Genomic DNA, 57,671 nt, shown 5'->3' with positions numbered 1-57,671 from the left:
CGGTAAACGCCAAATAAAGTGGACATATCGTGGAGTATCGCCTGTCTTTGACCTAAATTCGCTAAGGTTACACGTGCATTCCGATTTTTGGGTTTAACATGAAAACCGAGGCCATGCTCAACAATTTTGTTTCGGCTATCCTTTAACCCGACATTCATGATGTAAATATTGCCGACAAATAAATCAGGTCCATCCATCCTGACCGCGACCGATTCAATATCAGCAATATTGCCCAACTTATTGCCTGACTTGAAATAATTAGCGATCCAAATTGAAATAAGACCTGCTGCTATTCCCCAATACCATGGAAACAAGATACTGAACAACGATGCCAAAAACGAGGTGAAAATGACGAGGTAATTCCGCCCCTCGAACACCATCGCTATGCCTTCAATATATGCCGCACCTCTAGGGACTAGTTCAAGTTCATCAATTTTGGTCAAGCTTTGCCTCTCCATATTGCGGACATCCCTGAACTGCTGGGCGGCTAAAGAAAGGAAGGTAACTGCCGTATAATTTTTGTCAAGCAAAGCTGGGACGGCCACTGCTCCTAATCCTGCCGCGATGACCCCCAAGGAAATATGAATAATTTTGCCATGAGGATAGGTAGGGTATTGCCGGTAATCCGTTCTGAGCATATTCAGCCGTGCGAGAATACCAAATATAACCCCTATCATAATACCAATCGTGTAGCGATGCGAGTAGAACCAGTCCATTTACTTACGCCATCCTCCTTTACGCTCCATCCAATTTCTTATCGCACTGCGGCATCCTTGATAAGCGGCTTGTACGACGATCGTCACTGTGCGCGCTGCAAAGACCGACAGCCACCATTGATCTTGAAACATTGCGTTCCCCAATTGATGATAGCCATTCACTGGGTGAATTCCCGCTTGGTACATATCACCAAGCAAATAACCAATGGATAAGGCAGCAATCTGATCACTGGCTTTGCGCTGCAAAATAACAACAACCATAGATAGCAGCAAAGCAATATCCCATTGCGAATTACGCACAATGAGGATAGGATCCATTTCGAGCAGCTGCTGCAATAAGAAATGTAAAGAACCAAGAAGCAAACCGATGGACAGCAAATGAAGCTTATGTATGAAACCTCGCGTTGCATAAAGAATTCCCAGACTGATCAGAAAAACTTCTACATAAACCAACTGCACATGGACATGGCGGACGGTTATTGCCAATCTGGATAAAACAAGCCATGAGACAAAAAAAAGAAGCATGCCTTTGTGCGATATACTTCTGACATACAGGTCTTTCCAACCGCTGGCAAACAAGATCATCGTGATACTTAGGAGAATAAGCGACAAATAACCGGAGTTCATAATCTAACCACCCTACAAGGCATAGGCTGCTCTGATGACATCTTGCTGTCACTGAACTGCCTGCGGATCGTCCAAGCTCCTGCTCCGTCTGGCGGAGAGAAGCTTGGTCTGATCCTTAGTATGGCAATATTCCGATTATTTACTCCGATTGGCTTTATCTTGCATATGAAGTTAAGTCGATCCCTCTGGCCCGGCACCACTCTGCCGTTTGGCCCGTAATGACTACCGGGCTGTTACCTAATGCTTGAATTGTACTTGTGCCAAGGGCTGTCATGATAAGTATAAGTCCATGATGAAGCTCGTCCGCAAATTGGTGCAGCGCATCCACGCCTTCGCTGCGCAGCACCTTCAGGAACGCGCCTGCCATTCCAACGGCTGATGCCCCTAAAGCTAACGCTTTGGCTGCCTCCAAAGCGTTCGTAATGCCGCCTGAGGCGATAACTGAGCCTCGCGCATACACAGACAACGCCTCCAGAAGCGAGATGCTGGTCGGTGTCCCCCAGTCGTTCAGCCAGTCCATCGCGGCCGGACGTCTGGCATTCTCAATCGCGGCGAAATTCGTACCGCCTGAGCCTCCGACATCGAGCACACGGACGCCGATATTGTGCAATTGTCTGGCATTGTCCTTCGAGATGCCGAAGCCTACTTCCTTCACAATGACCGGCACAGGCACCTGCCGGACAATGGCTTCAATACGCCCCAGCATCCCGACAAAGCTGCGATCTCCCTCCGGCATGATGAGCTCCTGCATCACATTCAAATGAATTTGAAGCGCATTCGCTTCAATCATATCGACGGCTCGAACAGCTTGTTCCACGGAAGCCTCGCTGCCCAAATTCGCAAACACGATGCCACTCGGATTCTCGCGACGTACGACTTGGTAGCTGGATGCTACCTCGCTGTTCTTTATCGCTGACATTTGGGAGCCGACAGCCATCGCCATCCCTTTCTCTCTTGCCATAATCGCTAGCTCGCGATTAATGTTCTCTGTTTCCTGAGCGCCGCCTGTCATGGCATTAATCAAAATCGGCGAACTCATAATGAGATCGCCGATTTGGGTAGTTAATGCAATATGATCCGTCGAAGTCTCAGGTAGACAGTTATGCACAAGCTTGATATCTGACAGCCCCTGCTGCCCAGATTGACCAAGCTCCAGCGCGTAATGGACATGTTCCATTTTGCGTGAGATGCGCATCCTTATGGTCCCCCTAAGAAGTATGGAATCACTCTATTATTTTTTGAATTTAGCTAATTTATCGCCAAAGCGCTCGCCAAGTGTCATGGAAAGTCCTTGATTGCTCAGGGATACATTCTCATTGCCAGCGATTTCTTTTTGGTGACTTGCGCTGTTACCGCGGTCACGATCGCCTCTTGGTTGTCTTTCTCTGTCTGGTTTGCCAGCAGCCGGAGCTGCTGCGCCAGCTGGAGCTTCCGGAGCATCTTCTGTTTCTTTGATGCTTAGGCTAACACGTTTCTCAGCTGTGTTGATTTCCAAGACTTTCACTTGAACTTCTTGGCCTTCTTTCAACACTTCATGCGGAGTGCCGATGTGACGGTGTGCAATTTGGGAAATGTGCACTAAACCTTCAACACCAGGAGCCACTTCAACGAATGCGCCGAAAGCTGCAAGACGTTTAACTGTACCTGTAACGATGTCGCCAGCTTTGAAATCACGCTCTACATTGGACCATGGGCCTTCTTGAGTCGCTTTGATGCTCAAGCTGATTTTATCATTGGAAGGATCAAGCTTAAGGATTTGCACCTTTACTTTGTCGCCTTCTTTGACTACGTCAGAAGCTTGTTCTACGTGGTGCCAAGCCAGTTCAGAAATATGAACCAAACCATCAATACCACCGATATCAATGAACGCGCCAAATTGCGTCAAACGTTGAACTGTACCGTCCAGTACTTGACCAACTTGAAGACCTTCGATGATTTTCTTTTTGTTCGCTTCGAACTCTTCATCCAATACATCTTTTTGGGAAAGGATGACTTTGTTTTTCTCGCGATCGATTTCTTTCACACGCAGACGCAAAGTGCGGCCTTTGTAAGAAGAGAAATCTTCAACGAATTGACGCTCAACCATGGAAGCTGGTACGAAACCGCGTACGCCGATATCCACAACAAGTCCGCCTTTAACAACTTCAGACACCGTTGCTTCAATAACTTCTTTGCTGTCTAATTGACCTTGCAATGTTTCCCATGCTTTTTCGTTATCGACTACACGTTTGGACAATACAAGAGTTTCTTTCGCGTCGTTGATTGAAACGACTTTAAGTTCAACCTCTTGACCCAATTGGACAGCTTGACCCGCATCATCCAAGCTTACGGAAGAAAGCTCTTTAACCGGGATAACACCATCGTATTTGTAACCGATATCCACGAAGGCTTGATCTGCGTCTACTTTAACGATTTTGCCTTTTACAGTAGCGCCTTTCTTAAGAACCGGCACATTGTTAAGTGCGTGTTCTGCTTCTGCTTGCGATACGGCTGTTTCTTGTGCTTCTTGAACTTCTTGGGTTTGATCTTCAACTTTTACTTCATCTGACATGGGATTACCCTCCTCTAATTACAACCAACAATAAATAATTTATAAGTCACAAAGCAGGATATTAGCTTCTACTCTGTTTCAAACAAAACAATAACTTCCATTCGCTTTAATGATAGTATAATTCCAAGCTTTCGATTCCATACATTGTTGCTAACCTTTGCTATAAGCGGTATGTAACCGGCGAATTTCCTTCATAATGGCTTCGGTTGCCAGCTCCAAGTCTTCCGAGCTTGCTCCCGCATATGCGCTGAGATCGAGCGGCTTTCCATACACGATCGTCATGCGTCGGAATAACGTATAAGTGCCAATAATCGCTACAGGAACAACAGCTGCTCCGGATTTAAGTGCAAGACTGGCTGCGCCCTTCTTGCCCATGCCGCCGGCGTTGTTGCGCGATCCCTCCGGGAATACGCCCAGCATGTTGCCGTCTCGAAGCAATTGCACGGCAAGTCGGATGGATTCTCTGCTAACGCCACCGCGTTTCACAGGAAAAGCGCCAACTTTTGCAATAACGGAACCAAGGACTGGGATATCAAAAAGCTCGGCTTTGGCCATAAAATGTACCATACGCTTGAGCGGAGTACCTAGTAATGGCGGATCCAGCAAGCTCGTGTGATTCCCGCAAAGCACAACGGCCCCATCTGCAGGCACATTCTCCGTGCCTATGGCACGCATACGGAAAAATACAGTGAACATGAAACGAAACAAGGCCCTGCCGATGCGATACAGCATCTTATTTGCCACCTCCGACTTTGTCTTTACAAAGCCCAAGTATTTCGTCTACAACTTCCTCAATGGTCATCGAGGTGCTGTCCATTAGCACAGCATCATGAGCACGCCTAAGCGGTGATATCTCTCGATCTTGATCCAATTGATCGCGTCTAGCGATGTCTTGCTCCAGTTCGGAAAGAGTCATGCTGCCTATGCCGCTGTTCTGCATTTCTTTGAAACGACGCTCGGCTCGTTCCTCCACGCTAGCTGTCAGAAAGACCTTGATCTCTGCATCCGGCATCACGTGTGTGCCAATATCCCGGCCATCCATAACAACACCCTTGGATATAGCCATTTGCTTCTGCAGTGTTACAAGAAGCTGACGTACAGCTCCATAGCTTGCAATTAAGGAAACATAGTCCGTAATGGCCGTTGTGCGAATTGCCTTGGTCACATCGACACCATCCACGATCACTTGCTGTCCTTCCTCGCGAGGAATAAGCTCAATCTGCATGCGATTCGCCATAGCAGCTACTTCATTTTCTTGTTCAGGTTGCAGCCCTTCATGCTGTACTTTCCATGTTACTGCTCGATACATGGCTCCTGTATCCACATAAACGAAACCAAGTGCTCCGGCGACTAACCGTGCAATGGTACTTTTACCGGCTCCAGCAGGACCATCTATGGCAATATTGAACTTTTCCAAGCTGCTGTTCCTCCCAACAATACTTTACAGTACCTTACGAACAAAAAAGCAGGCACTGCCTGCTAATTAATTCAAATTATATCACACTACTACGGCATATGCAAAACTTGGACCTCTGCAAGAGAGCGCTAGAGTGTCTTTAAGAGCGCTCTTCGTCGCCTGAATGAGGCATTATATAAGGCTTTCCCTCCAATGGCTCGACACGTGTAAAATGTTTGCGAATATACGGAATTTGCAGCAAAGCCTGCGCACAAATCAATAAAATGAAAAATACGAGCGTTGTCCGAATAATCACTTTCTCTACTTTGGCAGAGAAAAGGATAAACAGCTGCTCGTAGGATTTCTGTTCTTGTTCCGAAGACATGGGACGTCTCACCTGCTCGCATAGACATATTTTCTGCTAGTATGTCCATGCCTTGAGCTTCTCATGCCGATTATCTTTTGCGGAAATCCATCTGTCTCTCGAAGCAAAAACGAATTAATTTTTGACGCTCGCGATCGGCTATATCAACGAACTTAACCATCGCCAGCTGTTTGCCTGATTCGAGCTGCTTGACACGAACGATTTCACCACTGAATGGGATATGTTCAATATTGCCATTTTTGAATGGTGCAAGAATCCAGCAGGAAATCGCCGCATTCATCCCGATGGGAACTTGTCCATCACAGATAAATGAGATGCCTCCTCCGCTTACATCATCGGTAACACCGATAAACTGAATTTGGTCCGACAATTTCACCGCAATTTCAAGTTCAGCAAGCACCCGCAGAAAATTTCTGCGCTGAATTTGCGTAATGGATTCAAGCGTTGGTTTACGCAATTCGACTAGACGAATCACGTCTTCTCTGTACCCGACGACAGAAGTTGTGAAGTAATACTTCACGCCTCCATCCCCTAAGAAAAACGTGCTTAGCTCATCACCTTGATAGAGCTTCTTAAGTTTGCCTGTCTTCTCATTCAACGGAATTTCTATAACTAATTCATCTTCCGTAACATCAGCAATTCTGGATTTGTATTCAATTCTGGACTCTTCATCATCAATACTATTAATATTCATATGCAAAATCTGGTTGACCTTGGGAAGCAATTTCTGCACCTCCGTGAGATAATATGACATAATTATACCACGCCACTTTAATTATGATAGCAAAAAAAAAAGAAGCTGGGGAATAAACCAGCTTCTTTCTCGCTATTTCTTAGCCGCACCAGAGGCAGCCTCTGCTTGTTCAGGGCGGATCGTTTCAATTTTCTCCTGTACACCCAGATCAGCATTCATATAAACACGATAAATGTTATTGTTCATAGTACCGATGAACTCGTGGCACAGCACTTCTTCATCTAAGTCATTATTGATAATCGCCAAAGTCTCGCTGGTCACCTTCATATTGGGACTCAGCTGTTTGCGGGCTTCAGTCGCAGTAATCTTAGGCTGGCCCAAGCTTCGCTGCTTTTGTCCATAAATATAATCCGTAGCCTGCACACCCGTTACTTCCAGCGTATCCAAAGCAACCTTAACGCTTATTTGCTGCGGATAGATGGTCACATCCTTTTCGCGCTTGGCAAATATAATATTTGCAGTGTTCTGATATTGATCATAACTTACCGCACTCATATCTTTATATTCATGTTGATCTAGAAATTCGTTGGCAATATCGCGCGCTTGTCTAAGATCAAACTTCGAGGCTTGCACATTGCGCGGCTTCATAAAATAAATGAGATGCCCGCCTTTTTTGGTAAAATCCAGTTGGGTATCATTTTCACTGCCTTGAGAAGCCGGCAGGATGACACTAAAGCTTTGAAGTTCTGGCGCGCTGCCGCCATTCTCCACGACTTTCATAGCCGCTGTATCGCTTACTCCAAGGAATGTTGCTGCCTTCTGTTTAATTTCATCTGCTGTCATGTCATTGCCCGATAGCATTTTGACATTATTTTTGGACAGAATCGTTAAATTCCCTGGACCCCAATTTAATTCTTCATAAGCTCCAACTTTTTTATCAACGCTAGAGAAGCCGTCAATGATCGCATTATCACGCGTTTCCTTCTCGGAGGCCAAAGCCATTTCCACATCCATCCAACGCAGATTGTTTGCGATGACTTTATCCTGGACGCCGCGTATTTCCTTCGTAATTTCCGAAGAATGATCGTACAGTGCTGACAGCGTTTTGATTTCCTGTTCATTAAGCGGCTGCTTCGTCATATCCCGAACCGACATGCGATAGGAGAAATTGGCCATATTCGCCAAGAAATCCTCGGTCTTGTTAAACGGCAGCAAGGTTAATGGAAGCTGTGTAATATCGCTTTGAGCTTGGCTTGTCAACCGCCAAACATTGACCAATCCTTTACGATAAGATGGCTCCGACGTCGCATTAACGGCTAGCGTATTGCCGAGCTCCGTGTGGAGCTTGTCTACGTGGAAGGACAGATCATGAAATGCTCTCTGATATTGATTTTCTGCTTTAATCAAAATCGTATTCTTCTCCTGGTGCTCTAAGTACCCCCATACAGATGCGCCAATTACGGCTAGCAAAAGGAATGGAAACATAACAATACTTAATCTTTTATACACGCGACTGCTCCTTTCATTCCCAAACTTGCGCTTAGTTTTTACGTGGAAAGTCAGGTTTATGCAGAAATGACAACAAAAAGAGGCCTATTCGGAAAGAATGGCCCCTCGCTAATCTTCTGTTTCTATTTCAAAATCATGCTCATTGCTGCAAATACATTGCCGGAATCCCGTTTCGATCTTCCCTTTATCCCTTTTGCCTTTCAGCACAAACTTCTCGCCGCATTGTCGACAGCGGATCTTCACTTTCACTCGTGTTGTGGACATGTATACCCTCCCGGTCGTCCCTGGCTTCGTCCAGGAATGCCATCTATACCGTCCATTATGACCCAATTTAACTGACTTTAATCTTCTCCTCTGTCGTCACGACGCGAAGCGGAGAATGGGCATTCGCCCGGTCCACCCGCCAGATGGTCCGCATCCAGAGATAACCCATGACCGGAATCATAATCCAAATCCAGTTCGATTTGAAAACAAGCAAAATATAATCAAACAATCCATGCCAGAATATCGGCAATAGCAGAGAGATCCACAAATAGCGCGACGCCTTATGGGGAATGAATTTGGCTTTGCCTAAATAGTAGCCCATCATTACCCCAAACAGAGCATGCCCGGATACTGGAAGCAAGGCGCGAATCATAAGCGCAGAGAACGATGTAGCGTTCAGGAAAGCATAAATAATGTTCTCCAAAGTGGCAAAGCCCAAACTTACCGCAACCGCATAGACGATCCCGTCGTAAGGCTCGTCGAAATCTTTGTGCTTGAAAATAATGTGATAGATGACAAACCATTTTAGAAATTCTTCAATCCCGCCGGAAAGAAAAAAGGCAGTGATAAATGTACCTTCGCCGATTTCCTTGATAAAAGCGTTTTGAAGCGCCATCGTAGGATATACAAGCAAAAAGCCGAACACGAACATTCGAATGACCAAATGAATCGGTTCCGTCTCATAACGGTCCTTCAGATAAAAGTAAGCAAGCAGCGAGAGACCTGGCGCTACGGCTGCCAGAATAATCGGCAGAATTTGCAACTTACAGTCCCCCTTTTCAATGAATTATTCTGTAAATAGAGCACGATCATTATGAAAAATAAGTGGGATATTCCCTATCGTTCCGTTGCGATTCTTCGTCAGAACAAGCGAAATGGCCTGCTGCTGCTCGTCATCTGACTTCACAGGCTGCATAATCATCACCACGTCAGCAGATGCCTGCACGCTATCGGGAACATTATCTTGCCCGAGTTCAATAGCTGTCGCAGCGATGATGGGGCAATTCCATTCCCTTGACCATTGTTTAAGTGTGTAGGCAATAGCAGCCTGCTGCTGCTGCCAGGTTAACGGCGACTTCCCATTCGTTACCGGAATACGCTGCAAGTGATCAATGAAAATAACCGGCTCTTTGCCAACGTTAACGGCAATTCGTTCAATAGATGCTGCCACTTGATCAAGCGTAGTATCCATCGTACATTCCACCATCCAAAGCATCTTGCTTATTTTCGCGTACTGTTTATTCGCTTCAGCCACCTGCTCAGGTTCAACTTTCCCTCCAAGCACTTTCTGCGGCTCTATTCCTATAATACGTGCAATACTGCGGGACCACAACTCAAAATTCGTCATATCCCAGGATACAAAAACAACCGGCGTCCCGTCTGCAGCCAACTGATCCGCGATTTGTTTCAACAGCATGCTCTTGCCAACAGCGCCAACACCGGCAAGCAAATAAAGTCCATTCCCAAAGCCACCGAAGAGCTGCGTGTCCAACTTGGCAAAGCCTGTACGCAAATTAGCTACTTGGCCGCGGAATCGCTTCATATATTCTTCCAAATATACGGTACTATTCTTAATATCCGGCGCAACGGGGGCTAAGGTAGCTTCCTCAACAGACTGGCTGACCAGCGATAGAAAAGTCTCCGCCGGGTTCTGGGCTCTTACAAATAAATCGTTAATATCTCGAATCGTTTCGGGCAGACTAATAATGTAGGTTTCATTCCCATGTTCTCTCAAAAGGGCTTCTATTCGCGTGGATTCCCTGCGGCCGGATTCATCATTCCCCATGCAGATATAAACACGTTTGTCAGCAAAAAGGGCAAGGTGCTGTTCTTTGAATACCCCGAAGTCTGGCACACAAATAGCCGGCACTTTGACCTGATTCAATGTTAAGACATCAAATATGCCATTGCATAATACGACTTCATCCGATTCTTCCAAGGCCGAGTAATTAAACAGATATTGATCCACACCGTATAAAGCTTTATATTTAGGCTCCCTATTGTCAATAGAACGGCCAATGAGATCAACAATTTCTCCTTCATAATTACGAATCGGAACTATCACCCGATGCTCAAAGTAATCTCCGAGTTGATTCTGATCTACATAGAAGCCAATCTTACCGATTTCAAAGCCCATGCGATATTGCTGTGCGGTTTCCTCGGTGATGCCCCTTTTATGCAAATAAAAAAAAGCCTCTTCTCTCATCTGCTTCTGGTAATAGCCTAATAAACCATCCAAATCCACAGCAGCCAAAGTGGGCACCAATTGTTTGCGTTCTATGTTTGTCATGTAAGTTCCCCCATTGCTCTCTCTAAGTAGCTGCTCCAACTAAAAAAAGCACCAACAAAAACAGTTGTTTTTGAAGATGCTTGTTTCATTCTACAATAAAAAGCAAGAATGAAGGATTATTTGAAGTGTCGGCAAAGGACCTTCACAGCATCATCTGCGATAATGGTCTTCCCATACTCCTCCAGTACTGCTTGCGTAACCGAAGCTGCTTCTCCGAATTCAGACAAGAATGCGATTAACGCTTGGTACTTCGTATCTTCGAGATCTACAGGCTCAAGCTGCAAAATATATTTCCCTTTGTAAGAATACAGGGTACCGCCTTCCATCAGAAGGGGATTAATTACTTTGGATACACGCAACAGATCTTCAAAATCTCGGAATGAGTAGGAGATCAGATCGCTTTGTTCAAGCGTTACTTCCATTTCATACACTTCTTCAGCTTCTTGATCATCATACGCGTCTGAATTCGCATATAAATCAAGTTTTCCTCTGGTTACAATTACAACCATGCCTTGCGCCGGAAGTGCAAATACTTCGACAGCAAGTGGGCCGGACGGGTCAAATCCGAGCTCGGAATAGGCTTGATCCATCATTTCACTGAATAATTCGTGTACTTTGGGGATTTCTCTCCACATATCGTCCTTTTGAATTCCGCGTTCAGTTAAGTCATCGAATGTTAGGAAAATCCGTATCTTATCCTGACTTAAGCGTTCTATTTTCATGATAGGATCCTCCTTTGAGCTTTCCGACAGGAAAGCTTGCATCGAAAGCATGGTCATCTTATTACAACAGAATATGATAACAAAGAAAAAAAGGTGAGTCCATGAGCACGAATTGGACATGTATCCTTTAATCGTTTTCACCTACCATGTTAACATTAAATGATTCCAAATGCACGCGTTAAGTTATGTATAAAAGAAAAAGCACAGCCGGCCCCGTGGGTATGCCTGACTGCGCCTTAAGCTTGCTTTATTGGATGCTTGATGTATTTTCCTTATTTTCGCTTAAGATCTCGTTTACCGTAGCCTTCAAGCTAGGATCTTCTTTGACGATTTTCTCCACTTGCGTCAAGTTGCTGGCTCCCGAATTCGTGAAGCTTTTAGGTGCTGTGGAGGTGCTGTTGAAGGTTTTACTTGTGAAGGTATCCTTCGCTTTATCTACTACTTTGCCCATGGATTCACTGGACGAGCTGAATGCTGAGAACAACATGGACTTGCTTTTACGATTCAGATAGACGACCGCTGCAGCACCGGCAATACCACCTAACAAAAATGTCCCTATTTTCATTGGGTCTCCCTCCATGCAAATTAGTATGAATCCTCTATAGGTTGCGCGAGTTCGTACGTCGACATACGCCAAATCAGGAGGAAAACAAAGGAGATATGAGATCATCGAAATGTGGTACTATAAGATAAGATCAACAAGTTATCAACCTGAGGAGAACCTAAATATGAAAACAAATAAAGCCAGTGTATTGTTAATTAGTGTCATGATACTGCTTGCAGCATGCAGCAATAATCAACCCAGCAAAGGCCCGGCAGCGGCTGCAAGTTCATCTTCCGCGCCAGCAGCAACAACCGCGTCAACCCCCAGTCCAGCAGCTACGCCCACTGCGACTCCGACACCAACGCCTGAGCCTACGAAACCTGCTCAACAAGAGGTCAAGAAGGAATATCATATGAACAAAAATTATGATATTGTCCCTAACGATCCGAACGGGAACAAAAAAGTGGTCCTCTTGACCTTTGATGACGGTCCCAAAGAACAAGAGATGAACCAAGCTCTCATTGACACGCTAAACAAACATAAGGCGAAAGCCATCTTCTTCATGAACGGATACCGAATCAAGCAGAAGCCTGAGCTTGTCAAGCTGGTTCACGATAGCGGAAACATCGTTGGGAATCATGCGTGGGATCACGATAATTTAAAAGATATGAACAAGGAAAAAACAGATCAGCAAGTGGACGATGTACAGAAAATTGTTAAAGAACTGATCGGAGAAGCCCCGCAATTTTTCCGACCTCCGTTCGGATCCGGCAGTGATTACCTGAAAAACAAAATCAAGAGCAATGGGATGCTCTATATGACATGGTCAAACGGTTCTCTGGACTGGGAAATGACCAATAAAAAAAATGACTCTGGCAAAGTCATTGAGAATGTCATGAAGCAGCTGCATAACGGAAGCAATATTTTGATGCATGAGCTGCCTTGGACAGTGAAAGCATTGGATACCTTGCTGACGCAGCTTGAAGAAAAGGGATACTCTTTCGTAGATCCCAATGCCATAGAACTTGAAATGAGATGAGAAAAGCCTTGCAAATCCACCAACGTGGGAATGCAAGGCTTTTACTTTTAATACTTGATTGTTACTGTTCTTGTACTTTCGTCATATGCCACATTCGCGCCAAGTGCCTCTGAAAGCAATCGGACCGGAATCATCGTTGTTTCATTAATAAGGAGTGCCGGGGTTTGGGTTATCGTCTCCACCCCATTTACGCTGAAAGCACTGCGATTGGTGTAAAAGAGAAGATTTTTATCCCCTTTTTTGTAAACGGCGGCCTTCAATTGATCATTCCATTCCACCGTTGCACCAAGCGCCGCGGCTAGATCACGAATATATAAATAAGAGCTGCCATCTTGAATGTAAGGCTTCTGCTTCATCGGAAAAGGAACTTGATCAAGGGTATAGGTATCTCCATTCAACCCAAAAGTCACGACATGTGCTCCGAGCTGAAGAGGCTGGGCCATCTGCGCCGTATAAGCAGCCGCGTCCGCATGAAGCTTAGCCACGCCTAAACCTGAGCTTGGTTCCGTATGGAACGTCCATTCTTTTGAGAAAAGCTTTGACGTGCCGTCTTCCATTACGGCGGATAGCTTAATTTTCGCTTTATACGTACGATCAAATGCGAGCGGCTTATCCGGCATGACAATAACTTCATTGGTCAAATGATTGTCGTTGCTTGAATCATTCTTGAGCAAGGTCAACGCGGTCCCGCTTTCATCGCGTATTTCGGCATCTACCAAGGTAACCTTCTTGACGCCTTGACCATTCACAGCAGCCATAACCGGGTATCCCACTGGATAGTTCAAGCTTGAATGAATGCGCAGCGGATCAGGCGTTTCATGTCCGTCAAAAGTAGTTGGCACATAACCATCATTACTGCTAGGAGAAACTACAATCTCTGGTGTACCACCGTCTGCGAAGCCGAATTCAATGACATGATAATCACCAGCTCGGAATACGCCTATTTCATTAAGATTTGGCGCCAAAAAAGGAGAACGATGATAAGGAGCATCAAACAGGCTGTCAATTGCTTCGATAAGAGACACCGGATTATAGGCGACATCTTCACTGCTGGCTCCTGTGTATCCGATATATTGCGCTCGTTCCTTTAACGATTTGCCAATAAATCCTGGCAATGCCGAATTCTCATCGTGCAGAGAGACCGACGTTTTTATCGGATCTATTTTATTTTGCGATAAATATTGGGCATGCTTCTGAGCCACGGTATTCAGCCCATCGCTGAATTTTACTTTGGAAAGTCCAAGCTTCATTCGATAATCATTAATGGCTTGAAGTCCGTCTTCCTGCTCTTTGCTTAAGGTTGAAGCCAAAGAAACCGCGGTATTGCTTACAGAGAATGACCATTCGACTTTGATCGGTGAATAGCCTTTGAATTGAAACTCCATTCTTGCTTGATAATTCCCGGGTGGCAAATCGGATTTGGGCACATAATCGTATTTCGCCGAGGCCGGATCATAATTGACGGCTACTTCTTCACCATTGACATAAAAGTGATAGCTTTCAGGTGTCATTCCATCACTGAATGTCACGTTAAGACCAATAACGGGACGTACAATGCCCACTTTTCCTTGCGGGTAATTCAAGTACTCGTATGTCAGCGCATAGGCGGGCTTGGCCGTCCAAATGAAGCTGGGTACAAGAAGAAACAAGATTGCTACAAGCTTAACATAGGAAATCCATCTCGGTGTTTTCAAGTTCCTCATCTCCCTGAATCTCCTCCTATAAGAAAGTATGCACAGCAAAAAAAGCTATGAATCTATCATAGCTTCTCATGTGCCATTATTCAATATAGTTCGACATAGTTCGACAGTCCTATTTTTATAGGTCTAGGTGTAATACTTAATCCCCCAAACGGTAAGACCGATGACAAGAATAATGAAAATCCAGAGTAGGGAGAGGTAGAAAATGCTAGTCCACTTTCCTTGCTCAGAAGGATGCACCACTTTGCGCGGCGGTAAATAAGTTTCATCAACTGGCATCTCCTCCGACCTACGATTAGACCGTAGAGGCGTGTTTCCTTCTACATTCATACGCTCTGCTCTTCCTCCTCCTTGCTGTAGCGAAGTATGCAGCCCATCACAAAATCAATTATAAAATGGGCAATAATAGGCGTCCATAGACTTCCTGTTTGAAGATAAATCCAACCAAGTCCATAACTAATACTAAAGACCATTCCTGTCATTAACCAGTGCTGTAAGTACCGAATGTGAATAGCCGCGAATAAAATACTCGTCCAGTAGGGTCCCCAAGCGTGTTGAATGGCTCCACGAAACAGCAGTTCTTCGCAGATAGCCACAATGAGTGAAATAAGCGCAATATGCCATAGCGCCCTTTTGCCAAACAACATTTCATTAATGCCGCCATCATCAGACACTTCTTTGGGTACCCATCTTGAGATCAAGATGTCGACACCAAGAACGACCAATGCAAATATACTTCCCCACAGAGGGATCTTCCAACCGCCCTGAAACGTGAACATGGAAAGAATATTTGAATTGCTCTGAAAAAATAGGATGATAATTCCGATAATAAGCGTAAGCACTTGGGTTATGTAGAGATTAAGCAATAAAGTTCGGTCATTTAATTCATTCATATCAACTTTGCCAAAACGAATGTTCTTGAAATCGAATTTTTTCATGGATGCTGCCTCTTTTCGTGACATATTCCCTTTTATAGCTATTTCCCCTATACTAAGTTAAAAGAAAAAGAGAGAATAAGGAGCTTGATTATGGATAAGCGTCTTACCCGCACAGATTATTTATTCGCCCTCATGTTTATCTTTATGCTTGTTTGTACCCTTGGCGCCTTTTTCTACGGTTTAAGAGTCGGCCAGGAAAAATCAGATCAAAAATATGACAAGATTTTGAACGCCGATAAAGCTGTCGTTCAAGAATTCGGAGCCTACGATCAACAAGTACTCGTATCATATTACCATACCATCTTTTTGCCCTTTAGGGAATTTCAGAATAAATGGTTTGAACGGATGAGTCAAATCGAACTTGGCAACTCTACCGTTGATGCTTCGGCAGTTCTGAAGGAGCTGTACAAGCTTGCAGATGAGAAATACACCGTCTTGCAAGGCAAGAATATGCCAGCCTCCTCTCCCTTGCTGGTTCAGTCCCATCAAGGCTATCTCAAAAGCTTAAAGCTTTTTGCAGATACCCTCAAAGGGTACCAAGGGAAGGCCAATGGATTAAGCGGCGGTCAGCTGCTGGATGCTATACAGAAAGATCCTTACTTCATTGAAGCGAAAGATCAGGCCTTGACCGCTCAGAAAAATTACTTTGATTCGATTGTCGCTTGGAACGGCACCATCGATCCGGATATCGAGAACTTCGATCCGAACAATAATGCCAATTTGGATCAATGGCGTGCCATGAACATTAATGTTAAGAATCTTTATATCACATCCAAATTGCTCAAAAACAAAACGTTTATCCCTTTTTATCCACAAGACCTCACAATTCGTATTGATGAATTCATTGCCTCCGGACAAGCCAAGAAATTAAACGTCAACGACGTAAATCAAACGATAGATCTACTGCTCAGTACGAATGCAGTTCGATCGGGTGACTTCGTCAAAGGTAAAGCCAAATGGTATCCGAAAGCGGATCTGCCTCAGCTGCCTTTCTTCTCGGATGTGAATTAAATGAAAAGCCGTGCGCTGCTGCGCTCGGCTTTTTGCTTTAATCGTATTGGAAGCCGCGAAGCATCGCAATTGCCGCCATGCCCCCATCCACATTAATGACACGTTCAATGCCATTCTCCTGTAAATACTCCGCTACGCGGTAGCTCCGCACGCCATGAGCGCAAACCAGATATATATCTTGATCCTCCGGAAGCTCTCCGATTCGTGGAGGAATCTGCTGCATTGGAATCAGCTTCGCTTCATCCAAATGATAATATTCCCACTCATGCAGTTCTCTGACATCAATAATGACACTATCTTTAAGTTCTTGCTCGTTCAGCAGGTCAAGAAATTTTTGCGGGTGAATGCTGGATATTTCCATCTTCTTACTTCCTCTCATCCTCTAATCACAACAATAGATAATATCCTGTAGAATAGCTAAAATCGGGCCAAAATACAAGCAAAATGACATTGCTTTCTCCTCACGATTGCATTAAAATAAACAAAAAGCTTTGAATCCGTTTGCACTAAAATCATTTGTAACTTTCCTGTAAAAATGATTCGACATGTATTGACACGATTTCAAACGCATGGTAATCTAATGAAAATTCTATCACAGTAAAGCGTTGACGGAGCCAAGCAAGTAAAGTAGCTTTCAGAGAGCCGATGGCAGGTGAGAATCGGCAGCGAATATTTGCGGAGCACTCCAGAGTTATTGCATTGAATTCAAGTAGATGCAATCGGTGCGGAACACGTTACAGTTCCAGGTCGCAAGACCAATTGAGGCTACCCGTGCGAATGGGCAGCGAACTAGGGTGGTACCACGAAAGCAATCTCTCGTCCCTTGGCTACAGACATGACATGTCTGTACCTGAGGGCTGGGAGTTTTTTTATGTTCATATTCTAAGGAGGAACCGAATTATGTACAAAGTTCTAGTATCCGATCCAATTAGTGACATGGGAATTCAAATGCTTTATGATGCAACCGATGTAGAAGTTGTTAAACAACCAGGTCTTTCTGAAGATGAACTTATTGCAATCATTGGTGATTATGACGCCCTTCTCGTTCGCAGTCAAACAAAAGTAACAGAGAAAATTATGAATGCCGGCACGAAGCTGAAGGTCATTGGCCGCGCTGGTGTCGGTGTCGACAATATTGATTTGGAAGCAGCTACCAAACGCGGGATTATTGTCATCAATGCTCCAGACGGGAACACAATTGCTACTTGCGAGTTGACGTTCGCTATGATGATGTCCACAGCGCGTATGATTCCACAAGCTTACAAAAAAACCGTTGGCGGCGAATGGGATCGCAAATTTATCGGGGTTGAGCTTCGCAACAAAACGCTGGGTATTCTCGGCATGGGACGTATCGGCAGTGAAGTTGCCAAACGCGCAAAAGTATTCGGGATGGAAGTTATCGGTTACGACCCTTTCCTAACGGAAGAACGCGCTGAGAAAATCGGTGTTAAGCTTGGTACTGTGAATGAAATTGTTGCCAAAGCTGATTTCATTACGGTGCATACACCACTTACACCAGAGACGCGCCATCTTATCTCCAAACCACAATTCGATATTATGAAAAAAGGCATGCGCCTTATCAACTGTGCGCGCGGCGGGATTATCGATGAAATGGCAATGGTCGAAGCTATTGATCAAGGCATTGTAGCTGGAGCTGCATTCGACGTGTTCGAAGTTGAGCCTCCGCAGCACGATCACCCTTTCTTGAACAATCCGAAAATTATCGTAACTCCACATCTGGGTGCTTCCACGATTGAAGCGCAAGAGAATGTTGCGATTGACGTATCCGAGGAAGTTCTTCACATTCTGCGCAACGAGCCTTTCAAAAATGCCGTTAACCTGCCGCCGGTTCCGGCGAATGTGTTGAATAAGCTGCAGCCTTATTTCGGACTTGGCGAAAAAATCGGTTCGATTCTTGGTCAAATCGCACAAGGTGCTGTTTATGAAATCGTCGTTAACTATGCCGGTGATTTAATTGATGTCGACACAAGTCCATTAACTCGCTACATTGTAAAAGGTGTGTTCGAGAACCAGCTTGAAGGCATCAATATCGTTAATGCGATGCATTTGGCCAAATCCCGCGATGTGAATATCGTGGTTCAGAAATCAAACACTTCCAACAGCTTCACCAACTTGGTAACTGTTACCGTGAAAACAAAACAAGAAGAAAAAACACTTGCGGGCACTTTATTAGCTGGTTACGGCGAGCGTATTGTTCGTATCGATCAATATCCGGTGGATTTCGCTGCTGAAGGCAACTTGTTATTAATTTCCCATAACGATAAACCTGGTATTATCGGTCGCGTAGGTACGCTCCTAGGAACGAACAACGTGAACATTGCAACCATGCAGGTAGGTCGTAAAGTGATCGGCGGTTCGGCTATCATGGTCTTGACGATTGATAAATCCGCTCCTGCCGAAGTACTGGAAGAACTGACGAAACAAGCAGAAATCGTGAATGTAAGAGCTCTTACGGTCTAATTATATCGACGAAATCACAAAGTGTTTCACGAACAACAAGATTTTGTCTGAATATTCTACAAAAATAAAGGCGTTTGCTGAGAGATCATCTCGGCAAACGCCTTTTTTATGTCGAAATCCGTGAGATTACGTTAATTTGGGTTCACAAGGCAGGAATAACGTAAATGTCGTTCCCTGTCCTAGCGTACTTTGCACGGTGACACTGCCATAATGGGCTTCTATGATGTTTTTGACGATGGCAAGTCCAAGTCCTGTTCCTCCCGACGAACCACGCGTACGGGCTTTATCCGCCTTGTAGAAGCGTTCAAAAATGAACGGCAAGTCTCCCGCAGGTATCCCCTGCCCCTCATCGGAAACCTCAATCCGAATTGCCGGCTTATTTTTGTAGACGGCCAGCTCTGCCTTCATCGCTATACGCGCCTCTGCGGCCGTATGTCGGAAAGCATTATCGAGCAGGTTCGTCAGCACCTGCTCGAGCCGATCCTCATCTCCCCGCAGGAGGATGAGTCGTTCGTCCGGCAGCTCGGTGCTTAACGCGATGCCGCGCTCTTTGGCAAGCACCGCGAATTTGCGGTGCATGCGCTTGATCAGGGAGTCTACCTCGACCTCCCTGAACACCAGCTCGAGATGGCCGGCTTCCATCCGCGCCAGATCGAGCAGGTCACGGACGAGCCGCCCCATGCGGAGCGACTCGTCGTGAATGACCTGCACCAGCTCCACGCGCTCTTCCGGCGTGGAGGGAATGTCGTCCAGCAGGGCTTCGCTGTAACCCTGCAGCATCGAAATCGGCGTACGCAGCTCATGCGACACGTTCGCCACGAAATCTTTGCGCAGCTTATCGAGCCGTTCTTCCTCCGTAACATTACGGAGGACGGCAACGGCGCCGCGCACCTGATCTCTTGTGTACAGCGGCGTCATCGCGACAGACCAGACGCCATTCTGTACATGAAGCTTCGTTGCCGCTTCCGAGGACTCATCCACAACCGCTTCGAACAAAGGAATCAGCGGGACAGGGATGGGGCTTGAGTAGGGATTGCTGAAGCTCGTTAGTCCCCAATCGCCAAGCGCGGTATCCTGCTTGCGGAAGCGCTGCGTTTCCTCGTCATCTTCCGACCATTCAATTTGACTCCACTCCTGCACAATCTTCTCACCTTGCGGATTCGTGAGCATCACGGACCCATTCGCATCCAAAGTTATCACAGCATCTGTCATACTGCGCAGAATGCTGGATAAATGCTCTTTCTCCTGACTGAGTGCGCGAATGCTCTCCTGCATCTTCTCGCCCATGTGATTAAAGGTTTTGGCGAGCTCCCCGATCTCATCCTTCGATTGGATCGGTACGCGAGTGCCATACTCGCCCATTGTGATGAAATCCGCGGCTTTTTTCAGCTGCTGCAGCGGTCGAGTGATTCGGGAGAATAAGAAGAAAGCGAAGAAGGTCGTCATCAGAAAGCCCACGATTGAAACATAGATAAACAGTTTAAGCATATACGTTTGTGTAGCTTCTAAGGATTGCAGGGATTGATAAATCATCGTAGCACCAACAATGCCGCCTTGCAGATTCCGCAGCGGAACCGCCACGACAAGATAATCGCTGCCCAACTTGAATTTCTCTTTGCCTGACATATTCACAGGCTTGGCTATCGTTTGACCCGCGAAGACGGGACGAAGCTCAGCTGCTGTATAAAAGTCCGAGACATGAAAGGTAGCTAATTCGCTGTTTTTGGAGATCGGCAGATCCATTTCTTTCATATCCGTCGAGATGATCAGCATTCTCGCATCTTGAAAGCCTAGCAGCTCATTGCTGAGCTGATAGAACTGTTCGTTGAACATATGACTAGAGGCTTCCTCCGAAAATTTGAGAGCCAGCTTCTCCATGTTATGCTTCTGATCATTGGCCTGAGAGAAGTAATTTTGCATATAACTGATAAGAAAAAAGCCTAGTATGAGCAGAACAACCCCAACTAAGCCGATAATCGTTAACCAAAGCTTCCCAACAACACTTCTGAAAATAAACACGTTATTTAGGCACCTCTAACTTATAGCCTACTCCCCATACCGTCGTAATCATTGCTGCAGCATCCGGGGAAACTTTGTTTAATTTCTCACGAAGTCGTTTCACATGCGTATCCACTGTTCGCAAATCTCCAAAAAACTCATAGTTCCATACATCCTTCAAAAGCTCCTCGCGCGAGAACACTTTATCCGGCGAAACCGCCAAATAATGCAGCAGCTCATATTCCTTCGGCGTTAACGCAACTTCTTGGCCTCCAGCTGTTACGCGGTGGGCATCATGTTCAATAATCAGGTTAGGAAATACAATATTATTGCTCGAGCTTGCATCCTTGGACAAATACGCTGTCGCGGAGGAGCGGCGAAGAATCGCTTTCACCCGATAAATCACTTCACGAGGCGAGAACGGCTTGACTACATAGTCATCCGCCCCTACTTCAAAGCCGCTAACTCGGTTCGTTTCTTCCCCTTTGGCCGTCAACATAATGACTGGTGTTGACTTCACTTGACGGAGGCGGGCACATACTTCAATCCCGTCAATTCCCGGCAGCATGACATCCAACAAAATCAAGTCAAAATCGGATTCTGTCGCCATGCGCAGCGCCGTTTCACCATCTTCGGCTTCTTCGATGATATAGCCTTCTTTCTCCAAATACATTCGCAGCAGCCTGCGAATTCTCTCCTCATCATCCACAACGAGTATGCTGGCTTTCATTTCCATGGAGCTTCACATCCTTATCTAATTTAGTTCAACTGATTTATACACCTGCATAGGAGTGCAGACCTGCAATGACAAGGTTTACCCCTACTAACGTAAACATAACCACAATAAAGCCAATGACCGTTAACCATGCTGATTTCTTACCTTGCCAACCTTTGGAAAGACGCAGATGAAGAAATACCGCATAGAAGAGCCAAGTAATCAAAGCCCAGACTTCTTTGGGATCCCAGCCCCAGAAGCGGCCCCAAGCCTCTTGCGCCCAAATCATCGCGAAAATTAAGGCGCCTAATGTGAAAATCGGATATCCGATGGCAATGGCGCGATAACTGATTTCATCCAAGTCCTCGGCATCCATTCCCTTGACAACAGGACCAATGGCTGCGCCTAACGGTTTGCGCGTAACTAGTCGCGCTAAGCCATACAAGATCAGGCCTCCAAGCACAGACCAAATCACCGTGTTGAGCTTCCGTCCAGCGCTTGCCCCTTCCATCCAGGACGGAGCTGCGAATAATGGCTCTTTCATTCCTAAGAATGGCTTCATCTCAACAACATCCATGCCATAAGGTTTCACGATTGGCGGTAATACATAAGTTTCGTTCTGAGTATTCGTTTGTTGTTTCCCTTGCGTGTCCGTAACAACCACTTGCTTCGAGAAAACAGCCTTATAGCCAGAGCCGTTGAATGTGAAGATGGAGGCAATGAAAGCAACCAGCATCAGAATGAAAAAGAGCGTAAGCTCCACGCCTCTTTGTTCGCGTTTATCGACTTTGGTTTTCCCTGAATAGTCAACAGCACGCAGCAGATACATTAATCCGCCGGCAAAGCCTACGCCAAAGAATGCCTCTCCTGTCGCTGCCGTTGTTACGTGAATTTTAAGCCAGTAGCTTTGCAAGGCCGGAATTAACGGTTGTACTTCACTTGGAAATACGGAAGCATAAGCGATAATGATAAAACCAATCGGCAATGCGAAAACACCAAGTACCGGAGTCCGGTAAATCAGGTAGACAATCAAGAAGGCAAACATGATCATCATGCCCAAAAAGGTCATGAATTCGTACATATTGGAAGTAGGGATATGACTTCCTTCAACCCATCGTGTGAAAAAGAAAGTGACATGACAAGCAAATCCGGCAACTGAGGCTAGAAAAGCGACAAATCCCCACTTTTTGGTATGTTGTTCTGGATCGCGATTACTCCATTTCCTTCCGGTAATAGAAAGGACAAAGAGTAAAAATGCGGCCAGGTATACGAAAAAAGCAATAAGTAAAAAGGTGCTGCTGACTGAATTTACATTCACCCTTGATTCCCTCCGGTGTCTAATGATTTTGGTGAAACTTCCAAATCGTTCTTCTTCAACGCGGCTGCGACTTCATTGCGAAGGCCAAACCAATTCTTGTTCGTATGCCCGCCCAAGGTCAGCTTGCCATTGTCAATCCGAATCCAGATCCGGCGATGCTGCCAATAAAAGCCCATAATGACCCCGATCATGAATATCGCAGATCCTACCCAAATATACGGCATCGCTTTGTCCACGCGAATGTTCAAGTAAGTCGTATAGTTTGCGAACTGCACGCCTTCCATGCTGCCTACAGCAAGCTTTAACTTTTGACTGATAGCGCCGTTAATGGTGTCTTGAGAGAATGATTCTTTATCTATTTGCCGTGGGAAATACATATAAGGTTCACCGTTGGCAGCAAGCCCTGGGCCTGTGATGCTGAATATAAATGCAGGCGCTTTCGGTTCGTTGGACAAACTGATCGGCTGACCTTTCTCCAGTCCAAATTCAGGGAAATACCCTTTTAACGTCAGCTTATAAGGTCCTGCTTGATATGAATCCTTCGGATTGTTCATTGGCAAGTCAAAACTTCCGTATGATTCACCAGTCGCCGGGTTGCTTAGCGTAGGTCTGACAGAAATGAGCAGAGGTGTCGATTTGTAGTCAAATTGATACGCTTGCAATCCTTTGTAATCAAGAGGATGGTTCACCAGAATGCTGCTTTTATGTACTTCTTCCAGAACCGGCTCTTTATCCGAATCTTCGCAATTAGCCGAGCAGTGATACAAGACAGCTTGCGTTTCATAGGTTTTGGGAACCACTTGCCCCTTTTCCTTGATACTTTCCGGCAGGTCCTTCTCATCGTAAAGCTCTAAAGTGAATTTCTCATTTTTGATAAAATAAGACGTATGCGGGATTTGCTTTGTTTCGCCTTCCAGAATGCCCATATACTGATCCATATGCCAACCTGGAATACTTCTCATCAGGACACCAATCAGGAAAATAATGAGACCTATATGGTTAATATAGGGACCCCAGCGGCTAAAACGATACTTCTCGGCGAGAAGCGCCTTGCCGTCTTTGTCTTTATGTATGCGATAGCTTTTTTTGCGCAAAATGGTGCCCAGCTTGCTTGTCCAAGCTGCTTCATCCGTGCCCGCAGGAAGATCAGCTGTAAGCGTAACTTTTTGGCGAGTAAGGAAATTCAAATGTTTGCGGATTTGCTGTTTGGATAAGGCGCGGTACAACGGCAGTACTCGGTCCAAGCTGCAGATCACCAGCGATGTCCCAATCATGAACAACAAAGTGATGAACCACCAGGAATTGAACGTATGGGAAAAACCAAGCACATGATAAATAGTTCCCAAAGTCCCATAGTTTTCTGAGTAATACTGCGCAGGATCCATATCAAGGAACGTATTCTCTTGGGGAAAAATGGTTCCGACAGCAGAAGCTATGACAGTAAAGAAAATAATCCATACCGCTATTTTAACCGAGGAAAAGAAATTCCAGACTTTATCCAAAATCGAAGGATTGGATTTCTGCGAACGTCGAGCCATTCCGTCATAGCGCATTTCCAGTATATCTCTGCCATCTATATCAATCAGCGGATTTCCACATGATTCACAGAGTGTAGTACCTGTGGGATTTTGATGCCCACAATCGCATTTGGTGTTGTAGAACAGCATGTTGACCTCCTGAAAACTTCAAGCGTTTAATCGGTTTAAGACTTATCGGCAACAAGCTTACCTAACGTTTCATCTATGAACGATTCGGTCATTTGGCCTATTTTTTTGACAACAATTTTGCCGTCAGCTCCAATAAAGAAAGTCGTCGGGTAATCCATGACACCGTACTGTTTGCGTACGACTTCTTTGGCATCCAAAAGAACAGGCAGATTCAATTTGTATTGCTCCATGAAGCCTTGGACGGTAACTTTATTCTTGTCGACATTAACTTCTAGAAAAACAACGCCTTGCTTGCTCCACTTATCATACTGCTTTTGCAGCGCAGGCATTTCTTCCTTGCAGGGCGGACAGAAAGTGCCCCAGAAATTGATCAAAACCGGCTTGCCCTTATAATCCGATAATTGATGGTTTTGTCCGTCTAAACCGACCAAAGTGAAATTCGTCGCTTTGTCCCCTTCTTGCGGGTACTTTTTGCTGCTTGAAGCCGACAAATTCGTAATAATGGTAAATACGCCAATAATAAGCACAATTGCAAATATCGCAATCTGTACCCATTTCTTCCTTGCACCCACAATTTATCACCTTCGCTTTTTCGACAATGTTAGTAGTTCCTAACTGGGTAATACCTTTATTATAACGAAAAGAAGGCCAATTCTTATTGGCCTTTTTGAACGTTATGTGTCGTGAGAGCCTCGTTCCTAAGCTCTTCAACCTCTTTGGGCGTCAAGTGGCGATACTTCGCTCTTGGCAAGCCAGTCAAAAAGATTGGACCAAATTTGATGCGTTTTAATTTGATAACGGGAAAGGAAATCGCCTCGAACATCCGTCTGACTTGTCGATTCCTGCCTTCGTAGATCGTGATCGTAATAATGGACTCATTCTTCTCCATATTCACGTCCGCGTACTCGACTTCGGCCGGTGCCGTAAGTCCATCCTCTAACTGTATGCCCATTTTTAGCTTGTCTAATAACGTGCCGTGCGGAACGCCTTTGACTGTAGCTTGATAAGTTTTAGGTACATGATGCTTCGGATGCGTAAGCAAATGCGCAAATTCGCCGTCATTTGTTAAAATCAGTAAGCCTTCCGTATCATAATCCAGTCGTCCGACCGGATAAACGCGTTCTCTGATCCCAGGCAGATAGTCGGTTACAACCTTGCGTCCTTCTGGGTCCGTTGCACTTGTAATAACGCCCTTGGGCTTATTCAAGATCACGTAGATTTTCTTCTGTTGGCCGATGGTACGCCCATCCACCTTAATTTCATCTTCGTCCGTGTTCACTTTCACGCCAAGCGTAGTGACGACTTCGCCGTTCACTTGAACTCGTCCGGCTGTAATAATTTCTTCACATTTCCGTCGGGAAGCTATTCCCGCTTCAGCCAATACTTTTTGCAGTCTTTCCATGATCCGCTTTCACCTCAAGCTAATGATAACGGACTTACCTCTAAATCTCAAGAGCAGAGGGATAATCTATGCGACATCTTTTAAACAAATACCATATAACAGATAACAATGGAGGCAACAAAGCCAACAAGATCCGAGATTAAGCCTACTTTCAACGCATAGCTGGCTTTACGAATTCCAATAGCCCCAAAATAAACCGTTATCACATAGAGAGTCGTATCTGTGCTCCCCTGCACGGTTGAAGCTATGCGTCCAATCATTGAATCCGGGCCAAACTGCTCGATGAGATCCGTGGTAAAGGCTAAAGAGCCCGCTCCCGTTATTGGACGCAGAATAGCTAAGGGCAGCACTTCAGTTGGAACGCCCAGGCGATCAAACAAAGGATGCATCCAGCCGAGCAGTAAATCCATCGCCCCCGAAGCTCGAAACACGGAGATCGCCACCATCATGCCTACGAGATGGGGAATGATTTTGATGGCTGTATCAAAGCCTTCTTTGGCGCCGTCGACGAACGATTCGTAAACAGGCACTTTTTTGTAGGCCGCATATAAAGGAATAAACACAATCATAATGGGGATGGCCCAAGCAGAGATGAGAGAAACAAGGGCATACACTTGACATCATCCTTTCAGCGGAGGAATTGGCGAGCGAGACCTGCGGTACCAACGGTCTACAACAATCGCTGCAGCGGTAGAGATGATGGTTGCAATCAGCGTCGTTCCTACGATTTCCGCTGGATTGACTGAATTGTAATTCATCCGAATAGCAATTAATGTCGTCGGAATTAAGGTTACGCTAGACGTGTTTAGCGCGAGCAGCGTACACATCGCTGTACTTGCTGTTTCTTTGTCGGGATTAAGCTTTTGCAGCTCTTGCATAGCTTTAATGCCCATCGGGGTAGCAGCATTCCCAAGCCCCAGAATGTTGGCGCTCATATTCGACATAATATAACCGATTGCCGGATGGTTTTTCGGAACACTCGGGAATAAGAAGCGGATAGCCGGCTGCAGAAGCCTGGCGATTTTGCTTAGAATGCCGGCATCCTCCGCTATTCTCATCATCCCCATCCAAAACACAAGCACACTGATCAATCCAAAGCAAACCGTAACCCCACTTTTAGCCCCATCAAATGCGGCTTGCGTAACGGCCTCAATATTCCCGTTTAATGCGGCTACTGCAAATCCCACCACTATAAAAAATAACCAGATCCAATTCACCATGGCTATGTCCCCCTAATCTGCCCACTCCGATTCAGAAATCATAAACAATTCCCTGACTAATACTCTGAACACATAGCCATAGTGGGAAAGCAGCGTTTCCTTGTAAGCTTCTCCTTGTTGGAAGGAGAAGGTAGATTGACTGGCTGATTGCAGCAGTGGACTTGTCTTCTCATAAAGCGGTATCGTCCCAATAATGGCGTCTTTCAATGATATTTGCAGCGTACCTCGTTCGCCTAACCGATAGGAAGTCGTTGCTGGATCAGCCAGCGTCACTTTGCGCTTCACCAATGCCGCTTCACCTTCAGCCAATGGATAAGAAAAATTTCTGGAGACAACGTCCGTTGTCCCTTCAACCGCGTCCCCTTTTCTAACGATGGTTTGCAGAGGATAATACGTAAAGCCATATTGCAGCAAACGTGCATGATCGCCCCAATCATCCGGATCGTTCAGCGTAACTACCGCCAGTTGATGCCCATCTTTCGTAGCCGAAGAGACAAGACAACGCTTGGCCAGCTTCGTGTAACCGGTTTTGACACCGTCTGCTCCTTCGAACAGGCTCAGCATTTTGTTTTTGTTCAGCCACGAGTAATCCCATGCCTCATTCGGATTCGGCACTTTCTTCAGCTTCGTGGATACAATATCCTGGAACACGCTGTTTTTCAAAGCGTAAGCCGTCAGCTTCGCCATATCGTTCGGGCTGGAGCGGTGACCTTCCCCCTCATCCAAGCCAGAAGGGTTTGTGAAATGCGAATGATCCATGCCCAGCATCTTTGCTTTCTCATTCATAAGGTATACGAAGCCGTCTATGCTGCCCCCAATATGCTCAGCAATAGCAGTTGCTGCATCATTGCCGGAGCGCAGCATCAAACCATAAAGCATGTCATGGAGCCTCATCTCTTCGCCCAGCTTCAAGTAAATCGACGAGCCTTCCTTGCCAAAGGCATTTTTGCTCACTTTTACCTTATCGTTCAAATTCCCCTGTTCAATGGCAATAATGGCCGTCATAATTTTCGTTAGACTAGCAATTCGCATGGGCGTGTCCCCTTTTTGACTATAGAGGATACGCCCCGACTCCACATCAATCAAGGAAGCGCCAACCGCATTCGTATGGATGCCAGGCGGTGCTGCTTCCACTTGTGCCAGTGGAGCGAGCAGCAAACCAACCAGTGTGCTGCACAATAAGATGAACCGGACTTTTTTCTTCATGGTTTTCCCCCTAGACCAAAGAACTTGTACCCACCACCAACACAAAACTTTGTACAAGTATATGCTTGCAGATTGGGGATATGTCCAAGACTTGTCTTCCTTTGTTGAAAGAACGGGTTGTATGGGGCGAAATTTCATTCTAATACGTTGCGGATGCAGGTAGTTATCTTCTCATTGGAATTTGTACAATGAAACCAGCCTTCCAAGGGGTGAATGCAAGCTTTCACTGGAAATAATCCAATGAAAATTCCATTCAATCTCAAAGATGCCTGCTTGTCGGATTATCCATTGGAGTTTTTCCAATGAAACCGATACTTCAGGCTTTCCAAACTAGCTTGCAATGGAATTAATCCAATGAAATCAGCCTTCACTTCATCCCTACTCAACCGGCGCGCGGTGCTCGGTCACACGTCGGCAAAAGAGGGGGTTCCCCTGCTTTCCATTCATTTGCGCACATTAGAAAGGGGTGTAACCTCTCGGTCTTCTCCTGACCGTAAGTAAGAATAACCGTCAGGAAAAACATCCTGACGGTCCTTTAGCGTGTAAACCCATACTTTTGTCCATGGGAGGAATATATCTTTGCACTGCGTGCGCCTCCCGGCGTGCGGTGCTCGGTCACACGTCGGCTGTCAAACCTCATCTTTATCCAGAATTATGAGGCTGTCCCATAAGCCAAATTTAGCATGTAAGCATCGGATGATAGGGTTGATCACTTTATAATTCCACGTGGGATGAAAGGGGCTTCCAGATCAGATAGTTCAGTTCAGATCAGATAGTTCAGTTCAGATCAGATAGTTCAGTTCAGATCAGTTCACCCCAAAGTAAAAGCCTGCGAAAATACAGGAATTTCCGGGCGAATTCGCTTAAAAAGAGGAAATGCCTGCAATTGTGCAGGCATTTTTATCTTTTTAAGCCGCTCATCCACAATAAGCCTCAAAAACCTGCACAAACGCAGGAATTTACTCGTTGCGGCTATTCCAAGAGCAAAAAAGATGCATAATTGCAGGTTTAGAGAAAGCAACTCGAGCTAGAGCTAGAGTCAGAGAAAGTAGAAAGTAGAAAGTTCAGAAGCTCATCAAGAAATTATCAGAACCCGTAACAGCTAAATAGATCCAGACAGCTATAGTCATACGCATAAAAGAAGATCATACGCAGAACGGCCAGTTTAAAAAATACAAAAAAAGCTGTCCACAAAGGACAGCTGCAACGAAGGCCGATCTGTTACACAATGAAATTTTGATTCTCAATGTTCGTTACATTGTTGCTTCCGTTGGCGCCCACTGCGCCGCCCGGGGCTTTGGAACTCATGCCTTTAATCATGCTTTGAATTCTGTCCACAACTTGCGGCGCAGAATCAATTAGACGCTCGAGAATATGCGTTTGGTTGTCAAGAGGCACAACCTTTACCCCATTTTTCCCTACAACGAGGAAAGCAATTGGCGTAATGGATACCCCGCCGCCGCTGCCGCCTCCGAAAGGAAGCGAAACTTTCGCATTCAGGGCATCGCTTTTGTTCATCGAGCCGCCTTCGATTTCGATTTCAGAATCGGTCATGAACTCACTGCCTCCGGCAGCAAAACCGAATCCTACTTTCGATATCGGCATGATGACACTGCCGTCCGGCGTCTCGACCGGGTCACCGACAATCGTGTTCACGTCAACCATCTCTTTAATGTTTTCCATGGCGACTTTCATGAGGCCTTGAATTGGATGTTCGGACATAATCGTATTCCTCCTTAGCGATTTTAGCCAGTAAACTGACATCGGAAACGCAAGCATCAAAGACCAATATTGGTTCTTTTTTAGAATGCCCTTAGTGGAATATCGTTATGTACACATCAAGATGCCGTTTTAACCCTAGATCTGGTCTTCAGCGCTAGTTGAATCCAAGTACGAAGACCGCCTTTAACTTTTGCCGCGCGAACTAGCAGTCGTACGCCGGCAAATAAGGCAAACCATACACGAATCCGACCGGCAAGGCGGAATTCAGTCGAGAACTGTTTTTGATTATATTGCGGAATGACATCCACCCGCGGCTTCGTCATCAGTTTCACATACCGAATGGTAAAGCCAAGCAGGGTTGATTTAATCCCCCAAATGGCCCCTGTTGTTATGGCTGTTTCTGGCGCATCGCCGACTCCTACTCGCGTAATCCATTTCAGCTCCGTACATTCCACTCGAGCAAGCGTTTGTTTCATCCAGCTATACAATTGCAGCGTATTTTCCAGAAGAACTTTCACTTCGTTGTAGTAGGCGATTACTTTATCTTTGGTAATATGATCCTTGGTTTCATCTTTCAACTTAGTACTTGCTTTGTTCACTACTTCTGATTTAATCATGATTCCCTGAGCAAATCCTTTGAATTGAATAATGGGAATCACATAGCGATAACGTACAATCCCAAACAATGCACGCACTTCCACCGAAAGCGTATCGTTGTCCCGAACGCGAGAGAAGTAGAACTCTCCTCTAATAAAGCTAATCAGAACAACGATAATCGCAATAATGACAATGAGTACAGCAAGTCCGATCCACAACAAAGTGATATGCCTCCTCAGCAAAAAAACTCCAATGCAAGAAAAAGTCTTCTCGCCAGTGGAGTTAGTATGTTCTTAGAATGGGAATGAAATGCATTTGATGATGATCTTCTTACTCGGCTTCTTCGTTCACATCTTCAAGAGTAAGCTGCTTCTGATCTCCGCCTAGCCGGTCAAATAACAGGCGAGTTTCTTCTTCCAGATCAAAATTGCCTTGAAAGCCGGTCGAATCAGGGAGCTCCTGAATGGAGCTAAGGCCGAAATATTCAAGAAATTCCTTAGAAGTGCCATATAAAATCGGTCTCCCTACAGCGTCAGCCCGTCCCACCTCGGTAATTAAATCTTTCCCAGTTAGCGTCGCCAGTGCGCGATCACATTTTACGCCGCGGATCTCTTCGATCTCAACTCGCGTAATTGGCTGCTTGTAGGCAACAATGGATAACGTTTCTAAAGCAGCTTGGGAGAGCGAAGATCGCGACGGTGTATAGGCGAGTCGTTCAAAATAGGGAGCGTGTTCAGCTAACGTTGTCAGTTGATAAGCTCCGGCTACTTCAACAATTTGGATCCCTCGTCCTTTGCGTTTAAACTCCGTTCTCATATCTTTGAGCAGGTCACGAACCAGATACAAATCCAGCTCCATCACCTCTGCCAGCTGCTTCGCATCTAAGCCCTCGTCACCTGAGGCAAAGAGCAGTCCTTCAATAATCGATTTCATCTGTGGAAAATTGAGTGTCAATGTCAGAACCCTCCTCTTTGGCTTGGATCACGATGTCTTCGAACAGCTTGTGTTGATGACAAACGACTTTTTTCATTTTCATTAATTCTAGAATGGCTAGAAACGTAACAACAATTTCTTCCCGCGTCATTTCATAATCAAAAAGCTTCGAGAACAGCAATTTGCCGCCTCGTATTTTCAGCAAATCAACGACCTCACGAATACGATCCTTCACAGAGATCTCATCGCGGCGTATTCTTGCAACAACATTCCGATTAGCCAGCTTTCTCAAAGTCCGCTGAAAAGCGAAGAGCAAATCCGCCACATCCAGCCCTTCCACGGGATTCTCCTGAACATGGGGCAGGAAAGGCGTTAAATCCTCGGGCTCACGCGTATAAACTAAACTGCGCTCAACCTCTTTATCCCTAAGCATATCCGCAATTGACTTATATTTGCGATACTCAATCAGCTTCGCAACAAGCTCAGAACGTGGATCAAGCTCATCTTCCATATCATCAAAATACTCATCAAATTCAATTACAGGCGGTTTAGGCAGCAGCATTTTACTCTTAATGGAGAGCAGTGTTGCAGCCATGACCAGAAACTCACTCGTGATTTCGAGCTCTAATTCCTGCATGGCTTGCACATAACTTAAATACTGATCTGTAATTTCTTTGATAGGAATATTATAAATGTCAAGTTCATTTTTATCGATAAGATGAAGCAATAGATCAAGGGGGCCTTCAAAAGCTTCTAACTTATAGGTGACTTTCATTTCTGTTCCCCCTTGTCAAATTGAAAATAATTGCATAACCAGCTGCGCGGCGAGCGGATACACGTGCCCCAGCAGCCATTGTCCCATAGGTGTAATCATTAGAAAAACAACTAAAATAAGTGCGTAACGCTGGTTTCTGTCAAACCAGACTTTCCTTTGGCTTGGCACCCATCCTTTGAGGATGTACCAGCCATCCAACGGATAAAGAGGCAGTATATGTATGAAACAAAGCATAATGTTAACGATGACGCCATATTGCAAATAGACTCGCCATTGTTCCACGGTTATCGACTCCGCTGTTCCTCCTAAAATGGAAGGAAGGAAGAAATAGAGCCACCAGAAGAGCAAAGCAAGCAGCAAATTGATAACAGGACCCGCCAGGAAAACGAGTGTGTTGGACAGTTTGGGTCTTTTCTTGAAATTAGCTTCGTCAATCGGCATTTTCTTCGACCAGCCATACGGCCCAAAAACAATCATGGCCAACCCCAAGGCATCCAAATGGACCAAGGGGTTAAGCGATAATCGTTTGCTTTCCCGAGCTGTTCGATCTCCGAGCAGCCAAGCTGCTCCCGCGTGCGCAGCATCATGCAGCGTCATAGCGACTAGAAAGGCAAGCAGTCGGGGAAGCAGTGTTTCCAAATGATAATAAGACAGCATTAGGAAGTAAATTGTTTCGTTAAATTCGCCATTTCAATAGCTGTTACTGCGGCTTCCCAGCCTTTATTTCCGGCTTTTGTTCCTGCGCGCTCAACGGCTTGCTCAATGGAATCTGTCGTCAACACACCGAAAATCGTTGGAACGCCCGTTTTCAGGTTAATAGCCGCAACACCTTTAGCTACTTCACTGCACACATAATCGAAGTGAGGCGTTGACCCCCGAATGACAGCACCTAGGGTAATAACAGCGTCGTATTTGCCGCTCTCCGCCATTTTTTGAGCGATTAACGGAAGTTCGAACGCACCAGGTACCCAAGCGATATCAATTTCCTCTTCATTCACACCGTGACGCTTCAGAGCATCTTGAGCGCCTCCAAGCAATTTGGAAGTAATGAATTCATTGAAACGACCTACGACGATACCATATTTTAAGTTTTGTGAAATTAAATGTCCTTCAAAAATGTTAGCCATGCGTATAGTCTCCCTCTCTTTAGAAAACGTTGTAGTATGCGTAAATTGGACCTGTATGCTTAAATGCCGCTGCCCGAATCATGAAAACTCAGCATGTGGCCAAGCTTGTTCTTTTTCGTTTGCAAATAACTGAGATTGTCCGCTTTGCTATCCATCTGAATCGGAACACGTTCAACGACCTCAAGGCCATAGCCTTCAAGACCTTTAATTTTGCGCGGATTATTCGTCAATAGACGAAGTTGAGTAATGCCAAGGTCTTTCAGAATTTGCGCACCAATCCCATAATCCCGAAGATCAGCAGCAAACCCAAGTTTAATATTCGCCTCTACGGTATCCAATCCCTGCTCCTGCAGCGCATAAGCTTTCAATTTGTTGATTAAGCCGATACCGCGACCTTCCTGTCGCATATATAATAATACACCACTGCCCTCTTCATCAATCTGTTTTAATGCCGCATCAAGTTGAGGGCCGCAATCACAGCGATGAGAATGGAACACATCTCCAGTCAAGCACTCGGAATGTACACGCACTAAAGTTGGTTTGGAAGGATCAATCGTCCCTTTGACAAGAGCAACATGCTCTTTATTGTCCAGCTGATTCGTGTAGGCAATTGCTTTGAACACTCCGAAATCCGTCGGCAGCTTAATTTCAACTTCGCGCTCAACTAGTTTCTCTTGCTGATTGCGATATTGAATCAAATCCTGAATCGTAATAATGCGCAAATCGTGCTTGGCTGCAAGCTCCATAAGATCAGGCACACGCGCCATTGTACCATCTTCTTTGATCACTTCACAGATGACAGCTGCCGGATAAGAGTCGCACAAGATCGCTAGATCAACAGCGGCTTCGGTGTGGCCTGCTCGACGAAGAACGCCGCCTTTTTTGGCAATCAGCGGGAAAATATGACCAGGTCTGCGGAAATCCTGTGGTCTTGTTGTTGGATCAATCAAGCCCATAATCGTTCGGGAACGCTCATGTGCCGAAATTCCAGTACTCGTCTCACTATGGTCTACCGAAACGGTAAATGCCGTTCCATGATAGTCCGTATTCTTGGCGACCATAGGCGGCAGGTCCAGTTCCAGCGCACGTTCTTCCGTAATCGGCGCACAGACAAGTCCGCGTCCTTCTTTAATCATGAAGTTGATAACTTCCGGCGTCGTTTTATCCGCGAGTGCGATAAAGTCGCCTTCGTTCTCACGATCCTCATCGTCAACAACGATAATGACTTTGCCTGAAATGAGATCCTGCAGAGCTTCCTCAATTTTGTTGAATTTGATGTGTGTCATATTCACCTCTCCTATGTTACATAAATCCGTTATCAGCCAGAAAACTTGCGGTCAGCTTGCTTGGTTTAGGACTGCTGCTGTCCGAGGCATCGGATGGACCAAACTTAAGCAGTCGCTCCATATATTTGCCAAGTACGTCACATTCCATGTTGATCGTATCTCCAGCTTTTTTATCATTGAGAACCGTCTGAGCCAGCGTATGTGGAATAATCGAAACGGCGACTTCACGTTCATTGACGTCCACCACCGTAAGGCTAATGCCATCAATTGTGATGGAGCCGCCGGCAATGATGTAACGAAAAATATGCGTATTCTCCGGCTCGAACCGGTAAACAACGGCATTTTCTTCCGGTATGCGGGAAAGGATCGTTGCCGTAGCATCCACATGTCCTTGAACGATGTGTCCGCCGAAACGTCCATTCGCCGCCATCGCACGCTCCAAATTCACGCGTGTGCCGGTTTGCAGCTTGCGAAGGTTCGTCTTGCGATAGGTTTCGGGCATAACATCCACAGAGAAAGACTCGCTATCGAAAGCAATGACAGTCAGACAAACACCGTTCACTGAAATACTATCTCCCAGATGGACATCTGACAGTACTTTCTTGGCGCCAATCGTTAGCACCATCGCTTGACCTTGGCTATGAATGCGGCGCATGTGGCCGATTTCTTCAATAATGCCGGTAAACATGACAGCCCTCCATTCGTTAGTTCGGATAAATCGGATAGCCTGTTAGGCAAATATCCGGTCCGAGCTGCTCGACCTTCACCCGGTCGAGCGTAATTGCTTCATCCATCTTCGCGAAGCCTTCGAAGTTGATGTTCACAGGTGCTGCATGGCCTCCGCCGATCAGTTTCGGCGCAAACATCAGCACCAGCTTGTCTAGCAGGCACTGCTCCAGCATAGCGCCGTTCAATTTGCCTCCACCCTCCAGGAGGATGGAGCCGATCTCCCGCTCGCCCAGCTGGCGCATGGCGAGCGTCAGGTCCACCTGCGGGCCATCCCCGCAGGTGAGGATCGTGATGCCGCGCGCTTCCAGCGCGGCACGCCGCTCTGCTGGCGCCTGTGCGCTGGCGAGCAGGATCGTCGGCTGACGATCCTGCTCGGTGAGCACGCGGGCGCCGAGCGGGACTCGCAGCTGCGAGTCCGCGATGATCCGTACCGGCTGCACAGCCGGGACGTCGCCGCGCGCGCTCAGCATCGGGTCGTCGGCGATGACGGTGTCTACGCCGACCATGATCCCCTGATGCCGATGGCGCAGGGTGTGCACATAAGCACGCGACGCCGGCGATGTAATCCATTTACTGTCGCCGGTCTTTGAGGCGATGCGGCCATCGAGCGTGCTCGCCGTTTTCATCGTCACAAATGGCATCCGCGTGACGATGTATTTGTTGAAGGCCTCATTCATCGCTGAGGACTCATCGGCCAGCAACCCTGCGCTGACCTCGATGCCTTGGGCTTGCAGCTTGGCGATGCCCGTTCCCGCCACCAGCGGGTTCGGGTCTGTGGCCGCAACAACGACGCGTGTCACACCCGCCTCAATAAGGCGGTCGCTGCATGGCGGCGTCTTGCCGAAATGGCTGCACGGCTCCAAAGTAACATAAGCCGTACTTCCTCTAGCTTCCTCGCCTGCCATCTGCAAGGCGAGAACTTCCGCATGCCCATGGCCGCGTTTCAAATGCGCACCCATGCCTACAATGCGTCCATCCTTCACCAGGACGCAGCCTACAACCGGATTGATCCCCGTTTGGCCTAGTGCGCCTGCTGCCATTTGCAAGGCAAGTTTCATGTAAGCTTCGTCATTCAGTACATGCACGTCGTTTACCGCCTTCCACCCATCCAGCTTGATTATGAATGCAAAAAGACCCCTCCGTATATCGGAAAGGGGCCAGAGATTGTCGAGATAACACGAATAAGCTTCTGCCTATACGTACTTGCCGCATTTTTGATCACACCAAACAAGATCGACGATTCTGCTTCAAAAGACAGACTTGCCGAATTTTTGTTTACGTGAAAAAATGAACAAGTACGCACAGCGAATGTTAAAATTCGCGTATTCCTTCTCCCATCCAGACTATACTGTCGGTTCCGGAATTGCACCGGATCAGCCGTAGCGAAGCTGTATGTCAGGTACCGCTAGCTTCAAAACGGGTCACGGACTTATCGAAAACAAGTACTAGGTACATGAGTTCGAATCACCGCCGGTGTGGAATTTCACCACGCCCCGAAGGTTTTGCATACATATGAAAGTAACTTACAACTAGGAACTAGCTAAAAATTACTTTGGTAATGAAAAATTTATCACTCACACCTCGAAAAAGCAAGGGCTTTTTTTGCATGATTCCCAAATATGTATATGCCTTACGCCGATTCCACGCGATTTCTCCCCATACTTTTCGCCCGATACAACGCTTTATCGGCATAAGCAATAAGCTCGTCCACGTCTTTCGTTGTATCAGGAAATGAAGCCACCCCTATGGACACTGTAATAGGTTTCCCGCTGGGGCTCCTCATTTCTTCCATCGCTCTCCGCGCCGTCTCCGCTCTTCTCATTGCCGTTTTCAGCGATGTATTGGGCAGCAAGATGACAAATTCTTCTCCGCCATAGCGGAAAATGGCTCCGCTTTTGCCTAACGAGTTTTGCAAGCTCTTAGCCAGTAATTGCAGGACCTGATCTCCAACAACATGACCGTATGTATCGTTGACCTTTTTGAAATGATCAATGTCGAGAACCAGAATGGCAAAAGGATTTTGCTGGGAGATCAAGTTTTGCATAAACAATTCCATCGTACGGCGATTATAGACTCCCGTTAAGGGATCCGTTTGGGAAATATGTGAAAGGTCATCAAATTCCGTGCGCAAATGAGTAACCGCCAGACTGAACGCCCTGTGAAGCTTGTTCGCTTCATACATCCATGAGTGAATACGCGGCGGCTCCTCCTGCTCCAGATTATTCGTCGAGAGCTTCGCAGCATAATTAGCCAACCTCAAGAGAGGCTCTGACATTTTCCTGATGAGTATATAGATCGCGAACATGAACACAAGCACAATTGGAATGACATACAGCAGAACTTGCCTAACCAGGTGATGGGCATCCGCTAATACGACTTTCATCGGCGTTTGAGCCACAATCCCCCATCTCGATTCCTTCATGTACGTATAGCTGGCAAGCATATCCACACCTTTGGTATTAATAAGCCTCCGCATACCGCTTCTACCTTGCAGCAGCTCGCTTACCGCTGGATTCTCGCCAACTTGATCTCCGATCCGGGCTGGATCAGGATGATAAATCAAATTTCCTTCGGAGCTCACAACAAAGAAATAGGAACCGTCTTCCCCCTTAAGCTTATCCCCTAATACCACATTAAACATATTCGTTTCATGCAATCTTATTGTTCCGCCAAGTGCACCAATAAACTCCCCATATTCATTAAATAAAGGCTGGATAATGGCAACAGACAAATAATTGGCATTGGTATAAAACGGTTCTGAAATAATAGGACGCTGCTGAATAAAAAGCTTCTCAACATCCGGCATGATCTTTTTCCCAATCACATCGCTATTATAAGGAGATGTATTCGTGATAATCCCAGAACGATCGACTAGCGAAATCGTATTCAGGCTCGTATGATTTAGGCGGAACAGCTCCAATTGCTCGAACATGTCCGGCCGCTTCAGATCCTTTTGCAAATATTCGCCTGTTACGGCGAGTCCTTGTTTTAAATTCGAGAACAAGCCGTCCACCGTGTCCGCGATTTTATCCGCATATGCTTTGTTTAATTCAAAGGTCGTCCGTGTCAACGATTTTTTCTCATTATAATAACTGATCAAGATACTTGCACCCAAAGTTGTAAGGACAGATATAAGCACAATAGCATTGACTAGGTTCCTAAGTTTAAAATCTCCTCTATGCACCATATCGCTTTCCTCCACTTTGGTATTTAGCTCTCTTTTCTATTTTCCTAGAGAATTGTTAGTAAAATACGCAATAAGGTTTCAGGAGAGTGTTAGTTTTCATCATACTTCTGTCAAATTTTGCATAAAAAAAGAATCTGTCGAGTTTACCTCAACAGATTCTTTGATTCTACTTCATTCGAAAATTATACTTCTACAACTTCTACTTTTTCCATCACGTCTTTGCCTTTGAAAGCATCGACCAACTCCATGCCTTTGGACACTTTACCGAAAACAGTATGCTGCCCATCCAGATGTGGTTGCGGTTGGTAAGCGATGTAGAATTGGCTTCCACCTGTGTTTCTGCCTGCATGAGCCATAGCCAAGGAGCCGCGCTCATGTTTGTTCGGGTTGATTTCACAGTTGATTTGGTAGCCTGGGCCACCAGTTCCTGTGCCGGTTGGACAACCGCCTTGTGCTACGAATCCTGGAATGACGCGATGAAAAACAAGACCGTTGTAGAAACCGGAGTTTGCTAATTTTTCAAAGTTGGCAACGGTATTGGGAGCGTCGTTTTCGAAAAGATCGATAACAACCTCGCCGCCACCTGCTAGTTTAATATTTGCTTGTTTGGCCATTTGTGGTCCACTCCTTTTGACAATAATATCTTATTCTACTATGAAACTTTACTTTTCACAAATGACACGCGAGACTGCCGCTAAACTTGTCCCCTTTTTCCTTGCAGACGGCGAAGGAGTTGTCCTTTTAGCAAGCATTAACACTTATCCTTCTAAGGTTATGCGGCAGGGGGAAATGCTTTCTATTTTAGCCGGGTTTCCATGAGATTCGCTCAACAAGGTGAATAGCTCCACGGCACTGAAAGCCTGCGAAAGTACAGGAATTTTCATCATAAATCGTGAAAAAGTGAAAAACCTGCAATTGTGCAGGCTTTCTCATCTTTTCTCTCAACGAAGTGGGAAAAGGCAGAATAAACATGCAGAAATGCAGGAATTTCATGATATCGGTTATTTAAGGAACGAAAAAGATGCATAATCGCAGGTATTTACTCCATAACTACATACCGTTTCAATCAGCATTCCTGACAGCTCTCACCTGCGAGCGCTCCATTATCTCGTTGTGCTGACTTGTTTCATTCTTGCCGGAATGAGGTCGTTGCCGATGATGTTGTCAAACGATTCCCGTTTCACGACAAGGTCGCTTTGACCGTCTTTTACAAAAACAACGCCAGGACGACGAATACGATTATAGTTGCTCGCCATTGCATAGTTATAAGCACCTGTGCAGGAAACAGCCAGTATGTCGCCAACTGACACTTTAGGCAGGTTCAGGTCCCAGATCAGCATATCGCCGCTTTCACAGCATTTGCCAGCGATCGAAACTACCTCTTCGGATTGCTCCGTAGCGCGGTTAGCCAACATAGCTTCATATTCGGCCTCATACAGCGCAGGACGAGGATTATCTGTCATACCGCCATCTACAGCTACATATTTGCGTACGCCGGGAATATCTTTCGTAGTCCCTACTGTGTACAAGGTCGTACCTGCGTCGCCGACGATGCTGCGACCTGGCTCAACCCAAATCTCAGGCAGCGGGTAATCGTTGTTGCCGAAGTTCTCTTTGATAGCTTCTGTAATGGCTTCCACATAGACAGCAACCGGAAGCGGTGTATGGCCTTCCACATAGCGAATACCAAAGCCGCCGCCAAGATTAATGACTGGGAAGATGATTCCTGTTTCTTTGCGCACTTGAACGGCAAAGCCAGCAACTTTCTCAGCAGCAATACGGAATCCTTCTACTTCAAAAATTTGTGATCCGATATGGGAATGCACACCGAGAACGTCCAAATTGCTTAAGGAAGCCGCTTCTTTGATCGCACGCATAGCGGACCCATTCCCCAAATCAAAGCCGAATTTGGAATCGGTTTGGCCTGTAGAGATGAACTCATGCGTATGCGCTTCTACCCCTGGTGTAATACGCAGCAAAACTTTTACTTTCTGGCGTTTATCTCCGGCAATGGCGTTCAATAATTGAAGCTCAATAAAATTATCTACAACAAAACAGCCGATTTGTGCATCTATGGCCATTTCGATCTCATCCACAGTTTTGTTATTGCCATGGAAATGAATGCGTTCAGCAGGAAAACCCGCCTGCAGCGCCGTGTACAGCTCTCCATCGGAAACTACGTCCAAGGACATTCCTTCTTCTTCCACGATACGGCACATCGCCATCACACAAAATGCTTTGCTGGCATAAGCCACTTGAAATTTCAAGCCGGACGCGCGGAAGGCGTCAACAAACTCACGACAACGTTGACGTACTAACGCTTCATCAAATACATATAAAGGCGTGCCGTATTCCGCAACTAGCTGTGTGGCATCGACACCGCCGATTTCGAGGTGGCCTTGATCGTTTACTTTACTAGTACCGTGTAAATACATAGCTTGATTTCCCCTTCTTCCGGAACCATTTCTTACCCATTATCCGCTTAAGCGGCAATACGCATTACTAATAAAAGTACCATAGGGAAAGCTCATTTGACAATACACTTATCCTCGCAATAAGAAAAAGGGCACCCGTGATCTGCGCCCTTTTTCTTCGTGATTACGATTTAGGCTGACGTGTACCGTCAATAGGCTTGGTAAGGCTTAATCGTGTTTTGCCGGCCAACACAGGACGACGAACCAGAATGGAGAAAAAGCTCTTCGCATTAAATGGAATGAAAGGCCACATGTACGGAGCATTGTACGATTTTCTGGTTGCTAATAAAATGAGCCATAACGTGGACCCGATCACAAAACCCGGAACATGGAAGACGGCCACAATGACGAGTAGAGCAAGCCGGACGATTCGATTAGCCAGCCCTAATTCATAACTCGGGGTGGCAAACATCCCAATGGAGGCAAGGGCCAGATACAAGATAACCTCATTGATGAACAAGCCGGCTTTAACAGCAATATCGCCCACTAAAATGGCTGCAACCAGACCCATCGCTGTTGCAAGCGGTGTAGGTGTATGTACGGCTGCCATGCGCATCAAATCTATTCCGATATCAGCCAGCAGGAACTGAACTAACAATGGCAGAGTGCCTTCCTTCTGCGGACCGAGGAATTCCAACCCTGCTGGCTTTAAGGACGGATCCATCACCATCATGAACCAGAGCGGCAGCAAGAAGAGGGAGGCCATAATCCCAACGAATCGCACCCACCTTAAATACGTGCCGATAAAAGGAGTTTGCCGATATTCCTCGGCGTGCTGCACATGATGGAAAAACGTTGTTGGCAAAATCATCACGCTCGGCGAAGTGTCCACAAACACACAGACATGACCTTCGAGCAGATGTGCGGAGACAACGTCAGGACGCTCTGAATAGCGCACCATCGGATATGGATTCCACCCTTTATTCACGATCGCTTCTTCGAGCTGTTTTTCACCTAGTGGGAGTCCGTCGATAGCTACGCCCTTAATTTTATCTTTGATTGCCTTCACTAAATCTGCATTGGCAATGTCATTGATGTAAGACACACACACGTCCGTTTTCGTTCTTTTGCCGATTTGCATAATTTCCAGCTTTAATCGCTCGTCACGTATTCTTCGTCTCACCAAAGTGACATTCAGCAGCAAGGTTTCGACGAATCCATCGCGTGAACCGCGAACTACCCGCTCCAGATCAGGCTCCGCGATAGAGCGCACTGGATAATTTTTGACATCAATCGTAATCGCGGCGATCTCGCCTTCGATGAAGAAGGCCGTTCCGCCCATCAATACTTGTCCTACGATTTCTGACATTTTCTTGTAAGTTTTAACTTGAATATGTGGAATCAGCTTCTCGAAGAACGCTTCTAGGGTATGATAGGAAACGGCTTCTTTGTCGGCATACGTTAGCCTTGTAAGAATATCCGTTAATACGGTATCCTTCGCAAAGCCGTTGCAGAAGAAAATGCCCACACGCTTGGTGCCAAACACCATTTCGCGAAGAACCAGATCAAAGCTCCGGTTCAGCCCTACCCGCTCTTCGAGTACCCTTTGAATTTCGCGCAAGCTTCGAGGAACGTCTTCTTGGGTTTTAAGCGCTTTTTCCTCAGCGGTCATATCCGTTATCGGATTGTACGGAGACAAATTTCCCTCCTCATCGATCGCCAGCTTGTCGGATTGCTGATTATCGGATTGCTGCTGCGTGCCGTTCGAGTCACTTTTATCGCTGGCATTGCCTTTTTTTACAATCAATTTCATCGAGCGAGCCCCCTTCAGCCTCTGTTAATAAAATAGCCACTCAAACAACGAACCAAATACTTTACCGAAAATCATAGCCATAAGCAGTAAAATCATATAAGAATCCATACCCACACGTTTGGCCAAAATGGGAAGTACATTAATAATTTCTGTTAGCGCAGCTGCAAGCATACCGACGAAACAACCTGCGAATACACCAACTATCGCTGTTCCCATCGGAAAAAGCGGGAGCTCGATATCGCTGAAATCGACCCATGTAAAAAAAAGTGAGCCCAGCACCACCGCCGCTTCATAAGCGCGTATTTTGGTAAAAGAGTAGGTGATTTGCGCCAGCCTTGGGATGATATCGAGCACCACCAGGAAGGCAACCATCCCGCTGCCTACAGCGATACCGCCTGCCAGCCCTATAAATGCGATTAATAGACTTTCCCCGAGAAGGGTAATCACTTCGACTCTCCTTCCGAATGGATTTTCATATATTCTTCCGTGATGACGTAATGATTGATATTTTCTTGATACATGAACATTTCCAACTCCAAAGGGCTCGGTTCTTCATTGAACTTCTTCTTGAAGAGATGATTGAAGAATATGACCATCCCCACTCCAATGCCCAGGGAATATGGAATTTGCAAGATTAACGGGTGATCAACTTTCTTCCCCGTCATCAGCTCATAGATGCGTTGGTGAACTTGAAGCATAGAAACATCGGCGTGAAAATTCATGATCGCGAGCCCTGAACCGATAAATAAGAGCAGCCATACCAAGCCAATCAGAACCGGGCTGGCCTTCTTGTTGTCTGTGAAGATTTCCAGAAGTACATGCGGTTCTCCGAAATGCTCGATTTGCAGCTCTGGATATCGCGCTTTGACTTTGCGAACAATCAGCATCATATCAATCAATACGCGATTGCCATCTTCATGCTGCGGTTGATGAATGATCAGCTCATGCAGCGCTTGCTCATATTCAGGCTCCACAATGAGCTGAGCTACTTGGCTTAGCTTCACAACAGCCCCTTTGCGGACACTTGCTTTGCGACGAAGTCTAATATAGAGATATGGAGCTCCATTCTGTGCCATGGTCTCACTCCCTTCATCCTCCATGTATAAGAGTAGTATGCAAAATCCTTCCTACGCATAAACACTTGGTCGAATGGTAAATTCTCCAGGAATAAAGCAAGCAATCATTTGGCATAGTAAGAAATGAATAACGATAACTTATTCCATATAAAGAAGGTGATAACATGGCAAAATTCGCATTAACACTCGTTATTATTGGTGCGTTGAATTGGCTTTTGGTTGGGCTCTTCGAATGGGATTTAGTTTCTGCATTGCTCGGCGGAGATTCTCACAGGGAATCTTCAGGACTAAGTCGCGTCATCTACACGATCGTTGGCTTATGTGGGATCTATTGCGTTAGATTTTACGCTGACGACAGACGCGCTGTCCGCTAATCCATAACTTGCAGCAATAAATAAACCTGCATAAGCAAAAAACCGCTCTCCAGAGGAGAACGGCTTTTTGTATTTCGCACGGCTGCACGGTTAGCGCTGCCATCGTTATTGAGCAATCTGATCCTTGATCGACTGCAAGATTTTCTTTTCCAATCGTGACACTTGGACTTGGGAAATCCCTAATCTGCTAGCGACTTCTGACTGGGTCTGGTCGCGGAAATAGCGAAGATACACAATAAGCCGTTCTCGTTCAGAAAGCGTGCCTATCGCTTCGTTCAATGCCAGTTTCTCAAACCATTTATCACCGGATTCATCCGATATCTGATCCATTAATGTGATGGGGTCTCCATCATTCTCAAACACGGTCTCATGAATCGAGGAGAGCGGCTTATTCGCTTCTTGCGCGAAGACTACTTCCTCCGGCGTAATCATGAGTTCTTCGGCAACCTCTTTAATCGTAGGAAGACGCCCCAGACGCTTGGACAGCTCATCCTTCGTCTTGCGAATCTTATTCGCCAGCTCTTTCAGCGAGCGGCTTACTTTCAGCGTGCCGTCATCACGCAAGAAGCGCTGGATCTCACCGATAATCATCGGTACGGCATACGTTGAGAATTTAACATCATAAGAGAGATCGAATTTGTCAACGGACTTCAGCAGTCCGATGCAACCGATCTGGAACAAGTCTTCGGCTTCGTACCCCCGGTTCAAAAAGCGTTGAACCACTGACCAGACCAAGCGGATATTGCAGCTGACGAGTGTTTCTCTAGCGAGTCCATCTCCGGATTGACTGAGGGCGATTAACCGTTTGACTTCCGAATCGTCTAAATAACTATGAGAAGCATGCTTCAGATCGACATCCATAGATCAAACCCCTAATTGTATAAAGCTTTTTTAGATTCAATTCGCTTCAACATGTTTATTTTGGTTCCGATTCCGACGGCCGTCACAACTTCCACTTCGTCCATGAAATTTTCCATAATCGTGAATCCCATGCCAGAACGCTCCAGCTCTGGTTTAGAGGTATACAGCGGTTCTTTCGCCTGCTCTAAATCGGCAATACCTGAACCTTTGTCTTCAATCGTAATGCGAACCACATCGTCATCAATGTGAGTGGAAATGGTAATAATGCCATCGGTCTGGTTATTGTAGCCATGAATGATGGCATTGGTTACCGCTTCCGACACAACTGTTTTGATATCCGTTAATTCATTCAACGTGGGATCTAATTGAGAGACAAAAGCAGCAACAGCAACACGGGCGAAAGCCTCATTCTCGGAACGGCTGGCAAACTGCAGCGTCATAAAGTTATGTTCACTCATAGCGCAACCTCCAAACTGGACATTGCATTGCGTTCATTATCTTGAATCGAAACAATCTTGAACATTCCGGAAAGCTCGAACAAGCGGTAAACAGCTGGAGAGACATCACATACGACCATCTTGCCGCCTTTACTCGTAATTTGCTTATAGCGACCGAGAATGACACCTAGGCCAGAGCTGTCCATGAAAGATAGATCTTTCAAACTAAGAATTAAGTGCTGCGTATGCTCTTTGGCAATCGCTTCCTCCATCCTAGCCTTCACACTATCTGCTGTGTGATGATCCAGCTCACCTTTCAATCTAACAATCAGCGCTCTTCGGCCTTGCTCAAATTCTATTTGCAGGCTCAACATGTTCACTCCTTCCCAGTCATGAAACATAAGTTTCTACATCTGAGTTGGAATATCCTGCCACCCGACAAAACTAGAAGAAAACTGCTAAAAGAAGTACTAAACTGCGTTTATTCGCGAAATCTCACGGTTAATCCGTGGTAAAAATCTGTGTAGTTGTACGCTTAAAGAGCTTCCACCAGGTCGCTTTCGCCACATCAACAGGCGACTCCAACGGGTACTCCGACAGCACACTGTCGCCATTATAGACAACGATTCTACCAATCGGCTGTCCCATTGTGATCGGTGCCTTAAGGTTTGGATCCAATTTCAGCTCGTGTCGAATATTTTCAGTAGGCGTGCCTTTTTTCATTAAAATGCTATAATTCTGCTTCGCAACAAGCGGAACTGTCGAAACCTGCCCTTTGTTTACGGTGAAATTCCCTAAACTGTCTCCCGATTTAAATAACGGATAATTCGTAAATTGCGCAAAAGCATAATCAAACAGCTTGGTTACTTCAGCGTTTCGCGTTTTGGTATTCGGTTCACCCAGAACGACCGCGACAACACGCAAATTATCTCGTTTGGCTGTTGCGGATAAACAGAATTTCGCTTCACTTGTATAGCCCGTTTTCAATCCATCAGCACCGCTGTAGAAACGAACGAGCTTGTTCGTATTCACAAGCCAAAATGGATTTGGCGTTTCCTTGCGCAAATAGTCTTGATAGGCGCCAGTAAATTTCGTTATGCCTTCATGTTTCAGCAGTTCGCGAGACATGATGGCAATATCATTGGCCGTTGTATAGTGATTTGCCACTGGCAGTCCGTTGCAATTGGAGAAATGCGTATTTTTCATGCCCAATTGCTGCGCTCGCTCATTCATCATCTGTACAAAATTTTCTTCCGAGCCCGCAATCTTCTCTGCCATAGCGACAGAAGCATCGTTGCCAGACGCCATCGCGATCCCTTTCAGCATATCTTGAACGGTCATTTCTTCGCCCGGCTTCAAGAATATTTGCGATCCTCCCATGGAAGCCGCGTATTCGCTGACTCCGACTTTCTCATCCATCTTTATATTGCCTTTGTCGACAGCCTCCATGATCAGGAGCATTGTCATGATCTTCGTAATACTCGCAGGCGGAAGCTTCGTATCTTTATTTTTCTCGGCGATGACCGTCCCTGTATCTGCATCCATCAAGACGGCGGATTGGGCATTTGGCGTCAAATCAACCGTAGGTGCCTTCTTCTCTTCGGCGAAAGCCGCCGGTACGAGAAGCGTCAAACAAATTTGGAAACAGATAAAACAAATTAGCCCTTTTTTTCGCATAGCAATTGTACCCCTCCTGTGATAAATGAAGTGAAAGCCTGACACTTGCAGCTTGAATGACTGCTAATCAGTCTTGACGATTTCATCGTAAAATATTCCAAGAGAAGGAAAATAAAGATAGAACCAAAGCGCTGTCCGTTTCCGAAAAAAGCAAAAAACCCTAACTACCACATTCCTGTGGCCGTTAGGGCAGCTGACTTCGTGAAATTAAACGATTACGTCATAGATTAATTGAACTGGGGCAGGCTTTGTCGACTTGATGCGATACGCGTCAAGAATCATCGCACTCACTTCCTTGACTTCCTCGCGATTCGCATGGATCGTGCAGATCGATTCTCTCTTTTTCACGGAATCACCGATTTTCTTATTCAGGGTTAGACCAACTGCATAGTCGATCTGATCTTCTTTTTTCGCGCGGCCAGCGCCCAGAAGCATGGCAGCAATACCGATATGCTCCGCATCAATCTGATTGACGTAGCCTTCTTGCTCAGCTAACACTTCAAAATGATAGGCAGCCGTCGGCAGCAAATCAGGTTGGTCTACGACATTCGGATCGCCCCCCTGGCTTGCTACGAAGCGTCTGAACGTATCCAAAGCTTTCCCCTTGGCAATGATGTCCCGAACGGCTTCCTGCGCCTCTTCGAAGCTCTCAAACACTTTGCCCAGCACTGACATATAAGCCGCTACCGAGATCGCAACTTCAGTCAGCTCTTTGTCGCCTGTACCGCGCAGAACGTCAATGGATTCACGGATTTCATTGGCATTGCCGATTTCACGCCCCAGCGGCTGCTCCATGTCCGTAATCATCGCGATTGTATTCCGATTCAACTTTTTGCCGATGTCGACCATCGTCCTAGCTAGAACACGCGCATCATCAACCGTTTTCATGAATGCGCCTGAGCCAATTTTCACGTCCAGTACGATCGCATCTGCGCCTGAAGCAATTTTCTTGCTCATGATCGAACTCGCAATCAGTGGAATAGAATCAACAGTTGCTGTCACATCACGCAAGGCGTACATCTTTTTATCCGCAGGAGCTAAATTTCCGCTTTGACCGACAATCGCAATCTTGTTGGTATTCACGGCTTCGATGAAAGCCTCATTCGTCAGCTCGATCTGGAAGCCCGGAATCGACTCCAGTTTGTCAACTGTTCCGCCTGTATGACCAAGTCCTCTGCCTGACATTTTGGCAACAGGAACCCCTAGTGAGGCAACGATTGGTCCAACGATAAGACTGATTTTATCGCCAACGCCGCCTGTTGAATGTTTATCCACTTTGATCCCGGCAATCGCTGATAAATCGATCATTTCTCCTGAACCCGCCATAGCCAGCGTAAGCGCTGAAATTTCTTCGCTTGTCATCCCATTGAAAAAAATAGCCATCAATAAGGCGGACATTTGATAGTCCGGAATATCCCCGTTTGTATAACCGCTTACGATATGTGTAATTTCTTGATCAGTAAGCCCTTCGCCTAAGCGCTTTTTATGTATTAAATCAACCATTCTCATTATGTCTTCCTCCTTCGCTTTTTTCACAATTATATATCTATACGGCGCTGAATGCTTCGCCAAATCGAAAAAAGGGAGCTGTTAGGCCCCCTTAGTCTTGCTATTCCATTTATTGAACAACAAGTTTTGATTTCATTTTAGCATGTCCTTCACCGCAAGGAAGCACACAATCAATTTCATATGTACCTGGCTTGTCGAACGTTAATTCTTTGGAAGGGTTCTCTTTATCCAATTTGATATCCAAGCCTACGATTTCGATGGCATGAACGCCCTCTTTCAAAGACAAAGATACTTTCGTTGGTTCTCCGCTTTTCACTGTGAAGTCAGCTTGATCGAACTGCCAGTTGGAAGCAACGATTTTCAGTTGCTGAATTTTGCTAGAGGCAGCCTCTGCATCTTTCGCCTCTTGGCGAGCAGAAATATCTGTAAAGAGGACTCCCAGCCCCAATGCGCCCGCAAGTATAAATAATACAAAGAAAATCCACTTTTGCATGCATATCCCCCTCATCATGTGTTCACTTAATCTATTCTACCTAACAACTTAAGACATTCACATACATAGTTAGTGGCAAATCATTGAATATTTTGTGACGAAATTGTGAATGAGACTTTCACAAAAACATCCCCCTTAATGGGGGATATTACTCTTACTATTACCCAAGTTCGCTTAAATTACACGCCTCTTAATCTTTCGTGAATTTGGAAACCGCCGGAAGATATCGTTTGTTTCTCTCTGCGAAGCACCTGAAAGGATTTATCTTTGTCCTTCAGCTCCCGAATATCTTGGGTAATTCGATACGCACAGTCTGGACACATCTTCTGTTGACGAATCGGCTTCGAACAAGAAGCACAAGGGTAGTTCAAATTAGGATAATCCGTCAAATACAGCTTTCCTTCTTTGATCCAAGCATGCAGCTGTTCAGGTGTTGCTCCCGTCGCAACGCAAACCTGCGAATTCGTGGAACGATGGTTTCTGCGCAAGAAATCCAAACTGCTGGTTAAGATGGCGTCCATGCTATGACTGCAGTCTGAGCACTGATTTCTCAGATTCTTCTGAAATACTTTGCCGCAGCGCGGACAGTTTGCTACCGTTAATTGTGGGATGGCCATGCTCCACCACGTCCTTGTTATGGAATAGGTATCCTTCTCATGGATGCCTTAAGATATAGTTCTAATTAACTATATCTTAGCATGACTTCCTCACATTTTCTAGGTCTTCTGATGCTTAATCTCATTAAAATCGTTCATTTTATAGAGCTTCGATGATTCCCAAAACTAATTTCAAAAACTTAGGCTTTACTTTCTCTGTCGTTTCCATCACTTCGGCGTGAGAAAGCGGCTGATCCAAAATACCGGAAGCCATATTGGAAATACAGGAGAAGCCCAGCACTTCGATCCCTGCGTGACGGGCTACGATAACTTCAGGTACCGTTGACATTCCCACGGAATCCCCGCCAAGCGTGCGGAACATACGGATCTCAGCCGGCGTTTCGTAGTTAGGTCCAAGCAGTCCGACATATACCCCTTCTTGCAGTTTAAAATCTTGTGACGCGGCAACCTCATGCGCCAGCTTGCGCAGACGTTTGCTGTACGCTTCGGACATATCCGGGAAGCGCGCACCCAGCGCGTTGTCATTAGGCCCGATAAGCGGATTCCGGAATGTCAGATTTAAGTGATCGCTAATCACCATCAAATCACCGACTTGATAGGTTTCATTGATTCCCCCAGCCGCGTTCGTGACGATCAAGATCTCGATACCAAGCTCTTTCATTACACGCACTGGGAAAGATACCGTTTCTGCGCCATACCCTTCATACGCATGAAAACGGCCTTTCATCATTACAACTTGCTTCCCTTGAATCGTTCCCACGACAAGCTCGCCAGCATGGCCTTCCACTGTGGAGACAGGGAAATGAGGAATACGGGCGTAATCCACGACGATAGGCTGCTCGATCAAATCAGCAAGAACGCCAAGACCAGAACCGAGAATAAGCCCAATTTGCGGTTTAATATTCGTCTCTTTGCTAATAAAGGCAGCTGCCTCTTGAATTTTCTGGATCATGGATACTTCGGACATGGTAAATTCCTCCTAAACGTTTATCAAACTTTCTTATTTTAAAAGCGATAAAAAGCTTTCACCTTGCTCTGTGGCTTTCACGCCGAAATTATCTGCGATCGTAGCTCCCAAATCGGCGAACGTGCTGCGAATACCAAGCGATACAGGCGATTCAAAACTTGGACTGTACAGTAAAATAGGCACATATTCGCGGGTATGATCTGTCCCTGCATGGATCGGGTCATTCCCATGATCCGCCGTCAAAATTAGCAGGTCATTCGGACCGATGACCGATTTCAGCTGCGGCACGAACGCGTCGAATTCCTCCAGCGCTTTGCCGTACCCCTCTGGATCGCGGCGATGCCCATACAAAGAATCAAAATCCACAAGGTTGGTGAAAGCCAATCCTTTGAATGACGTCCCAAGCACCTCAATCGTCTTCTGAATCCCATCCAGATTGCTCTTGGTTGAGGAGGTTTGCGTGACGCCTTCACCATCGAAGATATCATTGATTTTGCCAATGGCTATGACGTCCAGCCCCGCATCTTTGAGATGATTCATAACAGTCGGCGCCGGAGGCTTAACGGCATAATCATGCCGGTTTGATGTACGCTTGAAGGCTCCAGGCTCCCCTAGATAAGGTCTTGCAATAACTCTGCCTACCGCGAACTCATCCTGCATCGTTAATCTTCTGGCAACTTCACATGCCCGGTACAGCTCTTCGAGCGGAATAATGTCCTCATGCGCGGCCAGCTGAAACACGCTGTCAGCCGAAGTGTACACAATCCAAGCTCCTGTTTTCATCTGTTCTTCGCCTAATTCATCCAGAATTTCCGTTCCGGAAGCCGGCTTATTCCCAATCACTTTGCGGCCTGTTTCTTGCTCAAATTGTGAAATTAAGCTTTCTGGAAATCCATTCGGATACACGTTAAATGGGGTTGAAATATGTAAGCCCATCAATTCCCAGTGTCCTGTCATCGTATCTTTACCTACGGACACTTCTGCCATTTTCCCGTAATATCCTTCCGGTGAATCCGTTGCTGGAATCCCTTTGATTGCTGCAATGCTTCCAAGGCCCAAACGCTGCAGGTTCGGAAGTGCGAACCCCTCTACCTTCTCTGCGATATGTCCGATTGTGTGAGCGCCACTGTCTCCAAATTGTTTGGCATCCGGTAATTCGCCGATACCTACACTATCCAATACGATTAAACTTATTCGTTCAAAGCGCACGCTGTTCCCTCCAAATCAATTCCTTCTGTTATCCACCCTCAATTATCTCATTTCCTATGGCTGAATGCAAAACAGCAGCATTTCCGCTTGGAAACAGCTGCTGTCTCTAGCTACATATTCGCTCTGGGATGCGCATTATTATAGACATCCTTCATCTTAAGCTTAGCTGCTTGCACATACATTTGTGTAGATGAAATATCGGAATGCCCGAGCATTTCTTGCACAGATCTAAGATCTGCCCCGTTCTCAATCAAATGTGCCGCAAAGGAATGTCTAAGCGCATGCGGTGAAATATCGTTCGCAATATTGATATCTTTGGCATATCGCTTCAAGATTTTCCAAAAACCTTGCCTCGTCATTCGCGTGCCCAGGTGCCCGACAAACAAGGCTTCTTCATCCGCCGTTTTCTTCAATAGCTTCTTCCGATCATTATGTATATAGGTGGTCAGACATCGATTCGCGATCGCGCTAAGAGGAATGTTGCGCTCCTTTTCCGCTTTGCCAACGCATCGAATGAATCCCATCTGTAGATTTACGTCGGTTACATTCAAAGAAATTAATTCAGACACACGAATGCCCGTCGCATACAGAAGCTCCAGCATCGCTTTATCTCTCGCACCGCTGACCAGCTCAGCCTGAGGCGCATCCAGCAGCTTTTCTACCTCTTGGATCGATAAGACTTTGGGGAGCTTTTTTTCCAGCTTGGGGGCTTCAATGTAAATAGAAGGATCCGCATCCAGCACTCGTTCCCTCACAAGAAACTGATAAAGTGCTCTTATGGAAACTAATGTACGCGACAAAGTTGCTGATGCGCGCCCTAATATTCTCATCTGTGAGAGATGTCCGGCAATATGTGTTTTATTCGTATCTTTCCAACTTGTAATCTCATGCTGCAGCAGGTAATCGACATATTGGTTCAAATCTCTTTGATAAGATTCCAACGTATTCCGTGATAGCCCCCGTTCAACTGATAAAAATCGGATGAAGGATTGCAGCTCATTCGTTATCATACCAGTATGCTCCTTCGTATCTTGCCATATCTTCATAAGGATAGCATTCAACGATCCCTGAGCAAACTCCTCTTTTTTACGCTTTATTCACCATACCAATAAAATAACCGCAATCGGTCGCTCATCGTTCCTGTTTCCTTCAAGGAAACAGGATCATGCTGCCCAAACACCTTCACAGACCTCCCCGAAGGGGTTCTGTACTTGTTCACCGGTTCAATCCAGCCCGTCAAAACGAGCATAACTTGATATAAAATGACGGTCAATGCCATGAAAAGCAAAATGTACCGTAAGCGAACAAGTAATTTTCGATAAGAAAAAATCATAGCCCGTCCTCATTTCCATACCTTTCTTAAGGACAAGATATGAAGAAGCAAGCCTGTTTATGACAACTCCGCCAACTTTGCATAGGGCAACCCTAACGCTTCGGCAACAGCAGGATGAGTCACATTTCCTTGATACGTATTTACCCCCAGCTGCAGCGGGTAATTCACAGAAATCGCCTGCTTAAAGTCAGAATTAGCTAATTCCAACGCATAGGGCAGCGTGACATTCGTTAATGCCAGTGTAGATGTCCGTGGGACAGCTCCAGGCATATTGGCAACCGCATAATGTAGAACACCATGCTTCACATAAGTAGGATCGTTATGCGTTGTAACTCGATCAATCGTCTCAATGGAGCCCCCTTGATCTACGGCAACATCCACGATAACAGCCCCCTGCTTCATGCTTTGTACCATCGCCTCTGTCACTAAGCGAGGCGCTCTCGCCCCTGGAATCAGAACAGCTCCGATTAAGAGATCTGCTTTCGGGACGGCATTGGCGATATTAAATGGATTCGACATCAAGGTCATCAATCTTCCGCCAAAAATATCGTCCAAAGCTCGCATCCGATCCGCGCTCCGTTCAATAATAACGACACTAGCCCCAAGCCCAAGAGCCATTTTGGCCGCATTCGTGCCCACGATGCCGCCACCAAGAATAACGACATTGGCTGGCGGTACGCCCGGTACCCCTCCGAGCAATATCCCCCGTCCTCCATAAAACTTCTCCAATAAATGCGCGCCGATCTGTACCGACATGCGACCCGCGACCTCACTCATTGGTGTCAATAGCGGCAGCGAGCCATTCGGCAGCTGAATGGTTTCATAAGCAATGCCTGTTACTTTCTTATTCAGCAAATGCTCCGCCAACTCACCGGCAGCAGCCAGATGCAAATAGGTGAATAACAGCTGCCCTTCCCGGAAATATCCATATTCCTCAGGAAGCGGTTCCTTCACCTTCATAATCATATCGCTGCGTGCCCACACCTCTGCCGCATCCGCGACAAGATCCGCACCTGCCTTGGCATAATCCTCATCCGCGAAGCCACTGCCTTGGCCTGCTCCGCTTTCGACCACAACTTGATGGCCTGCCAGATGAAGCATGCTTGCCCCTCCCGGCGTCAATGCAACACGGTTCTCATTGTTCTTCAATTCTTTGGGAACACCGATCACCTTCGATTGTCTTGTCATCACGGCTACCTTCTTCCTAGGTTCATTAGTCATAATGTGCCCATGCTTCCAGTCCAATTATGTGAGCTGAAGAACGATCTGTCCTTTCTGTCATTATATGAAAAAGACGAAAAAATGCCTGTATGCACGAGCTGTGCTTACAGGCATTTTCTTTGTATGAACAGTTCTATTCAGATCCTGTTGTTTTGGATTTGTCCAATGAGTCCGGCTTTCCTCGTTCGTTACAGCGATAGCAGATACCTTGAAAATCAAGTCGATGATCGAGCACTTGGAAATTAAAATCACTGTCTAACCTTTCTTCCAAAGGTCCAAGCCAGTCTTCCATAATTTCATCTACGGATCCGCATTGCACGCAAATCAAATGATGGTGATGGTGACGTGTACTGTCATCACGCAAATCGTAACGAGCTACACCGTCGCCAAAATTCATTTTTTCCAAAACATGCAGCTCGCTCAGCAGCTCTAATGTTCGGTATACGGTTGCCAGACCGATCTCCGGAGCTTTATCCTTCACAAGCATAAACACGTCTTCCGCACTCAAATGATCTTGTTCATTTTCTAAAAGCACGCGCACTGTCGCTTCCCGTTGGGGAGTTAGCTTGTACCCTTGGGATTGCAGTTGCTGCTTAATCTTCTCAATCCTTGCTTCCATATGCCTCCCCCTCAGAAAGGTGGGCATCCAAGCCCAATTTTAGCCACTCTTTTTATTATAGGGGGAGCTTGCTGACAAAGTCAAACATTAACATGCATAAAACGCTAGCTATAAAGTCCAGCGAGCATCGGTGTTACCCATTTCATCATCATTTGCGACATATATCCTTCCCAAAGTGCTGCTCCCAAAAGGAATATTCCCATCACAAGCGTAATGGATGTATAGCGCATAAAAGGTTGGTACATGTTGCCATTCCGGCTCAAGAAGCGATTTTTTATCATATAAATGGAGAAGGCCATCGCCGCGACACTGCAGAACAGAATAGCCGGGACGACAATTAAATTCTGAGGCGCAACAGAAACAAGCGCAAATAACAACCCTTTCCATGACATTTGCCCGACTAAATAACCGACCGTAAAGCCAATCAACACACCTTTCAGAAAATCAAGAATGAGAATTAACGGAAAACCGATAACCGACAATCCAAACAGCCAGATCAACAATATCCATTTCATATGCATGCCAAAGGCTTGTACAAAGGATTGCCTGCTGTCGAATTCGGCGCCCTCATTCACCTCATGGAAAAAACTGCCCAAATGGCGCGTCATCTCTTGCTTTTGTTCCAATGAAAGAGCATTAACCATCACAGCGCCAAACACCACGCCAATAATGAAAAGTACGGAGACGAATATAAAAAGCGGCAAATTATCCTTCATATATTGTTTCATCGTTAGGTTTCTATTCACCCTCGCTGCTCCTTCCTTGTACAACCTGTACAAAGACAAGCTTATGAGCGATTCCTGAAAACTATGAACGATTTTTATTCACTTTGCCGTATCGCCCGCCGCCGCCAACCTCCAGCTGCAAGGAACCTTCCCTGGCTTTAACGAGATAGGAAGCAATCTCCTCCCCAATTTCACGTTGCAATTCTTCCAGCGTTGTACGATGCAGCACGTTCATTTCTGTTCCAAAGCGCTGCAGCAATTGATCAAGCTTCTTAGGTCCAAGACCCGGAATAAACTCTAGTGGAATTTGAAAATGGTAGGGCGGCCGATAAGGCGGAAGATACGCCTGCTCGCGATCTGCCAAAGCCAAGATCCGATCCATAACCCCTCTTACGATCTTCGCACTGCCACAGTCCGCGCATCGCTCTACCGTCTCTGCACGATCATCCAGGATGGACTCACATACGCTGCAGTAAGTGCGATGGTATTTGCCCAAACGAGGATTAAGCCCGTAATTCGCGGTGATTCCACGTCCGTCTTGGCGGTTCAGCGCTTTAACCAGCTCTTCGAAGGTGGGGGCAGCCAACTGCATTTCGTTATATTCGCGTCCGATCTTGGCAAGCGAGTGCGCATCCGAGTTCGTTACGAAAGAGAAGCGATCCAGCTCGGAAATCAAACCCGCCATTTCCGAATCTGCGCTTAGTCCGAGTTCAACTGCTGCGATCCCATCCAGCTCCAGCAGATTTTCCATTCTGCCGGTCGCGCTGCCGTATACACTTTTGTGGGGTGTGAAAATATGGGCAGGAATAAGAATTCCTCCCCGCCCTATTACCTCATCTTGCAATACACGAGCCGAAACATAAATGCGTTGGGAGCTTAGCTCCACATTTTTTATATAACCCTTCATCCATGTTGTGAACTCCTGCATCACCGATAAATTCGGCATATAAGCCAGCAAATGGGCAGGCCCCATTCCCGGCTCCCGCACCTCGATTTCACTGCCCAGCATAATAGCCGTATCGCGATATTGGATGCCGCCGCCTGCAAGTTCCTCCATCTCGCCACGGTCCAAGTAAGTCATGATATCATCCTGCACCGACGGCGATTGGCAATCGATAATTCCGATAATTTCCATTCCTTTGCGGACCGCTGCCTCATGGGCAATATTGAAAAAGGTAAGGTTGTTAGCCGCACTGATTTTGACAGCTTGTCCTTTCTCTGTTCGGCCAATGTGAATATGCAGATCTGCGTAATAAGATTTCATCCCATCTGCCCAGTTAAACGATACAACTTCCACGCATAAACTGCCATGATCGTCTTCGCATCGCTGATACGTCCCTCTTGCATATATTGCAGCGCTTGCTCCAACGTTATCGCTTCACATTCCAGAAACTCGTCCTCATCCGGATTCGCATCACCCTTCACCAAATCTTCCGCTACATAGAGATGGATGATTTCATCAGCGAACCCCGGCGAGGTATAGAAGGAACTGACCAGCTTGATATTCTCAGTCCGATAACCGGTTTCTTCTACAAGCTCTCGGAGGGCAGCTTTCATAGGCTCTTCCCCCGCATCCA

At 46.1% G+C, this 57,671-nt stretch carries 62 protein-coding genes, 1 riboswitch and 1 other annotated feature (2 of these 64 only partly in view); of the genes, 4 read left to right on the top strand and 58 right to left on the bottom strand.

Translation table 11 applies throughout. The features are described 5' to 3' along the window. The 14 genes from BC351_RS05175 to BC351_RS05115 form a co-directional block, all read right to left on the bottom strand. Positions 1–716, bottom strand: partial view of a YIEGIA family protein gene (locus BC351_RS05175; RefSeq protein WP_079409646.1) — the 5' portion only. Its footprint begins 190 nt before the window's first position; only the first 716 of its 906 coding nucleotides appear in the window; it begins with the start codon at positions 714–716; its stop codon lies beyond the left edge, outside the window. Beyond that, the gene (locus BC351_RS05170; protein WP_079409645.1) at positions 717–1,343 is read right to left on the bottom strand and encodes a YphA family membrane protein; all 627 of its coding nucleotides are present in this window, start codon (positions 1,341–1,343) and stop codon (positions 717–719) included. Positions 1,344–1,497: 154 nt separating this feature from the next. After that, positions 1,498–2,538, bottom strand: coding sequence for a type 2 isopentenyl-diphosphate Delta-isomerase (gene fni, locus BC351_RS05165; protein ID WP_079409644.1), 1,041 nt, complete (start codon positions 2,536–2,538; stop codon positions 1,498–1,500). 36 nt (positions 2,539–2,574) lie between these two features. Continuing rightward, positions 2,575–3,894, bottom strand: coding sequence for a 30S ribosomal protein S1 (rpsA, locus tag BC351_RS05160; protein WP_079409643.1), 1,320 nt, complete (start codon positions 3,892–3,894; stop codon positions 2,575–2,577). Between the two features lie 150 nt (positions 3,895–4,044). Beyond that, entirely contained in the window at positions 4,045–4,626 is a 582-nt protein-coding gene (locus tag BC351_RS05155) for a lysophospholipid acyltransferase family protein (RefSeq protein WP_079409642.1), read from the bottom strand. A 1-nt stretch (position 4,627) separates the two neighbouring features. Next, on the bottom strand, positions 4,628–5,311 hold the full coding sequence (gene cmk, locus BC351_RS05150; RefSeq protein WP_079409641.1) for a (d)CMP kinase: 684 nt from the start codon (positions 5,309–5,311) through the stop codon (positions 4,628–4,630). 139 nt (positions 5,312–5,450) lie between these two features. Continuing rightward, positions 5,451–5,675 (bottom strand): hypothetical protein, encoded by a 225-nt coding sequence (locus tag BC351_RS05145; RefSeq protein WP_079409640.1) that lies wholly within the window; start codon positions 5,673–5,675, stop codon positions 5,451–5,453. A 70-nt stretch (positions 5,676–5,745) separates the two neighbouring features. Further along, positions 5,746–6,429, bottom strand: a complete 684-nt coding sequence (locus BC351_RS05140; protein ID WP_079409639.1) for a flagellar brake protein — start codon at positions 6,427–6,429, stop codon at positions 5,746–5,748. A gap of 72 nt (positions 6,430–6,501) precedes the next feature. Next, positions 6,502–7,878: a germination protein YpeB gene (ypeB, locus tag BC351_RS05135; RefSeq protein ID WP_079409638.1), complete on the bottom strand. Its 1,377-nt coding sequence runs from the start codon at positions 7,876–7,878 to the stop codon at positions 6,502–6,504. Between the two features lie 108 nt (positions 7,879–7,986). After that, a complete protein-coding gene (locus BC351_RS42665) occupies positions 7,987–8,142 on the bottom strand; it encodes a hypothetical protein (RefSeq protein ID WP_167388004.1) in 156 nt (51 codons plus the stop codon). Positions 8,143–8,209: 67 nt separating this feature from the next. After that, complete coding sequence (prsW, locus tag BC351_RS05130) at positions 8,210–8,905, bottom strand: glutamic-type intramembrane protease PrsW (protein WP_079409637.1); 696 nt, start codon at positions 8,903–8,905, stop codon at positions 8,210–8,212. 24 nt (positions 8,906–8,929) lie between these two features. Next, entirely contained in the window at positions 8,930–10,432 is a 1,503-nt protein-coding gene (locus tag BC351_RS05125) for a DnaB-like helicase C-terminal domain-containing protein (protein ID WP_079409636.1), read from the bottom strand. A 116-nt stretch (positions 10,433–10,548) separates the two neighbouring features. Continuing rightward, positions 10,549–11,154 (bottom strand): genetic competence negative regulator, encoded by a 606-nt coding sequence (locus BC351_RS05120; protein WP_079409635.1) that lies wholly within the window; start codon positions 11,152–11,154, stop codon positions 10,549–10,551. A gap of 247 nt (positions 11,155–11,401) precedes the next feature. Then, entirely contained in the window at positions 11,402–11,719 is a 318-nt protein-coding gene (locus tag BC351_RS05115; RefSeq protein ID WP_079409634.1) for a hypothetical protein, read from the bottom strand. A 163-nt stretch (positions 11,720–11,882) separates the two neighbouring features. Between BC351_RS05115 and BC351_RS05110 the strand changes: the two genes are divergently transcribed. Further along, the gene (locus BC351_RS05110) at positions 11,883–12,737 is read left to right on the top strand and encodes a polysaccharide deacetylase family protein (RefSeq protein WP_079409633.1); all 855 of its coding nucleotides are present in this window, start codon (positions 11,883–11,885) and stop codon (positions 12,735–12,737) included. Between the two features lie 47 nt (positions 12,738–12,784). On the opposite strand, the gene BC351_RS05105 is transcribed toward BC351_RS05110, so the two are convergent. From BC351_RS05105 to BC351_RS05095, 3 genes are all read right to left on the bottom strand, one after another. Then, complete coding sequence (locus tag BC351_RS05105; RefSeq protein WP_079409632.1) at positions 12,785–14,440, bottom strand: stalk domain-containing protein; 1,656 nt, start codon at positions 14,438–14,440, stop codon at positions 12,785–12,787. A gap of 123 nt (positions 14,441–14,563) precedes the next feature. After that, complete coding sequence (locus BC351_RS05100; RefSeq protein ID WP_079409631.1) at positions 14,564–14,767, bottom strand: hypothetical protein; 204 nt, start codon at positions 14,765–14,767, stop codon at positions 14,564–14,566. Then, positions 14,764–15,375 (bottom strand): CPBP family intramembrane glutamic endopeptidase, encoded by a 612-nt coding sequence (locus BC351_RS05095; protein WP_079409630.1) that lies wholly within the window; start codon positions 15,373–15,375, stop codon positions 14,764–14,766. Before BC351_RS05095 ends, BC351_RS05100 begins: the two co-directional genes overlap by 4 nt. Before the next feature lie 90 nt (positions 15,376–15,465). Here BC351_RS05095 and BC351_RS05090 point away from each other — a divergent pair, with 90 nt between their 5' ends. Beyond that, positions 15,466–16,386 (top strand): hypothetical protein, encoded by a 921-nt coding sequence (locus tag BC351_RS05090; RefSeq protein ID WP_079409629.1) that lies wholly within the window; start codon positions 15,466–15,468, stop codon positions 16,384–16,386. A 37-nt stretch (positions 16,387–16,423) separates the two neighbouring features. Here BC351_RS05090 and BC351_RS05085 read toward each other — a convergent pair whose 3' ends face one another. Further along, positions 16,424–16,747 (bottom strand): rhodanese-like domain-containing protein, encoded by a 324-nt coding sequence (locus BC351_RS05085; protein ID WP_079409628.1) that lies wholly within the window; start codon positions 16,745–16,747, stop codon positions 16,424–16,426. 235 nt (positions 16,748–16,982) lie between these two features. After that, positions 16,983–17,213: a binding site (T-box leader), on the top strand. Between the two features lie 73 nt (positions 17,214–17,286). Between BC351_RS05085 and serA the strand changes: the two genes are divergently transcribed. Next, complete coding sequence (gene serA / locus BC351_RS05080) at positions 17,287–18,867, top strand: phosphoglycerate dehydrogenase (RefSeq protein WP_079409627.1); 1,581 nt, start codon at positions 17,287–17,289, stop codon at positions 18,865–18,867. 126 nt (positions 18,868–18,993) lie between these two features. Here serA and BC351_RS05075 read toward each other — a convergent pair whose 3' ends face one another. The 24 genes from BC351_RS05075 to BC351_RS04960 all read right to left on the bottom strand — a co-directional run bounded on the left by BC351_RS05075 (position 18,994) and on the right by BC351_RS04960 (position 44,052). After that, on the bottom strand, positions 18,994–20,886 hold the full coding sequence (locus BC351_RS05075) for an ATP-binding protein (protein WP_079409626.1): 1,893 nt from the start codon (positions 20,884–20,886) through the stop codon (positions 18,994–18,996). 1 nt (position 20,887) lies between these two features. Further along, positions 20,888–21,601, bottom strand: a complete 714-nt coding sequence (locus BC351_RS05070; protein WP_079409625.1) for a response regulator transcription factor — start codon at positions 21,599–21,601, stop codon at positions 20,888–20,890. Between the two features lie 37 nt (positions 21,602–21,638). Beyond that, positions 21,639–22,898 (bottom strand): cytochrome c biogenesis protein CcsA, encoded by a 1,260-nt coding sequence (gene ccsA / locus BC351_RS05065; RefSeq protein WP_079409624.1) that lies wholly within the window; start codon positions 22,896–22,898, stop codon positions 21,639–21,641. Next, positions 22,895–24,562 carry a cytochrome c biogenesis protein ResB gene (gene resB / locus BC351_RS05060; protein ID WP_079409698.1) on the bottom strand — a complete coding sequence of 556 codons (1,668 nt, stop codon included), beginning with the start codon at positions 24,560–24,562 and terminating at the stop codon, positions 22,895–22,897. The genes ccsA and resB overlap by 4 nt, the downstream gene beginning before the upstream one ends. Positions 24,563–24,600: 38 nt before the next feature. Beyond that, positions 24,601–25,137, bottom strand: coding sequence for a redoxin domain-containing protein (locus tag BC351_RS05055; protein ID WP_079409623.1), 537 nt, complete (start codon positions 25,135–25,137; stop codon positions 24,601–24,603). Between the two features lie 83 nt (positions 25,138–25,220). After that, on the bottom strand, positions 25,221–25,967 hold the full coding sequence (locus BC351_RS05050) for a pseudouridine synthase (RefSeq protein WP_079409622.1): 747 nt from the start codon (positions 25,965–25,967) through the stop codon (positions 25,221–25,223). Positions 25,968–26,047: 80 nt separating this feature from the next. After that, positions 26,048–26,581 carry a spore maturation protein gene (locus BC351_RS05045; protein ID WP_079409621.1) on the bottom strand — a complete coding sequence of 178 codons (534 nt, stop codon included), beginning with the start codon at positions 26,579–26,581 and terminating at the stop codon, positions 26,048–26,050. A gap of 6 nt (positions 26,582–26,587) precedes the next feature. After that, positions 26,588–27,187 carry a nucleoside recognition domain-containing protein gene (locus BC351_RS05040; RefSeq protein ID WP_079409620.1) on the bottom strand — a complete coding sequence of 200 codons (600 nt, stop codon included), beginning with the start codon at positions 27,185–27,187 and terminating at the stop codon, positions 26,588–26,590. A 12-nt stretch (positions 27,188–27,199) separates the two neighbouring features. Then, the gene (locus tag BC351_RS05035; protein WP_079409619.1) at positions 27,200–28,393 is read right to left on the bottom strand and encodes a D-alanyl-D-alanine carboxypeptidase family protein; all 1,194 of its coding nucleotides are present in this window, start codon (positions 28,391–28,393) and stop codon (positions 27,200–27,202) included. Positions 28,394–29,614: 1,221 nt separating this feature from the next. After that, positions 29,615–30,115, bottom strand: coding sequence for a GerW family sporulation protein (gene ytfJ / locus BC351_RS05030; protein WP_079409618.1), 501 nt, complete (start codon positions 30,113–30,115; stop codon positions 29,615–29,617). A 116-nt stretch (positions 30,116–30,231) separates the two neighbouring features. Continuing rightward, on the bottom strand, positions 30,232–30,933 hold the full coding sequence (locus BC351_RS05025) for a DUF2953 domain-containing protein (protein WP_079409617.1): 702 nt from the start codon (positions 30,931–30,933) through the stop codon (positions 30,232–30,234). 109 nt (positions 30,934–31,042) lie between these two features. Continuing rightward, positions 31,043–31,645, bottom strand: a complete 603-nt coding sequence (gene scpB / locus BC351_RS05020) for an SMC-Scp complex subunit ScpB (RefSeq protein WP_079409616.1) — start codon at positions 31,643–31,645, stop codon at positions 31,043–31,045. After that, positions 31,629–32,420, bottom strand: coding sequence for a segregation and condensation protein A (locus BC351_RS05015; RefSeq protein WP_079409615.1), 792 nt, complete (start codon positions 32,418–32,420; stop codon positions 31,629–31,631). Before BC351_RS05015 ends, scpB begins: the two co-directional genes overlap by 17 nt. 15 nt (positions 32,421–32,435) lie before the next feature. Beyond that, the gene (locus tag BC351_RS05010; protein WP_079409614.1) at positions 32,436–33,077 is read right to left on the bottom strand and encodes a site-2 protease family protein; all 642 of its coding nucleotides are present in this window, start codon (positions 33,075–33,077) and stop codon (positions 32,436–32,438) included. Then, positions 33,077–33,547 carry a 6,7-dimethyl-8-ribityllumazine synthase gene (gene ribH / locus BC351_RS05005; RefSeq protein ID WP_079409613.1) on the bottom strand — a complete coding sequence of 157 codons (471 nt, stop codon included), beginning with the start codon at positions 33,545–33,547 and terminating at the stop codon, positions 33,077–33,079. Before ribH ends, BC351_RS05010 begins: the two co-directional genes overlap by 1 nt. A gap of 59 nt (positions 33,548–33,606) precedes the next feature. Next, positions 33,607–34,833: a bifunctional 3,4-dihydroxy-2-butanone-4-phosphate synthase/GTP cyclohydrolase II gene (locus BC351_RS05000; protein ID WP_079409612.1), complete on the bottom strand. Its 1,227-nt coding sequence runs from the start codon at positions 34,831–34,833 to the stop codon at positions 33,607–33,609. Positions 34,834–34,849: 16 nt separating this feature from the next. Continuing rightward, complete coding sequence (ribE, locus tag BC351_RS04995; RefSeq protein WP_079409611.1) at positions 34,850–35,521, bottom strand: riboflavin synthase; 672 nt, start codon at positions 35,519–35,521, stop codon at positions 34,850–34,852. Between the two features lie 16 nt (positions 35,522–35,537). After that, positions 35,538–36,647 carry a bifunctional diaminohydroxyphosphoribosylaminopyrimidine deaminase/5-amino-6-(5-phosphoribosylamino)uracil reductase RibD gene (gene ribD, locus BC351_RS04990; RefSeq protein ID WP_244208886.1) on the bottom strand — a complete coding sequence of 370 codons (1,110 nt, stop codon included), beginning with the start codon at positions 36,645–36,647 and terminating at the stop codon, positions 35,538–35,540. A 237-nt stretch (positions 36,648–36,884) separates the two neighbouring features. Further along, positions 36,885–37,067: riboswitch (FMN riboswitch) on the bottom strand. Positions 37,068–37,192: 125 nt separating this feature from the next. Beyond that, positions 37,193–38,749 carry a sensor domain-containing diguanylate cyclase gene (locus BC351_RS04985; RefSeq protein WP_079409610.1) on the bottom strand — a complete coding sequence of 519 codons (1,557 nt, stop codon included), beginning with the start codon at positions 38,747–38,749 and terminating at the stop codon, positions 37,193–37,195. Between the two features lie 182 nt (positions 38,750–38,931). Continuing rightward, complete coding sequence (locus BC351_RS04980; RefSeq protein ID WP_079409609.1) at positions 38,932–39,363, bottom strand: peptidylprolyl isomerase; 432 nt, start codon at positions 39,361–39,363, stop codon at positions 38,932–38,934. A 489-nt stretch (positions 39,364–39,852) separates the two neighbouring features. After that, on the bottom strand, positions 39,853–41,184 hold the full coding sequence (gene lysA / locus BC351_RS04975; RefSeq protein ID WP_079409608.1) for a diaminopimelate decarboxylase: 1,332 nt from the start codon (positions 41,182–41,184) through the stop codon (positions 39,853–39,855). A 163-nt stretch (positions 41,185–41,347) separates the two neighbouring features. Beyond that, complete coding sequence (locus tag BC351_RS04970) at positions 41,348–42,976, bottom strand: spore germination protein (RefSeq protein WP_079409607.1); 1,629 nt, start codon at positions 42,974–42,976, stop codon at positions 41,348–41,350. A gap of 24 nt (positions 42,977–43,000) precedes the next feature. Continuing rightward, positions 43,001–43,420, bottom strand: a complete 420-nt coding sequence (locus BC351_RS04965; protein ID WP_244208892.1) for a stage V sporulation protein AB — start codon at positions 43,418–43,420, stop codon at positions 43,001–43,003. Then, the gene (locus BC351_RS04960) at positions 43,420–44,052 is read right to left on the bottom strand and encodes a stage V sporulation protein AA (RefSeq protein ID WP_079409695.1); all 633 of its coding nucleotides are present in this window, start codon (positions 44,050–44,052) and stop codon (positions 43,420–43,422) included. The genes BC351_RS04965 and BC351_RS04960 overlap by 1 nt, the downstream gene beginning before the upstream one ends. A 164-nt stretch (positions 44,053–44,216) precedes the next feature. Here BC351_RS04960 and BC351_RS04955 point away from each other — a divergent pair, with 164 nt between their 5' ends. Further along, positions 44,217–44,426, top strand: coding sequence for a DUF378 domain-containing protein (locus tag BC351_RS04955; RefSeq protein ID WP_079409606.1), 210 nt, complete (start codon positions 44,217–44,219; stop codon positions 44,424–44,426). A gap of 105 nt (positions 44,427–44,531) precedes the next feature. Here BC351_RS04955 and sigF read toward each other — a convergent pair whose 3' ends face one another. The 16 genes from sigF to BC351_RS04875 all read right to left on the bottom strand — a co-directional run. Beyond that, positions 44,532–45,287, bottom strand: coding sequence for an RNA polymerase sporulation sigma factor SigF (sigF, locus tag BC351_RS04950; protein WP_079409605.1), 756 nt, complete (start codon positions 45,285–45,287; stop codon positions 44,532–44,534). Positions 45,288–45,298: 11 nt separating this feature from the next. Continuing rightward, positions 45,299–45,745, bottom strand: coding sequence for an anti-sigma F factor (gene spoIIAB, locus BC351_RS04945; protein ID WP_079409604.1), 447 nt, complete (start codon positions 45,743–45,745; stop codon positions 45,299–45,301). Continuing rightward, positions 45,742–46,095: an anti-sigma F factor antagonist gene (gene spoIIAA, locus BC351_RS04940; protein ID WP_079409694.1), complete on the bottom strand. Its 354-nt coding sequence runs from the start codon at positions 46,093–46,095 to the stop codon at positions 45,742–45,744. The genes spoIIAB and spoIIAA overlap by 4 nt, the downstream gene beginning before the upstream one ends. Positions 46,096–46,225: 130 nt before the next feature. After that, the gene (locus tag BC351_RS04935; protein WP_079409603.1) at positions 46,226–47,401 is read right to left on the bottom strand and encodes a D-alanyl-D-alanine carboxypeptidase family protein; all 1,176 of its coding nucleotides are present in this window, start codon (positions 47,399–47,401) and stop codon (positions 46,226–46,228) included. 207 nt (positions 47,402–47,608) lie between these two features. Continuing rightward, complete coding sequence (locus tag BC351_RS04930; RefSeq protein ID WP_079409602.1) at positions 47,609–48,910, bottom strand: pyrimidine-nucleoside phosphorylase; 1,302 nt, start codon at positions 48,908–48,910, stop codon at positions 47,609–47,611. Positions 48,911–49,019: 109 nt separating this feature from the next. Further along, positions 49,020–49,403: a cupredoxin domain-containing protein gene (locus tag BC351_RS04925; protein WP_079409601.1), complete on the bottom strand. Its 384-nt coding sequence runs from the start codon at positions 49,401–49,403 to the stop codon at positions 49,020–49,022. 179 nt (positions 49,404–49,582) lie between these two features. Further along, positions 49,583–50,020 carry a hypothetical protein gene (locus BC351_RS04920; RefSeq protein ID WP_079409600.1) on the bottom strand — a complete coding sequence of 146 codons (438 nt, stop codon included), beginning with the start codon at positions 50,018–50,020 and terminating at the stop codon, positions 49,583–49,585. A gap of 139 nt (positions 50,021–50,159) precedes the next feature. Beyond that, positions 50,160–50,987, bottom strand: a complete 828-nt coding sequence (locus BC351_RS04915) for a purine-nucleoside phosphorylase (RefSeq protein WP_079409599.1) — start codon at positions 50,985–50,987, stop codon at positions 50,160–50,162. 33 nt (positions 50,988–51,020) lie between these two features. Next, on the bottom strand, positions 51,021–52,196 hold the full coding sequence (gene deoB / locus BC351_RS04910; protein ID WP_079409598.1) for a phosphopentomutase: 1,176 nt from the start codon (positions 52,194–52,196) through the stop codon (positions 51,021–51,023). 110 nt (positions 52,197–52,306) lie between these two features. Beyond that, on the bottom strand, positions 52,307–53,203 hold the full coding sequence (gene xerD, locus BC351_RS04905; RefSeq protein WP_144028280.1) for a site-specific tyrosine recombinase XerD: 897 nt from the start codon (positions 53,201–53,203) through the stop codon (positions 52,307–52,309). A gap of 86 nt (positions 53,204–53,289) precedes the next feature. Then, complete coding sequence (locus tag BC351_RS04900; RefSeq protein ID WP_079409597.1) at positions 53,290–53,529, bottom strand: DUF4227 family protein; 240 nt, start codon at positions 53,527–53,529, stop codon at positions 53,290–53,292. A gap of 57 nt (positions 53,530–53,586) precedes the next feature. After that, complete coding sequence (gene ald, locus BC351_RS04895; RefSeq protein WP_079409596.1) at positions 53,587–54,717, bottom strand: alanine dehydrogenase; 1,131 nt, start codon at positions 54,715–54,717, stop codon at positions 53,587–53,589. A 166-nt stretch (positions 54,718–54,883) separates the two neighbouring features. Further along, complete coding sequence (gene fur / locus BC351_RS04890) at positions 54,884–55,369, bottom strand: ferric iron uptake transcriptional regulator (RefSeq protein WP_079409595.1); 486 nt, start codon at positions 55,367–55,369, stop codon at positions 54,884–54,886. Positions 55,370–55,473: 104 nt separating this feature from the next. After that, positions 55,474–56,115: a stage II sporulation protein M gene (gene spoIIM, locus BC351_RS04885; protein ID WP_244208885.1), complete on the bottom strand. Its 642-nt coding sequence runs from the start codon at positions 56,113–56,115 to the stop codon at positions 55,474–55,476. Positions 56,116–56,176: 61 nt separating this feature from the next. Beyond that, positions 56,177–57,358 carry an endonuclease Q family protein gene (locus tag BC351_RS04880; RefSeq protein ID WP_079409594.1) on the bottom strand — a complete coding sequence of 394 codons (1,182 nt, stop codon included), beginning with the start codon at positions 57,356–57,358 and terminating at the stop codon, positions 56,177–56,179. Further along, on the bottom strand, positions 57,355–57,671 hold the 3' portion of the coding sequence (locus BC351_RS04875) for an NUDIX domain-containing protein (protein WP_079409593.1). Its footprint extends 241 nt past the window's final position; 317 of the gene's 558 nt are visible here — the last part of the coding sequence; its start codon lies off the right edge, out of view; it ends in the stop codon at positions 57,355–57,357. Before BC351_RS04875 ends, BC351_RS04880 begins: the two co-directional genes overlap by 4 nt.

The sequence above is a fragment of the Paenibacillus ferrarius genome (assembly GCF_002027705.1).
GTDB classification, from domain to species: Bacteria; Bacillota; Bacilli; order Paenibacillales; family NBRC-103111; genus Paenibacillus_E; species Paenibacillus_E ferrarius.
The sequence above is the reverse complement of the archived record's forward strand: the minus strand, read 5'-3'. Positions and strand labels throughout refer to the sequence as shown.

Bases quoted from the DNA above. Each gene is read 5' to 3' on its own strand.
- BC351_RS05170 (WP_079409645.1), bottom strand. From the start codon at position 1,343: ATGAACTCCGGTTATTTGTCGCTTATTCTCCTAAGTATCACGATGATC.
- fni (WP_079409644.1), bottom strand. From the start codon at position 2,538: ATGCGCATCTCACGCAAAATGGAACATGTCCATTACGCGCTGGAGCTT.
- rpsA (WP_079409643.1), bottom strand. From the start codon at position 3,894: ATGTCAGATGAAGTAAAAGTTGAAGATCAAACCCAAGAAGTTCAAGAA.
- BC351_RS05155 (WP_079409642.1), bottom strand. From the start codon at position 4,626: ATGCTGTATCGCATCGGCAGGGCCTTGTTTCGTTTCATGTTCACTGTA.
- BC351_RS05145 (WP_079409640.1), bottom strand. From the start codon at position 5,675: ATGTCTTCGGAACAAGAACAGAAATCCTACGAGCAGCTGTTTATCCTT.
- BC351_RS05140 (WP_079409639.1), bottom strand. From the start codon at position 6,429: ATGTCATATTATCTCACGGAGGTGCAGAAATTGCTTCCCAAGGTCAAC.
- BC351_RS42665 (WP_167388004.1), bottom strand. From the start codon at position 8,142: ATGTCCACAACACGAGTGAAAGTGAAGATCCGCTGTCGACAATGCGGC.
- BC351_RS05125 (WP_079409636.1), bottom strand. From the start codon at position 10,432: ATGACAAACATAGAACGCAAACAATTGGTGCCCACTTTGGCTGCTGTG.
- BC351_RS05120 (WP_079409635.1), bottom strand. From the start codon at position 11,154: ATGAAAATAGAACGCTTAAGTCAGGATAAGATACGGATTTTCCTAACA.
- BC351_RS05115 (WP_079409634.1), bottom strand. From the start codon at position 11,719: ATGAAAATAGGGACATTTTTGTTAGGTGGTATTGCCGGTGCTGCAGCG.
- BC351_RS05110 (WP_079409633.1), top strand. From the start codon at position 11,883: ATGAAAACAAATAAAGCCAGTGTATTGTTAATTAGTGTCATGATACTG.
- BC351_RS05105 (WP_079409632.1), bottom strand. From the start codon at position 14,440: ATGAGGAACTTGAAAACACCGAGATGGATTTCCTATGTTAAGCTTGTA.
- BC351_RS05100 (WP_079409631.1), bottom strand. From the start codon at position 14,767: ATGAATGTAGAAGGAAACACGCCTCTACGGTCTAATCGTAGGTCGGAG.
- BC351_RS05095 (WP_079409630.1), bottom strand. From the start codon at position 15,375: ATGAAAAAATTCGATTTCAAGAACATTCGTTTTGGCAAAGTTGATATG.
- BC351_RS05090 (WP_079409629.1), top strand. From the start codon at position 15,466: ATGGATAAGCGTCTTACCCGCACAGATTATTTATTCGCCCTCATGTTT.
- BC351_RS05085 (WP_079409628.1), bottom strand. From the start codon at position 16,747: ATGGAAATATCCAGCATTCACCCGCAAAAATTTCTTGACCTGCTGAAC.
- serA (WP_079409627.1), top strand. From the start codon at position 17,287: ATGTACAAAGTTCTAGTATCCGATCCAATTAGTGACATGGGAATTCAA.
- BC351_RS05070 (WP_079409625.1), bottom strand. From the start codon at position 21,601: ATGGAAATGAAAGCCAGCATACTCGTTGTGGATGATGAGGAGAGAATT.
- BC351_RS05050 (WP_079409622.1), bottom strand. From the start codon at position 25,967: ATGGAAAGACTGCAAAAAGTATTGGCTGAAGCGGGAATAGCTTCCCGA.
- BC351_RS05040 (WP_079409620.1), bottom strand. From the start codon at position 27,187: ATGGTGAATTGGATCTGGTTATTTTTTATAGTGGTGGGATTTGCAGTA.
- BC351_RS05035 (WP_079409619.1), bottom strand. From the start codon at position 28,393: ATGAAGAAAAAAGTCCGGTTCATCTTATTGTGCAGCACACTGGTTGGT.
- ytfJ (WP_079409618.1), bottom strand. From the start codon at position 30,115: ATGTCCGAACATCCAATTCAAGGCCTCATGAAAGTCGCCATGGAAAAC.
- scpB (WP_079409616.1), bottom strand. From the start codon at position 31,645: ATGAAATCGATTATTGAAGGACTGCTCTTTGCCTCAGGTGACGAGGGC.
- BC351_RS05015 (WP_079409615.1), bottom strand. From the start codon at position 32,420: ATGAAAGTCACCTATAAGTTAGAAGCTTTTGAAGGCCCCCTTGATCTA.
- BC351_RS05010 (WP_079409614.1), bottom strand. From the start codon at position 33,077: ATGCTGTCTTATTATCATTTGGAAACACTGCTTCCCCGACTGCTTGCC.
- ribH (WP_079409613.1), bottom strand. From the start codon at position 33,547: ATGGCTAACATTTTTGAAGGACATTTAATTTCACAAAACTTAAAATAT.
- BC351_RS05000 (WP_079409612.1), bottom strand. From the start codon at position 34,833: ATGACACACATCAAATTCAACAAAATTGAGGAAGCTCTGCAGGATCTC.
- ribE (WP_079409611.1), bottom strand. From the start codon at position 35,521: ATGTTTACCGGCATTATTGAAGAAATCGGCCACATGCGCCGCATTCAT.
- BC351_RS04985 (WP_079409610.1), bottom strand. From the start codon at position 38,749: ATGGTGCATAGAGGAGATTTTAAACTTAGGAACCTAGTCAATGCTATT.
- BC351_RS04980 (WP_079409609.1), bottom strand. From the start codon at position 39,363: ATGGCCAAACAAGCAAATATTAAACTAGCAGGTGGCGGCGAGGTTGTT.
- lysA (WP_079409608.1), bottom strand. From the start codon at position 41,184: ATGTATTTACACGGTACTAGTAAAGTAAACGATCAAGGCCACCTCGAA.
- BC351_RS04970 (WP_079409607.1), bottom strand. From the start codon at position 42,976: ATGAAATTGATTGTAAAAAAAGGCAATGCCAGCGATAAAAGTGACTCG.
- BC351_RS04960 (WP_079409695.1), bottom strand. From the start codon at position 44,052: ATGGCACAGAATGGAGCTCCATATCTCTATATTAGACTTCGTCGCAAA.
- BC351_RS04955 (WP_079409606.1), top strand. From the start codon at position 44,217: ATGGCAAAATTCGCATTAACACTCGTTATTATTGGTGCGTTGAATTGG.
- sigF (WP_079409605.1), bottom strand. From the start codon at position 45,287: ATGGATGTCGATCTGAAGCATGCTTCTCATAGTTATTTAGACGATTCG.
- spoIIAB (WP_079409604.1), bottom strand. From the start codon at position 45,745: ATGAGTGAACATAACTTTATGACGCTGCAGTTTGCCAGCCGTTCCGAG.
- BC351_RS04935 (WP_079409603.1), bottom strand. From the start codon at position 47,401: ATGCGAAAAAAAGGGCTAATTTGTTTTATCTGTTTCCAAATTTGTTTG.
- BC351_RS04930 (WP_079409602.1), bottom strand. From the start codon at position 48,910: ATGAGAATGGTTGATTTAATACATAAAAAGCGCTTAGGCGAAGGGCTT.
- BC351_RS04925 (WP_079409601.1), bottom strand. From the start codon at position 49,403: ATGCAAAAGTGGATTTTCTTTGTATTATTTATACTTGCGGGCGCATTG.
- BC351_RS04920 (WP_079409600.1), bottom strand. From the start codon at position 50,020: ATGGCCATCCCACAATTAACGGTAGCAAACTGTCCGCGCTGCGGCAAA.
- BC351_RS04915 (WP_079409599.1), bottom strand. From the start codon at position 50,987: ATGTCCGAAGTATCCATGATCCAGAAAATTCAAGAGGCAGCTGCCTTT.
- BC351_RS04900 (WP_079409597.1), bottom strand. From the start codon at position 53,529: ATGATTTTTTCTTATCGAAAATTACTTGTTCGCTTACGGTACATTTTG.
- ald (WP_079409596.1), bottom strand. From the start codon at position 54,717: ATGACAAGACAATCGAAGGTGATCGGTGTTCCCAAAGAATTGAAGAAC.
- fur (WP_079409595.1), bottom strand. From the start codon at position 55,369: ATGGAAGCAAGGATTGAGAAGATTAAGCAGCAACTGCAATCCCAAGGG.
- BC351_RS04880 (WP_079409594.1), bottom strand. From the start codon at position 57,358: ATGAAATCTTATTACGCAGATCTGCATATTCACATTGGCCGAACAGAG.